Below are 57671 nucleotides of genomic sequence, written 5' to 3' on the forward strand. Positions count from 1 at the left end.
AGTTGAAACGCTAATACCGCCACTTGGCGAGTCACACCGACAATGTCAGCCAAAGGTGCCATGAGTGGCATGGTTAACGCCGCTTGTCCTGAACCTGAAGTCACAAAAAAGTTGAACACTGATTGGAATAACAACATAAACCAAGCTGATAATGCCGTCGGCAATTGGCCAATCACATTACCGGCGCTGTGTAAGATGGTATTTAATACGCTCGGCTCTGTCGCCCCCGCACCACCAAGTAACAATAAAATACCTGAAGCACACCCTACTAAAACCGCTGGTTCTAACATGGTGCCTGCACCTTGCTTAAAGCTAACCGCGACTTTGTTCATGTCCATTTCATTAAGCTTAAATACCACCCCAATGATGCCAACAATGATCCCCATGGTAAAAAACTGACTGGCAATTTCAGGGATAAACCAAGCATGAGCAATCACGCCCCAAATAACCCAAGCAATAGTAGCTACAATGGTAAGCAGTACTAAAATATCGCCGAGATTAAAACGACTATCTTTGACATTACCTTGCTGGTTATCGCGAAAGAATTGATCCGTTTGATAACTAAAGGATGCACTTGGATTACGTTGAATTTTACTCGCATAGCGCATGGTAAAACCAATACCTATTAAGGTAAAACCAAGCCACATAATAGAACGTACACCCGCACCTGAAAGCACTGGAACACCTGCAATACCTTGGGCAATAGCAACACTAAACGGGTTCATCCAAGAACTGGCAAAACCGATTTGGGTCGCGACATAAGTGACCATCACTGTACAAATAGAGTCATAACCTAATCGAATCATTAACGGACAAATGATAATGGCAAAGGCTATGGCTTCCTCCCCCATCCCAAATACCGCACCACCCAACGAGAACAAACTGAATATGACAGGAATAAACAGCTTTTCATTGCCTTGAGTTTTATCTATTAAGCGTAATATGCCGTTATCAATCGTGCCCGTGGCCATGACGACGCCAAAAGAGCCGCCAATGACCAACATAAACATGATAACGCCAATTGCGCTGCCCCACTTAGAGCCAGAAACCATGCCCTCAAAAGCAAAATTGAAAAAGCCGATTTCGCCATTTCCTTTAAATAGTGAAATAGGATCAAGCTTAGGCTCACCCGCTTCATTCAAGGCATATTGAAAAGAGTTTGGGTCGATTACACTGCGCGTTTTCTCAACTCCATCGATAACATAATGCGCATCTTGGGTTGAAAATGAGCCTATGGGAACAACAAAGGTCAATAATGCGGCAGCAAGAGCAACAAAGAAAATGATCACTAAGGTATCGGGCATTTGCCGCGCGGTGGCACTCGATTGTGCAGAAGAAGGGCTTGGGTGTGGAGAATTCATTAACAGTCCATTTATAAGTTATTGTTTTATGGATTGATGCCTAACGCCTTATACGTATTGGCAGCCAATGGCATACTACAATAGCTAATGGAAAATTCCCATCACCCTAACTGTCTTATCTATCTTAATTAAGGTAGCAAGTAAGGTTAACTGACTGCAGTTGATGGTAAAGATATTATCGATTCGAAGTGAGCATAGTTTTACTGCCTAAAAATTGCTCAAATAGTCTTTCATGCGCAACTTTAGAGAAGGTATCGCTACGGCTGTCATACTGCGCAATCCAACCGATTAGCATAGCTAAATTTTCATCTTGAGCTTGTTTACTGTCATATTTATGAGGTTCCCAAGGACGGTTTTTAGCATTTTCAATACACGCTGAAGTGGGTAAATTGAGAAAGATAACCTCATCGGTTTGTGGAAAGACTAATTCAAGCAAGTCGCTGTAACAGCCTTCAATAACCCATGATTGATTAAGGTTTAAAAACTCATCAATTAAAGTTTTTGAATCCGCTATTGGCATTCTTTGAGGAGGATTAACTGGCAACCAAGCAATAGTATCTAAATCTAGGTGTGCCAGCTTTTTGTTAGCTGCAAGTTGTTTTGCTAGTGTCGATTTACCCGAGCCTGAATTACCAAAAATGACCACTTTACTCACAATAACTCCTCACAAAAGCACCTCACAAGAGCACCTCATAAAATCACTTAATTAAGCAACCTATCTCAACAGGTATTTTAGAGTAACATATTCAATTTGGCTGATTAACTTAATGCAAAGTGGAAATTAAAAGGCTTCATTTACGTTAAAGTAAAAGCCAGTATCACCATCGCCAAAGGCTAAATCTAATCTTAGGTTTACACGTGGTTTAACTTCGAATCTATAGCCTATACCTGTATTGGGTAGTACACTCGCCGAAGTCAGCTCACTGAATTTTTCCGAAATTACCCCAGCACCAACCCAGTAAACCATCCCATGACGGCCAGATAAGTTCTGTCGATATTCCACTTGTGCTAACAACATTTGCTTGTCGCGGTAACGACCTGAAGTATACCCTCTAAGTAAATCTCCGCCACCCGCTTTTGACAGCTGATCCCAAGGCACATCACCGTGAGAAAAACGGCCACGAATTTGCCACGCTAAAACATCATCATCTGCAACTTGATAATAGGTACTGTAGAGTGCATTAACAATTTCAAAGTCGGTCTTACTGCCTAATTCTTTGCGATATATCCCCGTATCAATTTGGGCAATTCTCCCTTGTTCAGGATTAAGTACATTATCTCGACTATCGTAGTTGATTAAAAAATTCACCCCGACACTGCGTGATGTCTCTAGCAAAGGGTTGATCTCGACATCTGAATCTAGCTTATCGATACTGCTGGCTTTAGCGTAATTAAAATCAAAGCCTGCACCAATAAAAACGTTGGATGATAATCGGTTCAAGAACATTGGGTTTACACGGACAGTTCGACCATTAAAATCAACTCGGTTATCATCTTGGTGGTTTTCATCATAGCCAACGCCATAGAACACATCAGGAATATCAAACATCTCTGCAGTTAGATAAAAACGCTGTTGATCTTCATTTAGGAAGGTTTTATTTTCAAGTGAAACACCTAACGCGCCATTAATGGAAGCTAAACCGTTAATCACTAATGACGATAATTGACTGACTTCATCAGTAGGATCTACTTGATATAAACCTACGGCTGAAATGCCTACACCTAAATCCATTTCGGGATTATAAAAAGGCCCAGGAAGAAAACTAAAATCAATCAATTTATCAGCGTCAAACTCGCCATCTGCACCAAGCTTTTGTAAAAAACTTTCCATCCAGCTCAACTCCTCATCAGAAGCTAGCGTTTCAGTTGTTTGCTCAACACTCGCTTTTTCTGAAGCAAATGACGCTGCACAAGCCAATAACCCTATCGAGAAAAAGCCGATTCTCATGCCGTGGAATAAGCTCATTTCAACTCACCTTGTGATGTTTGTTCTATCGCTAACGGTAAGTGAGAATGTTGAGATAAATGCTCACTCAATAATGTCTCATCCAATTTTTCGTTATATCGAGTTAACGTTAAAAATGATTGCTGAGTAAAACCATCACGCCATAAAGACTCAGGTACATGTTCAAAATGCGATTCAAATTTTGCATCTACATGTAACCATTGCTTAGCGACATTATCGATAGTAATTCCATGAACGTGATTGGCTAAACTTAAGTCGTGAGCGACGTTAGGTGTTTCATAAACACTTACAACATCGGACCAAGTATCACTGTTTTTCGCCATATCCATCGGCACTAAATAAGGTGATTGATGTTCGCCCAGATCGTAATGGCGTTTAAGTAACATAAATTTGTTAGGCATAGGTTCATTTGAGTCCCACCAATAGCCATCAATCACATCAAAAAGTGCATCCGTTTCTGCTGCAGTGACAGGCTCTAACCTATCTAATGTTGCGGCAATCCATGACGTCATATGATAATTATATTGCTGTCGAGTCATGGCCAAATTATTGGTCAGTACTGCAAGCGCAATTTTTGCACCTAGCATATTGGAGTAAAGATCTTCTGGTGAGTATGCCGAAACATCTTCGGTCCACGGTCCAAAACTACGATAACCGTGGTACTGAGCAATTTCATGAGCTTCAGCCATCGAATAGGCAAGACGCACAGCCATTGCCGCTGCCAACTCCCAACGTTGAGTTGCTGTTAAAAGCTTTACTTCAAAACGATCAATTTCAATCGTTCGAGGACCAATTTCAAATGGCAATGCAATGGATTGCTTTTCACCAAGGTTTGGGTGGATTTGGTAAAACAGCGCCACCGCGTTGTCTGCAGTGTCTCTTACATGAGCTAAATCTATAAAGCCGCCCTTTCTGGTATAAATAATACCGTTGTTCTCGCCACTTCGGCCTTCATCAGGTGCCGACTTTTGATGACTAAAACTGCCTGCTTCATAAGCATGAGCACCTAAATCTTCTAACGAGATAGTATTGGCATGACGATAAAAAGGGATGGTCATAGCACCAAGCTTTACCTTCTGACCATTACCAAATGCACAACATGGTCGAACACTTGTCGGTAAAGTCATAGCCGCTTGTTGAGGTAATGCAATATCACGTAAAAGAGCAGGATCGGGTTGATTATCTAACGCCGCAGATACAGCGGAGTCAGATGGGGTTGCACTCACCTGCCATTCGCTACTTGAGCATGCTGACACTAGCGAAACCATTAAACCTACACTCAATAAGATGACGCGTTTTTGAGAATGAAACATCATTGAATAAAGTCTCTTATCATTTGGCTAATTGACTCTGAAAAATCATTACTTAGGCCATGGGATGCATCAGGGATAATTATGATTGGAGCATTTAAAAACTCAGAAAATTCAATGCCTTTTTCAAGTGGGAACACAATGTCATTTTCGCCCCAAATTAATAATGAAGGCGGAAGCTTACCTTTAAATTCTGCAGGGTTAAGTTGATCTCGATATGCAGGTAAAGTGGTAATCAATGATTTTTTCTGTACATGAAAATCTGCAAAGTAGCTTTGATAGATTTGCTCATCGATAAAACTTGGGTACCAAGGGTGATCAACAAACGTATGCTCAAGTAAATGTCTTACACCTTCTTTATTCTCAGGCACAAACACAGCTTCTGGCACACTTTGTCCAAAACGTTGACTCATGGCATCCATGTCTTCATCGCCAAACACAATACCTGGGCTTGCCAACATAATAGCTTTATTGACGGTAGGTTCTTTGATCATTAGGTCAAACGTAATAAACCCGCCAAACGAAATACCCACCACATTGACATTTTCAAGCGCGAGCTCTTCAATCATGTGTTGAATAGCTTGGGTTTCGCTACTGATAGTTGCTGGAGCGTTACTGAAAGATGCACCAAACCAAAGTAAATCAGGCACGATAACGTGATAATCAGACGCAAGATCTTGCATAATCTCATACCAGCTAGTTAAGCCCGTACCGCCAAAACCATGAAGCAAGATAACAGTGGGAGCACTCGTATCTCCACCTTGCCAGTAGTGCAATTCGCCTTGACTCTCTAGCGACAACTGTTGCCGTTCAAAACCCGCTTTCATTAATTGGTTTTGCTGATAATTATCCACCATAGAAACTGCTGAGCAGCCACCTAGGAAGAAAATAAATACACTAACAATCATTAGTCGCATCATGGTTAGAACCTATAGCCAATGCCAGCCATAAAGCTTGTGCGTGTGCCAAAACCACCTTCAAGTAACAAGTCAAACCCCTTACCTAAGTTGATTTGACCACCAATCAAGCTATTCCACTTATCTTCGAGGTGTTGGGTAACTTCAAATTTACCATTACCTAAAGGAATGCCGATATCTTTAAGGTAACCACTAAAAGTTTGCTCAACATTTTGATACATAGCACCGACCCAGAACTGGCTTTCATGGCCATAAACAGTGGTGCGGTAACCTACACGCGGTGAAACAACAATTGAACTGATCTCACCATCAAGAATATCAAGATCAGTATTAGTGTAATTAACGTCTAATAAAGCAAACCAATTGCCTATGCCACCCACGATTGTGCCGCCCGCACCGTATGTAGTACCTTTAAAATTCAGCTCAAAATCAAATGGATCAGAAACCACTGGCGGCAAAGGCCATGGCATTTCTACTTCAACTTGAACATTAGCGACACTACTGCCTTTTGTTTGGCCAATCACGCCATAAAGGTTTAGAAATGGTAGTACCCACATATCAGCTCTTAAAGTAATGGTTTCTGAATCTTGCATCGCTTCACTACCATTAATACTCACTCTGTCATCAATAATATCGCCAAGACCTGAAAAGGTGACACCATCAACCACTAACGGTTGTTCCATCGACATATAGTTAACAGTAAAACCATATGGCTTAGGTAATTCATGGCCTAAATCCATCGCTTCTTGTGCCCAAATAGGAAATGCGCGTTGATATTTTTGCGATACTTCTATGGCTTCATCAGCCACTACAAACTGACTGTATAGAGTGAAAATAGCTAACAGAATAACGGAGGAATTTCTTAGCATTCGAACAGGTAATCCTTATACAACTCAATAATAAGCTTTAAGTTGCTCTCAATATTAATTGCTCCGCATGTCATCAACTCTGAGGCAGTTTCTGTAACAAGGTTGTAGATAATTTAAACAGCGGAAATCTGGGAGGAAGGATAATAGAGATAGAATATTAATTTAAACTTAAAATAATTGAATATGAATTATTTCTAATGAGGCCCATGTGTTATCTGGTTAACCCGATAACAGTCGTGGTTAAAGACTTAACACTCAACACGTGCGCTCACCTACGAGTAACAGCTGTATCCAAGGTGATACATAAAGTTGATAAAGCTACGAGCAGTTGAATAAACCACTGCACTGTAATAATAAAGGTTTTTTCTCTAGCACTTAAACTTTACCAGATTTTATTAGCCAAACATTTTCAGTCAAAGTTGTAATAAAGGTGCAGTGTATTGGCTTAGCTTTATGATTTAAGGACAAGCCAAAAACACCACGCTATTATGATTAAAAGGATAAAGCGAAGATTAAAATTGACAGCTAATTTCACCAATATCATTCAAAACAAGCACTACCCGCTTATTAATTTCAAAATTAGTGATATAACCACAAGTTCCTTCGAGTAAATCGCCACTATCAAGCAGCAAATGGTACTCATATTGTCCATCTAGCTGAGCTAAATCATAATAAATGGTATTGTCCTGTGATGTATGAATCTCGCCAAAATCAAGTCGACTCAAAGGCAAATTTATAATCGCTGACTCAATAACAAACTCTGAACGATTTTCAACCGTGACACTTGGGCTCGCATAAAAGTAACTTAAATACATCAACACTATGACTGCTGAGATACCTGCAGCGACTTTGATAAAAATACTGCCCCAACGATTGGTCACATCCAGTTTTTGTTGTGATTCAAATAGCATTAACACTTAGTTCCTTTGATGGAAAAAACCAATGGAATGGGTTGCCCCTTCACAATGGATTGAAATTGTTTAGGCTGTTTTTCTATTAGGTTTTCAAAGCAATTGTAAGGGCTGAATGGAAATTCGTTAACCGCATCAATTCGAATCCCCGCTTGAATTAATGCATTAATCACTTCGCTTAATGAATGCGCCCACGTCACCATAGTCTGCTCATGGTCTGAATTATTACCCGCTTGTGTATAACTCCCCTCAACGACCACATCAGGCTCAGCTTGATGAAAGTATGGGTAACCATCTAGGACGTCCTGAACTGGATGAAACTCAGCCATATAAAATGTACCGCCTTGGTTCAAGCTGTCACTAATGACCTGCGCCCACTTAGTTAAACAAGGTAACCAACAAATTGCGCCAAAAGACGTGAACACAATGTCGAAACTTTTCGAGCGCTTATTTGCAAATTCATAGACATCAGCACAAACGAACTCAGCCTCGATATTACACTGAGTCGCAAGTTCACGTGCCTTATCAATCGCTTCATCAGATAAATCAACACCAGTGACACTCGCGCCCAGCCTTGCCCATGACAAAGTATCTAAACCAAAGTGGCATTGAAGGTGCAGCAAAGACTTACCCGCTACATCGGTGAGTTCCGCGGTTTCAATTTCTGTTAATGAAGAATTACCTGCAAGAAAGCTCGGCACATCATAAAAAGATGAATCAAAATGTACTATTGCTCGTTCATTCCAAGCTTGTTTATTGATGTTGAGGTAATCCATTACTCGTCCTTTATTTATCGGCAATCGTTTATCGACAATAGTTTATCGACAATTGTGTATCGACAATAGTTAATCGGTTTCTAATTTAGGCGTCATGTTAGCAAAGTATAATTAAGATTCACATTTTGTCGCATAAGTTTACTTTTTCTTGTCCATAAAAAAACCGACGTAAATCACGTCGGCTTTAAAATACTGATTAAAAATACTGATTAAAAATCAATTATTTCTATTTCATTTTTCTCATTGGTTAACGATTGCTCAATGTAAACTTCTGCACTTGCTCAGACATTGCTGCGGCATCTTCTAGTAAGCTGTCATTTAGTAGGCTCAGCGATTCGGCAATTTTTTGAGTTTGGCTATATATTTCACTGATCCTCATCGCGTTTTGATTCACTTCTTCAGCGACTGCAGCTTGCTCATGAGTTGCAGAGGCAATTTGCTGATTCATGTTGTCAATAATATCGACATCGGCAACAATCTGTTGTAACTCTTTACCTGCATGCTCTACTTCATTGACACTTTCTTCAGCACTGACCATGCCTCGTTGCATGGTTTTAACCGCCAACTGCGCACCTGACTTTAACCTTTCTGTCATGCGCTTAATGTCATCAGTTGAAGACTGAGTTCGTTGAGCAAGCGTTCTGACTTCATCAGCGACCACAGCAAAGCCTCTACCTTGCTCGCCTGCCCTTGCCGCCTCAATAGCCGCATTTAATGCCAGCAAATTGGTTTGCTCTGAAATGGCACTGATCACATCTAAAATGGTGGCAATAGACTGCACATCTTGATCTAATGTTTCAATGGCATTTGACGCTTCATTAATTTCTGATGCAAGGTGCTTGATTGATACGGTGGTTTTTGACACCCCTTTGTTACCAATGTGCGCTTCTTTATTGGCTGAAGTTGAAGCGTCAGAAGCTTGTACTGCATTGGCTGCAATTTGCGTCACTGTCGCACTCATTTCTGTCATTGCTGATGCAACTTGCTCAGCTTCAAGGTAACCGGTTTCAACATCTTTTTGCATAGTATGAGCATGACCATTCACTTCTTCTACGACCTTAACCACCTGCGTTGCACTTTGACGAACCTGCAAGATAATGGTTTCAAAGTCATTCATCATGGCGTTAAATGCATCAGAAAGTTGCCCAAATTCATCTGCTGACTGATGTTCAATCCGGGTGCTTAAATCAAAGTTATTTCCCGCATGAGTGACCTTACTGAATAAATGACTCAGACTGCGATTAAGGTATTTCGATACAGATAAGCTTAACCAACCTAATAATACAATTGATATGGTTAAGGTTAGCAAAGATAACCACATATGTTGGTTAGCTGAATTTAAACGTGTTTTGGTCAATAGAATTAAATCATTCACAAGAAAGTGCTCGAAATCTGTGAGTACGTTAATTCTCGCAGTCGAAGTTTTAAACCACTCTTCTGGGTTTTGCTTACTGATGTCACTAGCAACTTGCGCTAAAGCTATTTGACGCATCTGCTCTACTTCACTCACTTCCCGTGAGCGAGCCACTTGTGAAAATCGAGATAACCAATCTGCTGTCGCTAAGGCATTAAAGCGCTCGGCATAGGTATTTTGCTCTGACATTAACGTAACAAAGCGCGCATACACGCCATCTTTAAAGCCTTCTTGTCCAAAGGTGGTACTTAACACTGCTCGCTCAATGCCAGCACGCTCTTTTAACTGTAAAAATGCACCAAAGGATGCAAGCTTTAAAGATAATTCGCTATCAGGGCTTTGCATGGCTGCTTCATCAACCACAGACAATAAAGCCGTATTCAACCCCGTGTAATACTTCACTTCTTCAGCCACAGAAATGGTTAAGTTATCGACAGAACGTCTAATGGATTGTAATTGCTGTAACTGATTGTGAATTTGCTGCAAGGTTGAGCTGATTTGTACTGGGAAAGCATTGATATCAGGAATATTGTTAAACTGGCTGATTTGTCTATCGGCTGCAACTCTCTGATTAGGTAGCAAACTTGCAAACGATTTACCTTGTGAACCAATAAAGCCTGCACTCATACCACGCTCAATTTGTAATTCATGCACCAAGGCACTATTGATTACGGCCAGCTCGCTTAATGAAAGTACTGTGGTCAATTCCGATTTGGTTTCATATTTATTATGAACAAACATGCCACCATATATGAGGCAAATAACCAAGGGTGGAATAATCAGTAAAAGAAGTTTATGTAGCGTTTTAAGATCGGTAATCCATTTCATTATATCTTTACCCTTAGAGTAAGTGCTCCATGCAATTTTGCGATAAATTGCATGCTTTGATGCAAATAAGGCGACTTAATTCTAGATCAAAAAAAGTTGCTGAGTATCGTTCGCGCAAAAAAAACCTGTATCAGCTAAATAACTAGCCTTACAGGTTTCTTATCGGCGATTAGAGAAAAAGCTTTAAGCTTATCCTTCAACACCTTTGCTTGCTAAGAACTCATCATAAGTTCCTTTGAAATCGTTAATGCCGTTTGGCGTCACTTCTAAAATACGTGTAGCAAGTGATGATACAAACGCACGGTCATGAGAAACGAATAACAAAGTACCTTCATACATTTCTAAGGCATTGTTCAATGATTCAATTGATTCCATATCCATGTGGTTTGTTGGTTCATCAAGAAGCAGGATATTTGGCTTTTGCATAATCAGCTTACCAAAATACATGCGACCTTTTTCACCACCAGAAAGGACTTTGACAGATTTTTTAATATCGTCAGAACCGAATAGCATACGCCCTAAAATACCACGAACAGATTGATCATCATCTTCTGGTTTGCGCCACTGGCTCATCCAATCAAATAACGTCATGTCGTTAGCAAAATCTGCTTCATGATCCTGAGCATAGTAACCAATGTTTGAATTTTCAGACCATTGGATAGTACCAGCATCTTGAGGCAAGTCATGTACTAAGGTACGTAATAGTGTCGTTTTACCCACACCATTTTCACCCAAAATAGCAATACGCTCGCCTACTTCAGCCATCATATCGAAGTTGCTGAATAATGGTTTTTCATCAAAGCCTTTAGCGAGTTGCTCAACCACTAATGCGTTACGGAACAATTTCTTTTCTTGTTCAAAACGAATGAATGGGTTAACACGGCTAGATGCTTTGATTTCTTCAATTTTAATCTTATCGATTTGCTTAGCACGTGACGTTGCTTGCTTTGCTTTAGACGCGTTAGCAGAGAAACGAGCCACGAAGCCTTGAAGTTCAGCAATTTGTGCTTTCTTCTTAGCATTGTCAGACTGCAGACGCTCACGAGACTGCTGCGCAGCCATCATGTATTCATCGTAGTTACCTGGGTAAACACGTAATTCAGCGTAATCGATATCAGCCATGTGAGTACAAACAGAGTTTAGGAAATATCTATCGTGCGAGATAATAACCATGGTGCTGTTACGCTGGTTCAACATTTCTTGTAACCAACGAATAGTGTCGATGTCCAAGTTGTTGGTTGGCTCATCAAGTAACAAAACATCTGGGTCCGAGAACAATGCTTGTGCAAGTAGTACACGTAACTTGAAACCTGGTGCGATTTCGCTCATCAGACCGAAGTGTTGGTCTACACCAATCCCGACGCCCATCAGTAAGTCACCTGCACGAGACTCGGCAGTGTAACCGTCCATTTCAGCAAATTCCATTTCAAGCTCAGAAACTTTGATACCGTCTTCTTCACTCATTTCTGGTAAAGAATAAATACGGTCACGTTCCTGCTTCACTTCCCATAGCTCTTTGTGACCCATGATCACTGTGTCTACAACAGAATAGGCTTCATAAGCGAACTGATCTTGATTCAGCTTACCCATGCGCTCACCTGGATCAATCGACACATTACCGCTTGTCGGTTCAAGGTCGCCAGTTAAGATTTTCATGAAAGTGGATTTACCACAGCCATTGGCTCCGATAAGACCGTAGCGATTACCGCCACCGAATTTAACTGAGATATTTTCAAACAGTGGCTTTGAACCAAACTGCATGGTGATGTTAGCTGTAGTAATCAAAATGAGATTCCAAAATTCAAGTTATGACAAAAACAAAAAACCAGCGCTGACTTTATTAGCTGCTTTGTTAAACAAGTCAGTATTCATTGACGAGTATAGCGGCTGTACGTATATAGCACTGGTTTTAAACCACCCTTAAAACAATAAGCATGGTCACAATAATTAGGCGGCGTACTATAGCATTTCAGCTTATTTTTTCAACTTAACTTAAAAGAAGTAGAGGATAATTCGAGGGAGATTTGATGAATTTAATGTGTCTGTTAACACCAAAGACAAAATAGCCGACACACTCGGCCATTTTTACAACAATGAACAGCAACTAAGGGGTTACTTTTTAGCTGTGAACTTTTTGAAGGAAAACTTTTTCGTGAACCACGCAAGCGTGTCGATTTGCTGTTGTTGGTTCAAGCCAAAATAAACACAAATCCAAGGTGACAGCAAAAAGTACCAAGGCATAGTCATCCCCAGTTGGTCATTGAATTGCAGATAGAAAAAACCAAAATAGATCACTGCGATGCCTGCAATTCCTACAGTCATCATCGTCATCCTCATTGCCTTTTCTAGCCTATCCATCTGTTATTCCTGTTTATCATGTCTTTTTATTAGTTTTATTGTGACGACTTTTACGAAAATATGCATCTTGGTTAATGCTGCCAAGATGGTAGCAATAAATCCACCAATAAAAAAGCCAACCTTTAACAGGTTGGCTTTCATTTAATAACAGAGAACTGACACTAGCATCAATCCACCATTATCATCGCCAGCAGATTACATGCTTAAGCCGCCATCAATTTCAAATACACGGCCATTAACGTAATCGTTTTCAACGATAAATTTAACTGTCGCAGCCACTTCTTGCGCTTCACCCAAACGGCCTACTGGCACCATTTTTTCTAGACGCTCTAGCGCTTCTGGTTTCATGCCTGCTGTCATTTCAGTAGCAATCACACCTGGCGCTACTGCTGCACTGCGAATATTGTAACGTGCAAGCTCTTTTGCCCAACCCACACTCATTGCTGCGACGCCTGCTTTAGATGCAGAATAATTAGACTGCCCCATGTTACCGGCTTTAGCGATACTAGAGATATTGATAATCACACCCGCTTGTTGTGAGTGGATCATCGCTGCAGCGGCTTCACGACCACAAAGGAATGTGCCGGTTAAGTTAACATTTATCACTGATTGGAATTGGTCATAAGACATGCGGTCAGTGACCTTGCCTTCTTTCGCTTTAACCATTAAACCGTCACGTAAAATACCAGCGTTGTTAATTAGCACGTTAACTTGACCAAAATCTTCCAAAATGTAGTTAAAGCCAGCAACCACATCTTCTTCGTCAGTAATATCCAGTGCATAGCCTTGTACTTCCGTTGAAGCGCCAAGATCTGCACAAGCACGTTCTAATTTTTCTTGGTCTACATCGATAAGCGCCAAACGAGCACCTTGGGCCGCAAAGTCTTGCGCCATCGCTAAACCTAACCCACCAGCACCGCCAGTAATGACCACAACCTTATCTTTAATTTCCATTAACTGGATCCTTAATACGCTAAATTAACCTGAGGTTTCTTAATCAAACCTCAGTATTCAAATTCTCTATTTTTTATCAGCAGGTGTAAATTGCTCAAATATGCTTGAGAAATCACGGCGACCATTGCCTTGACGAGCATGGTTTACATACATGCTGCGTGCTAACGAACCCATAGGTGTACTTGAATTCGATGCCACTGATGTTTGCTGTGATAATCCTAAATCTTTCACCATCAAGTCAACCATAAAGCCGCCTTGATAATCATTTGAAGAAGGCACATTTTCCATCACATCAGGACAGGGATTATATTTCTCTAAGGTCCAATTGCCGCCACTGCTGACTTTCATGATATCAGATAACACTTTAGGGTCTAAACCATTATCAATACCTAATTGTAATGACTCACTGGTGCCGACCATTAATACTGATAACAGCATATTATTACAAATTTTAGCGATTTGACCTGCACCAGTGGCGCCAGCATGAAAAATATTGGCTCCCATGACAGTTAACACGGTTTGGGCTTTCTCATAAGCATTATCACTGCCACCACAAATAAAGGTCAATGTACCTGCTGCTGCGCCAGCTGTGCCACCTGATACAGGTGCATCCATAAACTCGATGCCTTTAGCTTGTGCATGCTTACCAACCACTTGTGCAGACTCAGCATCAATGGTGGAGCAATCAATTAACACAGCTTCTTTTGATACAACATCCAACAGGCCTTTTGTATCGTCGTCACCCAAATATAAATGACGTACATGTTTACCTGCTGGCAGCATGGTTATGACAAAATCAGCTGAGGCCGCTGCACCACAAGCGGTTTTAGCACTCAACGCACCTTGAGCTGTTAACGCTTCAACCGCCGCAGGTACTAAATCAAAAACGGTGACTGTCATTCCCGCTTTAATCAAGTTAGCCGCCATCGGGCCGCCCATATTACCTAAACCAATAAATGCTACTGTGGCCATAATAAATTCCTTTTAGATGTCTTTTAAAGGGTGCTTATCAGCATCCCAAGGTGATGTCAGTAATTGGGTAACGGCTTGTGCAGTGACGTCACTTGCATGACTAAAATGCCATTGAGGCTGACGGTCTTTATCAATTAATAGTGCACGAACACCTTCACAAAAATCACCATGAGAACAACAATTAACGCTTACACCTAATTCCCATTTAAAAGATTCTGCCAGTGTTTTAGTCGTACCAAGATTGGCTTGAGCAAATATCAGGAACCAACTTAATGGACTGCCAGCCAGAGCTGTTTTTTGCGCGCGTTTAAGCCAATCAAGCTCTGTTTCTAAACTGGTAATTTGATGATGAACTTCTTCAATTTCACCTGTCATCAATTGATCAATTTGCGGCTGAAAATCAGACAATGGACTTTGACCTATTTCAGCGTTCGAGCTGGTTTGCATTTTATTAAGCAATAAACTCAATTGCTGATGATTTAATGCAGCGTCGTCACTCCAGCTCACTTCAGCAATGGCATCAAATAATGGTTCTTTGTCATCACTTGCCATGAAATGATTACCGACATTGACAAACAATGCATCGGCCGCATTCATGTTATATGCAGTTAACCCTAAAAATAAGCCGATTTTACCAGGCATTCGATTCAGGAAATAACTGCCACCCACATCAGGATATAACCCAATGGTGATTTCAGGCATAGCAATGCGGCTTCGCTCAGTTAATACCCGGTGACTGCCTCCAGCCATTAAACCTAAACCTCCGCCCATCACGATACCGTCGCCCCAGATTAAGACAGGTTTTTCGTATTGATGCAGCAAATAATCTAATTGATATTCTTGACTGAAAAAGTCACACGCTTCTGCGGTCATGGTATTAGGGTTAGCAATTGAAGCATGATAAATTGCCCGAACATCGCCACCGGCGCAAAATGCTTTATCACCAGCGCCATCAAGCACCACAAAGGCAATATTGTTATCGTCTTTCCAAGCCTGTAATTGCTTGGTCATGGCTTGCACCATATCAAGGTTTAATGCATTTAAGGCTTTTTCAATATTGAGCGTAACCACACCAATTGATTTACCGGATAACGTCCCTAAGGTTTGAAATATTACATCTTGAGTCATTAGCAATTCTTCCATTTAGCTGCACGTTTATCTAAAAAGGCATTAACCCCTTCAGCTTGATCTTCAGTATCAAATAAGCCGACAAATAATTCCCGTTCTAAAGGTAACGCTTGTGTGCGTGGTTGGCTACGGCCTGCTTGAATTAAGGTTTTACACACACTCACACTGCTTGGAGATTGACGAGCCACTTTCTCAGCTAGCGCCATTGCTGTGACTAATCCTTGACCTTGTTCGACAACTTCTTCGACTAAGCCTATTTGCAGTGCTTTATCAGCTTTGATTCTTTCGCCACACAAAATCATCCGCTTTGCCCAACCTTCGCCAACCAATGCTGTTAAGTTTTGAGTACCACCCGCACAAGGGAGTAGACCAACAGTGGCTTCAGGTAATGCCATTTGAGCATGGGATTCTGCAATGCGTAAGTCACATGCCAGAGCCACTTCTAGCCCGCCCCCCATGGCATAACCATTAATCGCTGCTATCGACACACCACGAAAAGCACTTAGAGCCTCAAACGCTTCACCAAAATGTTGTGCCATTAATGCTGCATTTTGTTTGTCACCGTCAGCAAAAATATTTAAATCCGCACCCGCTGAAAAAAACTTCTCGCCCGATCCGGTAATCACTAAAGCATAAATGTCTTTATTGTCATTTAGGCGCAGTACTATGCTGTTTAATAATGAAAGGCTTTCTGCCGTCCATGTATGAGCAGGTGGGTTATTGAGAGTTAACACTGCAGTGTTACCCTCAATGGTTTCAATGATAGCTGTCATAATTTTCCCTTTATGAAGTCGTTACAGAATCGCGTGAGCATTTTCATCTAATAAGCGACGCGCAATAATTAAACGCATGATTTCATTGGTGCCTTCAAGAATTTGATGCACTCTTACATCTCTGAAATGACGTTCAAGTGGGTATTCACGAATATAACCATAGCCACCATGAATTTGCAGCGCGCTATCACACACTTGAAAGCCAATATCCGTGGCAAATCGTTTCGCCATTGCGCAATATGCGGTAGCTTCAGGGTCGTTCTGGTCAAGTTTAAATGCCGCTAAACGCACCATTTGACGGGCAGCGACTAACTCAGTTGCCATATCCGCTAACTTGAACTGTAATCCTTGAAAAGCAGCAATAGGTTTACCAAATTGCTTACGTTCATTCATGTATTCGGTTGCACGCTCTAAGGCTGCTTGAGCAGTGCCTACTGAACAAGTCGCGATATTGATTCGGCCGCCATCCAGTCCTTTCATTGCAAAAGTAAAGCCTTGGCCTTCTTCACCAAGTAAATTTGCTTGCGGTATACGGACATTTTCAAAACTAATTAAACGGGTCGGCTGCGCGTTCCAGCCCATCTTGTCTTCAGCTTTGCCGTAAGTCACCCCAGCAGCATCGGCAGGAATCGCAATAGCTGAAATACCTTTAGCCCCTGCTTCGCCTGTGCGGCACATTACGACTAGTAACTCAGTTTCACCCGCACCTGAAATAAACATTTTTGAACCATTAATGATGTAATCATCACCATCTTTAACGGCTTTGGTTTGTAATGATGCCGCATCACTGCCCGCTCCTGGCTCGGTTAAACAGTAAGATGCCAATAATTGACCAGTAGTTAACCCCTCAGACCATTGCTGGCGTAAGGTTTCGGTGCCCCATGTTGTGACCATCCATGTGGCCATATTATGAATCGTTAACATCGCAGTTGTCGCTGTACAACCATGAGATAACTCTTCAAAAATGATTGATGCATCAAGGCGAGATAAGCCCATGCCACCTTCAGATTCTGGTGAGTACAATGAGCAGAAACCAAGCTCGCCTGCTTTTTTTAATACGTCTTTTGGAAAATGATGTTCTTCATCCCATTGAGCGGCAAAAGGCGCTAGCTCTTCTGCTGCAAATTGACGAGCAAGATCGGCGAATTGGCGTTGGTCTTCGTTGAAATTAAAATCCATGGTCTGAATCCTTTTTTACTATGACTCTTAGGTCATTTGGTGCGCTTAACATCCCGCGAAATTATTAGGTGGAGCTATACTGCTCGATGTGCGGTGATGCTATACGTGAATGGTTGTTGTCGCAGCGTCTTGCTGACTTGTTATTTACGTTGTTAAAGGCCTTCTCCCAAAAGAAGGCCTTGGTGAAACGATTTACGCTAAGCATGTTAGCTCATGACTTAAGCATGACTTAAGCATGATTTAGACATGATTACTTAAGCATGACTATTTAAGATCGATACTCATATTCGGGCCACTGACCACTTCGTCTGCAAACCAGCGTGAAGTAATGGTTTTTGTTTCAGTGTAAAAACGCACAGCTTGCTTACCATAAGCATGCTGATCGCCATAGAAACTGCCTTTCCAGCCAGTGAAAGAGAAAAATGGCAGTGGTACAGGAATAGGTACGTTAATCCCTACTTGTCCTACTTCGATATGATGTTGATACTTACGCGCCGCGCCGCCAGATGCAGTAAAGATTGACGTGCCATTGCCATAAGGGCTGTTATTAACCAGTTCAATTGCTTCATCTAAATCGTCAGCTTCCATACAACACAGTACTGGGCCAAAAATTTCTTCTTTGTAAATCGCCATATCAGTAGTGACATTACTGAACATTGTTGGTCCAATCCAATTACCCGACTCGTAACCTTCAACAGTAAAATCGCTGCCATCAAGTAAGCACTCAGCGCCTTCTTCTTTACCTTGAGCAATCAACTTAAGGACTCGATCTTTAGCTGCAGGGCTTATTACCGGGCCATAAGCTGCATTTTTATCATCCCATAAACCTGGACGTACTTTGGCTAATGCTTCTTTAAGCTCTGGGATCCATTCTTTTGCAGCGCCTACAAATACCGCCACAGAAATAGCCATACAACGTTGACCTGCAGCGCCAACCGATGCACCAACCATGTTGTTGATCACTTGCTGTTTATTGGCATCAGGCATAATCACACAGTGGTTTTTCGCACCTGCAAAGGCTTGAACGCGTTTTAGGTTATCTGTACCTGTTTTGTAAATGTATTGCCCTACACCGACAGAACCCACGAATGAAATAGCTTTGATGGCAGAATCATTTAATAAAATATCTACCGCAGCTTTGTCACCGTGAACAAGCTGCAACACACCTTTTGGCGCGCCAGCTTCAACAAACAACTCAACTAAGCGTTGCGGAGTCATTGGATCTTGTTCTGAAGGCTTGAGAATAAAGGTATTACCGCAAGCAATGGCGAGTGGGAACATCCATAAAGGGATCATTGCAGGAAAGTTAAATGGTGTAATACCCGCACAGACACCTAATGGTTGAGTGTAGCTGTAGGTATCGATATTACGGGCAACATTTTCAACGGTTTCGCCCATCATCATAGAAGCGATATTACATGCATGCTCCGCCACTTCAATTCCACGCCAAACATCACCTTTGGCATCTTCAAAGGTTTTACCTGTTTCTTGCGCTAGAATCGTAGCCAGCTCATCATGGTGTTCTTTTAAAAGGTGCTGATAGCGAAGCATCACGCGCGCACGTTCAGAAACAGGCACTTCTTTCCATGTTGTAAATGCTTCTTTGGCACTATGAATTGCTTGATTCACTTCGTCAGCAGTGGCTGCATTGATGTTAGCTATGACCTGGTTATCTGCTGGATTAGTAACTGATATAACCTGTGAACCTACGCCTTCGGTAAATTCGCCATTAATATAATGTTTAACTTGAACCGTCATGTTGCTTCCTAAATCCCTGTTGAGCCCCAAAGCTCATTTAAAGTTAAGTACTGGCTGCTGTTTTATTGTGGCTATATAAATTGCCAAGCTAGTCCAGTACTTACGTTTTGTTGAATTTCTAATCTTTTACCACTGTACTTTTTGTCATTAAAAACGTTATGACTAGACTTCAATCGCCATCGCAGTGGCTTCGCCGCCACCGATACATAATGACGCCACACCTTTGGTTAATCCTTTCTCTTTAAGCGCATGGATTAACGTCACTAATACACGTGCTCCAGAACAACCAATTGGATGACCTAAAGCGCAGGCACCGCCATTAATATTTACTTTTGATTCATCAAGTTGTAGCTCACTGATTGCAAGCATGGTCACCATTGCGAACGCTTCGTTGATTTCAAATAAATCAACGTCAGCCTTAGACCAGCTCACTTTGTCGAATAATTTGTTCATTGCGCCTACAGGCGCGGTGGTAAACATTGATGGTTCTTGCGAATGAGTTGTGTGGCCTTTAATTGTGGCCATCACATCAAGCCCTAACGACTCCGCTTTTTCGCGGCTCATTAACATGAGTGCAGCTGCACCATCTGAAATTGAGCTAGAGTTTGCCGCTGTAATCGTGCCGTCTTTAGCAAATGCAGGTCGCAGAGTTGGAATTTTTTCAGGACGGGCGTTACCCGGTTGCTCATCAGTATCGATAGTGACATCACCACGGCGACTTGAAATGGTCACAGGCACAACTTCTTGCTTAAACGCGCCTGAATTAATCGCAGCGTTGGCTTTTTCAAGTGAGTTTAGGGCGAATTGATCCATACCTTCGCGGGTTAAACCAAAGTCATCTGCAGTTTGTTGTGCGAAAGTGCCCATTGCCCCGCCAGTGTAAGCATCTTCAAGTCCATCAAGGAACATATGGTCTAACACTTTGCCATGCCCCATACGCATACCGCCACGCGCTTTATCAAGTAAGTATGGTGCTTGTGTCATGCTTTCCATGCCACCAGCAATCACCACTTCGCTTGAACCCGCTTTAATTAAATCATGCGCCATCATGACGGTTTTCATACCTGAGCCGCAGACTTTATTGACTGTGGTAGCACCAACACTTAATGGCAAATCAGCCCCTAAGGTTGCTTGACGTGCAGGCGCTTGGCCTAAACCTGCTGGTAACACACAGCCCATTAACACTTCATCAATTTGTTGAGTATCGATATTAGTTTGCGCCACTAAGCCTTTGATTGCTGTCGCGGCTAATGTAGGAGATGTAACGGCTGACAATGCGCCTTGAAAACCACCCATTGGGGTACGTTTTGCTGCAACGATAACGATATCTTGTGGTGATGAAAGTGTTGTACTCATAACTTCTCCGCTGTAAACCGGCTTAACATGGCCGAGATTAATACACAGTAAAATGTGATCTAGTTCAATAATCACACTCTGACGTTTACGCTAACGTAAAGCAAGAGAAATCAGTTAAATAAACATTAAGAATTTTAAATCGCTGTCATTGAAAATTTACAAACAGGATAAACACTTGAAAAAATTACACTTTAAAGGAGGAGGAATGGCTTAGATCTCGTTTATCAATCTGACTACCAGGTCGTATGACTGCCAGCATTGTAGTTATTTGATCTTTATTTTTGTTTGGTTAGCTCATCATGCAGAAAACACCTGATTACGACCGCTGTTTTTCGCTTTATATAAGCCAGCATCGGCCGCTTTAATCATTTGAGCTAAGTTGTCAGAATCATCATGCTTAATACTCACCCCTAAGCTTATTGTAAACTCAAGGGTAATATCATTAAATTTGAATTGATGTTGTTCAATGCTGATACGTAATCGTTCAGCAACCTCAACGGCTTGGTCTAAGTCAGTGTTAGGCAAAATGAGTAAAAACTCTTCGCCACCGATACGACCCAGAATATCCGATTTTTTAAACCAGTGTCTTGCTTTACTCGCGGTCGCTTTAATGGCTAAGTCACCTACTGCATGCCCATATGTGTCATTAATAATTTTGAACTTATCAATATCAAAAATGATAACAGCGAGTGGTTCATTGCGCTTTTTAGCCAGTGCAAATAATTTATTGCCTTGTTCCATGGTATAGCGGCGATTGGAAATACCAGTCATATAATCAGTTTGAGAACGGCGTTTAAAAAAGCGTCGTGACTGCACTAAAAATGCCATCATTACCAATAAAACGGCAATGATTAACGCTGTTACCGTTAAGCTCAACTTAGAGATTTGCTGTTTATCTATTTCAGATTTTAATTTCAACAGATTAATCGACAGCTGGTTCTCGAGAATTTTAACCTCATACTCCGCAACTTTAGCACTGTGCTCTAACGAAGAATAAATCACATCTTTGTCCATAATCGACGCATAAGTTTTGCGTTCATTGCCTAAGCTAGTGAGTAAAATATTAAAACTGTTTTGATAGTCTTTTTGCGCAAATTTATCTAAAGCTAGGACCGATGTTTGCAAAAATTTGGGGCTTGATTGATAGCTATTGGAATGAATAAATTGTGACGCCATTTCAAATGCTTTATCCACTTCGTTTTGCTGCATATAACTTAAGGAAAGATAGCCGATGGTAATATCGATAAAAAATGTTTCATTGGTCTGCGCTTTAAGCTGCAAAGCACTGTGTAAATGCTCCACTGCTCGTTGAAAGTCTTGCTTAAAAAAATAGCTACGCCCCGCGTTATGATGAGCAAAAAACATAAAGTCATCGAATTCAGGGTGCTGCCTCGCCAAATCAAATAATCCAGCAACGGCTATTTCAGCCTGTTCCCAGTCAGACACTTTTATCGATTCACCCACCATATTGTGGAGCATATTAAACACATCTTGATGATCGTCGACTGAGCGCCATAAATTATATGCTTCACGAAAGTATTCGTAAGCGTATTTATGTAATCCGTTTGCGCGATAAATAGCTCCCGTGGAGTTATAAATCATCGCTTGTCGGTTAGCTGTAAATTGATGCTTCTTGGCTAACATCAAGGCTTCATCTAACCTTGATAAGCCTTCTTCAAAAATATCCACATCGGCATAGCAAAATGCGCTTTGGGTTAACGCTTTTACCAGAGTATCAGGTGAGTTTAATTGGCGAGCAAGCCCCAGCGCATGCTCTCTATCAGGGCAATAATTGGCTTTCACATTCGTTTGTAAATATTTGATAAAAGAACGCTCAATATACGCAATAACCAATAAGTCAGAAATGGGCTCTCTTTCTAGCATACTAACAATATGACTATAGCTATCGTAAGCACTATCAAGTTGACCAACAGCCTCTTGCTCTATTGCTAATAACACATAAAATTCGGCTTGTTGATGGACGTCCCAATAGGCTGTCTCGCTCTTTTTCTCCATAAGAAAAGCTAACTTTTCATCAGCCAGCTCAATAGAGTGTAAGGTTAATTTAAGCTGGCTAATGTCAGTGGTGGATTGTTCTGTGGGTTTAGGTTTTGATATTTCTTTTTTAGAAACTGAACTAGCGTCTGGATTATTAGCTTCATTGGCTAATATAGGAAAACTGGATGACATGATGCATAGCAACATGCTCAAGATGACGATAGGTTTATTGCTCGCGTTTAATTTATTCATGAAGGAATGAATTAGCACCAAATTTCCTTTTTATCTGCGAAAACCATATGTACCCTACGACAATCATATTTAATCTACGACAACTATTTTTAACCTGCTATAACCATATCAGTATAACAATTTAGCGGCATAATAAGTTAACACTATACCAACATGGCTAGAATGTAATAAATACAACGATAAAACATATAGGTGTATACGCCAGTCTCTGCACCACTATTAAGTCGATAGAACTAAATCGAGGATAGTTAGCGTTTGAATTAACTAAAAAGAGTCAATTTTCCGCAGGTATCACCCAAATTGCTGTTTAATTAATTTTCTAAATTAAAATGTAAAAAAGCGCTGAAATCAGCGCTTTTGTATAATTTAATCCAATTAAATTTGAGTAAATCTACTTGGTTATCATTACTGCACCAACACTTCTGTCTTCACTTTGGTTTATTAACCTAATAGTTAAACCATACTCAGGAATATTACGCCCAGCATCTAACAAGTCACCGCCGGTATAATCTCTTGAGTCTCTGAAGGTACGTTGAGCACGAGTGCGGTTGTCATACATAGTAATGCCGTATTGCTCAGACAAATCGATAAACATTTTCTCTGGTCTATCTATTCTGAAGGTTGCGTCGTGAATTTGATAACGAGTCGTCGCAATATTGCCATTGCTCCAAGACAAGGTGTTTTGATCTGCATCGACCACACCTAAGAAACCATCGCCAGGATGCACTCCAACCCAGTTGTCAGAATATTGATTATCAACATACCAAATCAACATACCTTTCTCATAGGTCATTGGCTGTCCGGCAACATTAATATGCTCTAAGCCGCTATCAACGCCATGATGTGTACGCCACTCAACCAGATAGTAATGCTCTGTTTCCGATGAACCTGAAGACACCTCAAAACCATTTAACATCATCACTTCTGGTGATGAATCTGCATTCGCAGTAAAGGTCTCAACGTCATCAACGACTAGATTAATATCATCAACATACATACCTGGGTTCGTTACCGCGCCATCAGTTTGATACATCACGTAAAGATTAAATGCATTGCCTGCAAGTGAGGTTAAATCAAACTCTGCATTAATCCATCCAGCTGAAACTCCGGTAATACCGTTACCTAGGTTGGTATCATTTGGATTGGTTGTAGAGGTAATATTGCCCTCTAGCATCACTTGTCCAAACTCGCCTACAGCCATGACATAGGCGTAATCCCAGTCTGTTTCGATATCGTACCAAGCTTGAAATTGCAGTGAAGCCGTCGTTGCATCGCTAAGATCAACAGCAACGCCCATTAGATTTTCCAAGTTATCGCCTGAACCACTGAAGTAAGCATATTCGCCACTCGTAGGCTCGGTAATCACTTGAACTTTATTAGGAAGAGTAATCTTAATGACATCATGATTTGTTCCTTTACTAGATGCTTGATCAAGTAAACCCACCACTCCACGACGAGGAATATCATCGAAATTAACGATTGCACCGTGCTGCCAATTTCCGCCTAAAGTGGCTTGGAGGTGCTCTTTAGCAAAGGGACTAAAGCCAACAGGCTCAGTACCACCTAACTCACCAGCCCAGCTTCCTGAAGACATGACTGACCACATGGACACTGGCTCGCCTTCACCAGTGTATTGGGTATCATATTCATCAGGTAATCCTAAATCATGACCGTACTCATGGCTTATCACACCCACTGCACTATCGATGGGTGCAATGGTGTAATCAAATGCTCCCATTAAACCGCCCCAATATGGTACATCAGTATTTGAGTCTGGAATGCCGTATACGCCACCGAGGTTCCAGCGATGTGACCAAATAGCATCTTCGCCTACTTGACCGCCACCAGCCTCTTCACCCACGGCAGAATGGAACACCATTACGTGATCCACTAATCCATCAGGTTCCCAATAATTACCATCACCATCAAGATCATAGCGATCTTCTATATCAAATTGGCTTAAATCTAAACTCGGATCTAATGAGGCTGCAGTCAGCGCTTCTCGAATTAGGCTGCGGGCATCACCATCAACATTGTTGCCGTAAAATGCTGCTGGCATTGTTGCCATATACCAACCTGCAACATCACCAGTTACTGTGTAGCTATCACCAGATTGTTTTTCATAGAATTGTCTAAATGAATTGGCATGATGACCATTCGGAGCTACCCAACCATCATCACCAAATAAGATTTGGCGGTAGTGATCTTGATTGTAATCCTCATAATACATGCCTGACTCTTCTGGCAAAATTGAGTTATGAACAAAGTCTGGAAACTCCATTAAAATAGCCAAAACTCGCGCTTCTCGAGTTGATCCATCATAAAGTTCTTCTTGAACGTTTTCAGGTGCATTTCGAATCGAGCGCCCTGTTAAACTGCCTTTCGACGCTTCATGGCGGCGTTCCATTTTAGTTTTACTTTTAATTTCACTGGTCATTGAATAATGACTGGTGATATTTGCATCTTGAGCTGCTGCGTTCACTATCGCTTCAGCTTGACGCTTTTTAAGATAGGTTTTTAATGCCGACTCCGCTTCTTTCAAGCTAGCTGACTGTGGGATTTTTCCTGACTTCTTAAGCATTTGAATCAGTTTTTGCTCATCAGCAATCACCATATCAAATGCGCCAGTTTGTGGTATGGGAGCATGCTCTGCTGCTTGCAAGCTTCCTGAGAGCCCAGCAATAGCTAAGGCTAGTGGGATTAATTTGTTGTTATTCAATTGAATACCCTCATGTAAAATTCAGTTCCGTTTGAAATTTCTACTCAGAAAGACTCAGCTGCGCTAACTAAGTATTCAAAAACCCTAACTGAAGAACTGCTGAGGCGAAATAGACACAAGGACATTTCATTCCCAAGTATGAACCCAAGCTTAATACCTCATTCTTATGGGTATTTTACTGGTTTCAACATATACAAAAAGAGCCATCTAGTAAGACTAAATGACTCAAATATTGAAGGCTATTTGTATATGATTTTGATAAAGCTACAAGTTAAACCATAACGAAGTTAACTTTTTGACTCCCAAGGCGTTCGGCCACTCATATCTGAAAGGTCATAAGGGGTAAGCTGATATACATAGTAGTTTAACCAGTTACTCACCAACAAACTGCCATGACTATGCCACCTAGCAATGGCCTCTTGACTCGGATCATCATTTCTAAAGTAATGAGTCGGCACTGATGGTTCAAGCCCTTGTTCAAGGTCACGTAGATATTCATCTTGCAAGGTCGATTTTTGATACTCAGGATGCCCCATCACAAACAAATTGCGACTATTACGGCTCAGTACAATGTAAGCGCCCGCTTGTTCTGATTCTGCAAGTACCTCAAGATCTGGATGTTGCTTAATGTCTGCTACATTCATTTCAGCAAAACGAGAATGTGGCGCAAAGAACTCATCATCGAAACCACGTAGCAGCGGATGTGGCTTTGTGCTGCGGCGGTGACAAAAAACCCCAGAGCGTTTTTCATCTAACAATTTTCGATGTAAATCATAAAGATGAAATAAACCGGCATGTGCAGCCCAACAAAGAAAGAGTACCGAAGTGACATGTTGCTGTGACCAATCAATAATTTCTTTAATGTGCTCCCAGTAAACTACATCTTCAAAATCTAACTGACCGAGCGGTGCCCCTGTAATAATTAAGCCATCGTAGTTTTTACTTTTAACCGCTTCAAAATCACGATAAAAAGTATTCATATGGTCAATAGAGGTGTGTTTAGAGGCTTTATCATGAATGCGCAATAAGTCTACATCCACTTGCAGTGGCGTATTTCCTAGTAAGCGAAGTAACTGAGTTTCGGTTTCAATCTTATTAGGCATAAGATTTAAGACAAGTACCCGCATAGGACGAATATCTTGATTAGCTGCCCGGGTTTCGGACATCACAAAGATATTCTCTGATTCTAAAATTTCTGCAGCAGGTAAATTATCTGGAATTCTAACCGGCATTAAAAGCACCTTTTTTTACTGAATATTCGGTGCCATTAGCCTGACTGCAAATAATCACAAGTATTGGTAATAACCTGTGATTTTTGAAGTTACGCTTATCCACCGACCTTATTAACAACAACATTAACGGGTTGCACCTCGTCAATATTGACAATGTAAGACTGAGTATTGATAAACCACAGCTCGCCATTGACTTCTATTCTTGCGCCTATCGCATAGGTGTGACCCTGCTGAAACTGATCTCTGGTAATTTGGAACTCAAATGAATATGGCGTCATTGCGTTCTCAGACATCATTTCAGCCAACACAATGGCTTTGGTATCTTGTAAAGACACATCTTTAAGCTGCACTTTAATGACAGCATCTGCTGGTAAAGCGATACGTTCTCGGTAAGTGACATCACCAGAAACCGTCACTAAGTCATTACTAGAAGCACAAGCTCCAAGACCGACAATGATAGCTACCGATATCAACATTTTGCTTAAAATTCGCTTCACTGCATTACTCATGTCACTCTCCTTCATCATACATTAAGACTTCTGGAAGTCTATACGTCTCACGTTGAATAATATTCTTGCTTGTTATCGAAAGCAGTTGTTTTTATCATAGGTCATCATTTCGAAGCCATAAAGCGTATGACACAAGCAAACGCAATAATAGTGGGCGCTAGCTCACACCTTAGTAAAGAAATCGCTACTCGATTAGCGCAACAAAACGTTTCATTGGTGTTGTTTGTTCAAAACCCTGAAGATATGCAAGAGTTTGCAGATCAATTACCCACTAAAGTTGAAGTTTTACCTTTAGATATTGAGAAACCAAGCGCAATTATTAGCCAATTAGAAAAGGTTTGGTTAAGCATAGATGGCGCACATTTGGTTTTAGTCAATACAGGGCTTAATGGTTATCATGAATCGCTACCTTGGCAATTAGAGCAAGATATCATTGATGTCAATGTCAGTGGTTTTACTGCGATTTGCAATACCACCTTCCGTTTAATGCGTGAACAAGGTTATGGCCAAATCGCTGCGATCAATTCAATCGCTGGATTACGTGGTGGCCCTAGTGTGGCTTACCATGCATCAAAAGCCTATGCACAAAACTACCTCGAAGGTTTGAGCATGCATGCGCAGCGATTAAAGCTTCCTATTACCATTACCGATATTCAATTAGGTTTATTGGATAAAGCAGCGATGCAGCAAAGTAAACTGTGGTTACCGCCTTTGCCTAAAGTGGCGGCGCAAATTATCAAAGCTATGCAAAAAGGTAAGCGAAAAGTATATGTCACCAAGCGCTGGCGCCTAATTGCTTGGATGACAATGTGTTTACCAGAGTTTATTTACAATACTCGCCATTGGAAAACGAAAAAGAAGAAATAAGTTGATATCTGGCATATGCGCTAATGCCCCCATCATCTAAAACAAAAAACAGGAGCTTAGGCTCCTGTTTTAATAGTGTAAGTTATCTCGCTTAAGATAATTAGAACTTATAACCCACACTCACCATATAAACCCATGGATCGATATCAGTTTCAATCGTCACTGGGACAGAAACATCACCGCCTTCTGGAGCATAATTAAAGCTAGCATCGGTTGAGATCTGTGCGTACCAAACTGACGCATTCACCAACCAGTTATCATTAATGTTGTAATCTAATCCGACTTGAGCAGCCAATCCCCAAGAGTTAGACAAACTTAAATCAGATAAACGATCACCAACGCTATCGGTAATTTCATTATCAAAGAAATTGGTAAAGTTAACACCCACTCCCACATAAGGACGTAATTTAGATTGAGCATTTCCAAAATAGTATTGAGCGACTAAGGTTGGTGGTAAGTGTTTGGTTTCAGCCACTTTCATACCAGCAATTGAGATATCATGAGTAAATGGTGTTGCCGCTAGTAATTCAAGCCCCCAGTTATCAGTCAACATATAGCCAAAATTCAAACCAACTTGCGTATTATCATCAACAGAGAATTGTCCCAAATCACCTAAATCTGGAGTGACAACATTTTCGCTAGAATCGTTTGGTGCAACAGCGACTGCACCCACTCGAAAGATGAAATCACCTGCTTGATGAGCAAAAGCTGAAGAAGAAATCCCAGCAGATAGTAAGCTAGCGGTAACGAGGCTAAGGGCTAATTTTTTATTCATTATGACGACTCCATGTATGCAACATAATTAGTGCTTTTACGTAAACACATTTAACAATTGGCGCTACACTGCCAGAAATTCCTCGTAACAATATTGATATAGATCAATAAAAAGCCTTACAACTAAATAGGTAGTTACCAGCGTTGATCAAGATCACAAAAACCAAGCTTACTTTGATAAAGATGCTTTATATTTAGATGTTTAAAGTGATTATTCAGAGGTTTGATCTGCAAATTTCATTGATTATGCTTTTTGTATGTAATGCTTAAAGTCCGCTTAAAAATCACAATTTGTTAACACCAACCCCTGTAATTAATCATACAAACACTTTATTTACAGGAGCAATTGTTACTCTTAATCGATAGAGAAATGATACGATTGCGATACAAATGGAATTTACAGTAATAAGGCAGTGATCATTTTCAATGACATTACGATTGAACAGCCATTTATGGAAGATAATTTGCTCACTAGTGTTAACTGCTAGTCAAGCGGTTTCAGCAGCGCATACAGACCTCAGCCAATCAATAACCCTTGACCAAGCGTTGCCAACAAGTACTGATAATAAAGTCAGCACAATTGCACGTGCTACAGATGAAACAGCTCTTGAGGTCAATGAATCTGATGACATTAACTCTAATGACATTAGCTCTGATGACATTCACACTAATGATAATGTGCTTGTTGAGACAGAGCACTCCCCCTGCTACGATCATGCGCAATCAGACACTCGATTAGACAAGACCTTCGCCTACTTAAATACCAAGTTCTGCGAACCCGCCATTTGGTTTGATAGTTTTTTTGTTGACGAGCGAATAACAGATGATGCAAGAGCTGGCACTATTGTTCGTTGGTATAATGACTTTTCATATTTTGAAAAAGAAGGTTTCAAATACCGCTCTAACGTTAAAGCACATTTAAACCTGCCAGGTATGAGTAAAAAGCTTAAATTAATACTTGATTCAACAGGTGAGGACGACCCCTTTTCTTTCATTAAAAGTCCTGATGATGACAATGAACGTGAAGTCGGTTTACGTTATGATTGGTATGCCAAAGAGCGAACCAGCTTTAATATTAAGGCAAGCTTTAAACCTAAAATTGAAGCGCGTTATCGTTATACCTACCCTATTTCTCAAAATACATTATGGCGATTTACACAAACGCTATATCAAGAAAAAAAAGTGACTGGCGAAACCTCAGGATTTGATTTCGAACATGCTTTTAATGAGTCATTTCTATTACGATGGAATAGTGCTGCTCAATATGAGAACAAAAATAATGGTTGGGAATTAGGTACAGGATTACAACTTTATCAATATCTTAGCGATACTAAAGCAATCAGTTATCAAGCGAGGATCAATGGTGTAACTGAGCCTTACCATTATATTGAAACCGCCAGTATCGGCCTAACATATCGTCAAAACTACGCTAGAAAATGGTTATTTTTCGCAGTAACACCTGAATATACATGGACTAAAGAAGACGATACCGCTGAGCGGTTAAACCAAATGGTCATTACATTCACCATAGAAATCCTGTTTCAGAATGTCTAAGATTAATCAATTGAGGCCGGCACCTACAACTCTAACGATAATCTCGGGTAATGATTAAACCAAGGTTTGCTGGCTACACGCTTCATGAATGCTGACTCATCCGCTTTGGGGTTATAGTTAACCGTCAAGTTAAATACGCTTTCTAAACCAAATACAGACTCTACACATAGCTCACCCTCTTCATCTAATTTAACGGCTATAGCGGTTTGCTTTTCAGGCCAATATGACATGGCGTTCATGCAAGATGTATAAGCTGGGTGGTTATTTTTCTTATGCATTCTCGCCTGATTTTTGACAGACCAAGGTAAATTCATTTGCTCTGTTAATGCCAACTCAATCAGTTTGTCTCGATAAATACTGGTTTCTTCATGGCACCAATAAATAACGTCAATATCGATCAATTTAGACGCAGGAGCATCGTGTAATTTGTCCCAGACTAAATTACGAACAAAGCCTGCGGCAATGAACCAATCTTCGACTTCATTTTCAGCAAAAAACTGCGCAGTTAACTTAAGCGCAGACATTCTCATTGCATCACTTAACAACCAATCTTTTAATTGTGCTTCATAGTCCATAATCAGTACCGACATTATCAAATGAGCAAAATTACCTAACGTTGATAAAAGATAGTCTTATCAAGACATAGATAATACTCACTGAAAACCTAGATTTAGTCGGTAAAGCTAGCACATTATTTTTGATGGTTCACTGATTAAAATGTAAATATTAACGATTGCTAATGCAAATAATTCAAACTGATTATTATTTACACCTGTGCTCATTATACTTTTAAGTTAACTGGCATCATGTTGTTGCTCAGGTGCGGCCTGTGCAAACGCTGGTAACTGATTACATTCGTTCCATATTCTAACAATGTTCGGATATTGTGATAAATCCACATTAAAGCGATAGGCATTATAAACCTGCGGTATTAAGCAAATGTCAGCCATTGTCGGGCTATCACCAAAACAATATTTTCCCGCCGTTTTAGACAATTGAATTTCGAGCGCTTTAAAACCAAGATGGATCCAATGGTTGTACCATTTCATTTTATCTTCTTCACTTACGCCCATTTCTTTCACTAAAAATTGTAATACTCGCAAATTATCCAAAGGATGAATTTCACATGCAATGGATTGCGACATAGCACGAACAACGGCTCTGTCTTTAGCTGTGCTAGGCAAAATGATTGCACCCCATGCAAGCATACCCATTACTAATAAGCAAACATCCATATTAATGTAATCATTCATTTTTTTAGATAATGCTTACGAGCTAACTTACCCACCTCTTATTTGATGTGCTAATTCATTTCACATTCGTTTCACGAACTAAGCCATACAGTATCAAACATTATAAGCATTTAATGAGACTTACTATGAGCAATCACATCGCCTTAAAAAATGTTAGCCAATCATTCTCGGCAGAAGAAACCAAGGTCGAACTATTCAACAATCTCAACTTAACCATTAATCAAGGTCAGTCTTACGCCATCTCTGGGCCTTCAGGAACGGGAAAGTCAAGCTTGTTAATGTTGATGTCTGGCTTAGAAAATCCCAGCTCAGGTAGTTGCACATACGTTGAAAACGGGCAAAAAAAATCGCTAACTTTACTGCGCGAAAATATAGGCTTTATTTTCCAGCAGTTTCATTTATTACCTGAATTAACCGCACTTAATAACGTTGCATTACCGCTCAAACTACGTGGTGATAAGCAAGCACTGACTAAAGCAAAAACGTGGCTCGATAAAGTAGGTTTAAGCCATCGTTTAGCTCACAAACCCCAGCAACTTAGTGGTGGTGAACAACAACGAGTGGCAATTGCAAGGGCATTAGTCTTTGAACCTAAATTTATCTTTGCTGACGAACCTACCGGCAATTTAGATCAGCATAATGCGACTGAAATTGCGGATTTACTCTTTGATTGCTGTCAGGAAAACAATGCTGGCTTAATCCTTGTAACCCACAGTCACGCCCTTGCCAATAGAGCCGAGCATATATTTTCATTAGCAGATGGACACGGTATAGCAACCGCCATTGAGCAATTAGAGGCGGTGTCATGAACAGTGCAAATATAAAACTTGCAGTTCACTTTTTTCAACAGGAAAAGACACTGGCTCACCAAAAGTACCTTCGGTTTATCCAAGGCTTGTTAATGGTTTTTATTATTGCGTTAAGCCAAAGCAGCGATACGGTTCAAAGCTACTTACATGAGAATTTACAGAACCTATTAGGCGCCGATGTTGTCATTACTCAGCAAGAATCTTTGAACAATAATCAACAGCAAGAAATTGAAAATATTGCTCGAGCTCTAGTAGTCACTCAACAAGTATCATCCACCCTAACCCATAATGGTTTGTGGCAACGAGCCCAAATAAAGGCCGTTGGTGATGGCTACCCATTACAGGGGCAACTGTCTATTGCAGACAGCCCGCAAGGTGATGTGCAAGGCGTATATTCAGGGCCTAATATTGGCGAAATATGGCTAGATGCAAGATTGCTTGTTGGTTTGTCTGTCAATGTTGGCGAGTATCTAACATTGGCAGAGCAATCATTTTTGGTCGCTAAAGTCTTGGTCCATGAACCAGACAGATTAATGGAGGGCCATAATGTTGATATGCGCGCGATGATAAACGCTGCAGATATCACTAAGCTTGGCTTCCCAGCTGAACAGGTACAATACCGCTATCTTATTACAGCCAACAAACAACAAAGCACAGCACTTATTCAATGGCAAAAAGACAATTTACCTGGGGCACAACTCCATCATAAACAAGGGGCTCATCCGCTTGCATTATTTTGGAAACGTACGGAAAATTTTATTGGTTTAACATCGATTATCTTATTCTTTATGGCAGCCATCGCCCTTGAACAGTTAAGCCAAACACAAATCCATAAAGAGCAGTATTTTTCTGCAATTTGCTTAAGTTTAGGAAGTTCGTTAAAAAGCTGTATTCAGCTTTCAGTGGTTAAGTGGTGTTTGAGTTTCGCAACACTCTTACCCGCAGTATTGGTGGTTTCGGCATTGTTCTATGGTGCGGTGGTAATATGGTTACAAGCAACATTTGTTGAAATCACTTGGCAATGGAACACTTGGCTTGCAATAAAATCTGTGGCGGCAATGGCCATTATTTTAATGATAATGCAGTTACCCGTATGGCTGTCTTTAAAATCGTCCACCGTTGCTCAGTTGGTTAATCCCCCTAAAACAGACAGCAACTTGTTGCTAACTAAAATAAGCAGTGTCGTTGTTTTATGTGCCATCGCCTTTGCCTATTCAGACAACGGCTTATTGACTGCGATGGTGGTATCTTCAATCGCGGTCAGCATATGTTTGATGATCATCATCAGCTGGTTGAGCTTAACAATAGGTGAAAAAGTGTCGCAGAGGTTCTCTGGCTTAGTTCCATTCACCTTATTCATGATGAAACAGCGATTACTAGCAAAAAGCACCCAAATACTAGGTATTGGCTTATGCACTTTTTTACTGCTATTTACCTTAATGCTTTTAAAAGACCTCGGAAACACAATGTCTGCCTATCAGCGCCAGCATGATGGCAACCTGCTTATTTCCCAAGCAACGCAAACTCAGATGCTAGATATTGAGCAACTTGCGTCGACTGAAAACATTGAAATACGCCAAGTTAAGCCCTATTTACGCGCCAAACTAATAAAAATAAATGACACACCATTAGATGAATTTAGCCAAAAACCAAGTGATAGCTTATCGACTTTAGGCCGTGCTATTAGGCTACATTGGAGTCAAGATATACCAGCTAATAACCGCATAGTTGAAGGTAGCTGGTGGGCTGAAAACACTGAAAATTGGCAGCAGATTTCTGTTGAACAAGAAATAATGACAGATCTTGGTTTGAACATAGGTGATCGTTTTACCCTATTTATAAACCAACAAGCCATTGATTTTACCATTGTCGCCAGCCATGTTTATCGCTCTGGCGGAGGTTCGATTACTTTCTGGCTGCAAATGCCAACCGCAGCAATTGACCACATTCATGCACCAATTTTTAATATGGCAAGTATCGAGCTGAGCCAAACTCAATGGCCTTTATTAAATCAACTGTGGCAAAAACACCCCACATTGCGCATGGTTTCACTAAAAGAAATGACCGAACGCTTTGATCGTATTCTGGCAATGGTAACCCAAGTAATCAGTGGGTTTTCACTGCTCATCATCATTCTAGCCAGTGTGGTTATTTTGGCCTCAGTTCAAACGTTAGAAGACAAAGAAAAGAAAAAGAACAGTATTATCATGAGTTTTGGTTTTAACAAACCTACCTGTTTAAAACTCAATATCATTGAATGGTTATTTACCGCTGCAATTGCAGCTCTTGGGGCGATTTCTGGCACTTACCTCGCAGGCATGATGATTTACCAATCGCAATTTTCAATTGCTTACCAACCTAATTTCTGGTGGCTGCTGGCAACACTCACCTTAATATTAGCCCTAGTGACATCATTTGGTATTTACGCCAGCCGCAAAAGTTTAAAAACATCTATTCGACAATTATTAGCAGAGAATTAATCGCGCTAAGTGGTAACGAATAGTGTTAAGTGGAAACGAATAGCGCTAACTGAAAACGAATGTCGCTTAGCAAGAGCTAATCGCTGTTAATATGAACTAACAGCATTAATATGAACCAACAACATTGGGGTTTCACATCTGTTTCACATCAAGGTTGCCAATATATAGGCAACCTAATGGAGGAAACATTATGTACCACTTTAAAAAACAACTCATCCAAGCTCTCGCACTTGCCACTCTCGTTATTTCCACCTTTTCATTTGCCATGCCTTCACAGAAAAAAGTGCTCATGGTAGTGACCAGCTATGGCGAGCAACAAGGTAAAGTCAGCCCAGGCTATGAGTTTGATGAATTCAGTAAAGCCTATTTAGTGTTTAAACAACATGGCATTGCCATTGATGTTGCGAGCCCAAAGGGAGGAAATGTTGAAGCCGACCAATACGACCCTGCCAAACCTTTTAATGCAGCAGTATTAAACGACAATAAGGCAATGGAAAAACTAAGTCATACCTTAAAAGTGAAGTCGCTTTCTGCAAGCCACTACGATGGTATTTTCATCGTTGGCGGAAAAGGAGCCATGTTTGATTTTCCAAAGAACCAAGCATTACAGCAATTAATCGCTGATGTGTATCAGCAGCAAGGTTCAGTTGCTGCCGTATGTCACGGACCTGCTGCACTCGTTAATGTGAAACTCGATAACGGTCAATATTTAGTAGCAAACAAAGCCGTTAATGGGTTTACCAATCAAGAAGAACATTTATTTAGTTCAAAATGGATTAATGACTTTGAGTTTTTACTTGAAGATAAGTTAGTTGAACGCGGTGGCCTGTTTCAATCAAGCGAAATCATGCTAAGCCATGTGACTGTTGATGGTCGTTTAATGACAGGGCAAAATCCAAGTTCAACCATTGCTGTCGCAACTGAATTGGTTCGTTCTTTAGGAATAGCTCCACAACAAATTAAGCAAGACAAAGAAGATAAGACAATGGCGGTCATTGCCGAAATAATCGCAGGTAATAAGCAAGCTATTGCTAAGCTCAACAGCGAACAGTCGCAGTACCAATTACCTTTAGTTGGTATGTATGGTTTTTACTACCTAAAAGTTGCAACAACCAATCAGCAGCGTGAAAACGCATTAACCTTATTGAAGCTTGGGCAAGAAGCTATCAACAAGCCTAGTCTCGATATGAAAATAGCCAATACCCAAGTTGAACTCGATAAGCATGAAGCTGCCGTCTCAACTTTGAAGCAGTTACTTACGAAAAAACCTGACTTTAAACCCGCATTAGACTTGTTAAAAACCTTGTCTTTATAATAAGTTACTTTTAGTCATCAAGAATAATCGGAGTGTTCATGACGCAAAAGGCCAATTCACTGAATATTTTACTGGTAGAAGATCAGCTTAATATCGCTAACAACATAGCTGATTACATGGAGTCAAAAGGACATATTTTTGATTTTGCGACTCAAGGTAAACAAGGTTTATCATTGGCACTAGAGCAATACTACGATTTGATTATTCTTGATTTAAATTTACCCACAATGGACGGCCTTGAAGTGTGCCAGCAGATAAGAGAAAAAGCTGACCGCTATATCCCTATCCTGATGCTTACTGCACGCGACAGTGTTGAAGATAAAGTATCTGGTTTTACAGTCGGTGCTGATGACTACCTTACTAAACCATTTTCATTGCAAGAATTAGAAGTACGTTGCCTCGCTCTTTCAAGGCGGCACTTATTACAAACCAAGGATGTAATCCATATCGGCCCTTTATCTATCAACAGAAAACAAAAAGAAATTCAACGAGATGGTAAAATATTGGCACTTCACTCTATGGGCTATCGTATTTTAATCATTCTAGCCGAAGCTTACCCGCAAGTGGTCAGTCGCTCAGAGCTAAGTCATAAACTCTGGGGCGATAGCCCAACAGAATCAGATGCGATACGCTCACATATCTATCAATTACGTACAGTGCTTGATAAACCATTTTCACAACCGCTGTTAAAAACAATACACGGTGTCGGTTTTTCACTTCACATTCCAGTTCGAGATTAATCTTATGACTAACAATACAGGTAGATTTCATAGTTTAAGTCGACGAATCGTCATCATTTTTTGCATGTTTACTTTAGCACTATCACTGGTTTTTAGTTCTATAGCCTTTATTTTAATGTATACCTTGGAGGACAGTTTCATTGAAAAAACCATTGTTCAAGAAGCGGAATACTTAAATCAGGTATACCAGAGTACGGGACAGTGGCCATCAACAAGGCAAGGTAATATGCAGCTGTATTTCTCAAAAGAAAGCTTCCCTGAAGATATTCGACAAACCTCAATTGCTGAACCTAGACGTAAAGAGTTTTACGGACATAACAATCGCCATTACCACTTACACACACTCACCGAACAACCAAATACATTTCTTGTTGCTGAGGTAAGCGCCGACTTGTTAGTACGCCCCATAAGAGGCGAGATAATCAAGTTTCTTCTAATGAGCACACTTATAGTCACCATAAGTGCGTGCCTCATTGCATGGTTGATGGGAAGAAGAACGACTCGACCTTTAAAACAATTAGCGCAATTAGTTAACGGTGTTGCGCCTGAAAATATTCCAGAAAAATTTGCTCACCATTATCCGAATAACGAGATTGGTATTTTAGCGACAACCTTAGAACGCACACTAAAAAATATGAGCAATGCATTAGAGCGAGAAAAATGTTTTACCAGAGACACCAGTCACGAATTACGCACACCTCTGGCAATCATTAAAAATGCAGTTGAAGTATACATGTGCAAAGCCACGCTCAATAATCAAGATAAACAAGTACTTAATCGAATCAATGAAGCCTGCCAACAAATGGAGCAAACTGTTTCTACGTTACTAATACTTGCTCGCGAAGAAAATACCCAAGCCACGCAAGAGGCAACAAAGCTCATGCCAATGGTTGAAGCATCAGTGATCAACAATCATTATATCTTGGCAAATAAGCCGGTAGAGGTTGAAATAGACAACTCATGCAACATTACAATCACTTGTCAGGCTGGCATGTTAAAAGTATTAATCAACAATCTTATTAGTAATGCATTTCAATATACTGAACATGGCAAAGTCAGTATTTTATTCATGGACAACCAAATCATTGTCAAAGATACAGGCCCAGGTATCGAGGCAGAAATTTCAAATAAAATAACCGAACCCGCCATTAAAGGCAGTCAAAGTACAGGCTTTGGCTTTGGTTTATCTATCGTAAAAAGACTATGTGACCACCAAGGTTGGCAACTTGTAGTAACCAGTGACCAAGGCACAACTGTCTCAGTCACATTAAGTTAATTCTATGATTATTAACGCGCACCAATGTATTGATAATCTGAAAAGGTATCAGTTGAGGTTTCATCAATGTCGGTAAAAAAGGCAAAATGGCCTTTCATTGCCAGTTGGTTTTGATATAGCAACACTGACTCTTGCAATTTAATGAAGCTAAATACTAATTTAAAATCGGTTATTTTGGCGCTAAACATTGGAGAAAATGATTCCGTATTAGTAATAATCAAGGTTTCAATAAACTGGTTGTTTTTATCGTAAATTAATTGGCCATGGAGTTTTTTACTGCCCTCCTCACCTAGCTTTTTAAGGTATACATTAAAGTTTGCTTGCAGCTTGAATTCATCTTCAGCAGCAAAGGTTAAACTGCCTTGCTGAATCAAATCTGTTGGTTTAATCGATATATTATGGCCATTGTCTTTATTTTCAGCGGACTCTACTTTGCCCGCTATAAAATCACTAGTTTGCTGTTTAGTCGGCAATTGACCATTGATTAATTCGAGTGACCACCGCTGAGAAATGTCTTTGTGCGGGGTAAAGCGCTCAAGACTGCTAGTGACATTACCCTCTTCATTTTCAAAGCGCGATACTTCATACGACCATTCTTTTCGACGAGTTTGTTCAAGGTGTTCAATTGCTGTTGCAATTGTTGTTTGCAAATAGCGAGGGTTTTCAAACAAGCTACTTTGTACATGTTGAGCATTGTCATTAGCGGCTAACTGAAAACTGATACCAAGAGACAACACAATGAGCAAATATTTAAACTTCATTAGAATTCCTTGTAGATATTTTAGTGAAGAAAACTTACGCCATCCGATGTGAAACGCTTGTGAAATGACAGGCTTAATTAACAAGAGCACAAGCATAGGCTTGGAATACCAATGAGGAAGCAAATATAGATTGGTTGTGGGTGATAAAGAACCAAACACCTCAGCTTGATGTGGTTCTTTTTTACATTGTGATTTAGTTATAGAAAACGCTTTAGCTATTAAGTTGCATCGTGTTGTTTTTCTGGAGATGCCGCATCGAACGCTGCCAGATCAGTACACGCTTTATCAATACGTAAAATATTGGGATATGCTGCCATATCGACGTTAAAACGTCTGGCGTTATACACTTGCGGTATTAAGCATAAGTCTGCCATTGTGACCGAATCGCCAAAACAGAATTGCCCTGCATGTTTATCTAATTGTGCTTCTAGTGCTTTAAAACCGAGGTGGATCCAATGGTGATACCACACCATTTTATTTTCTTCGGTGACATTCATGTCATTAACTAAATATTTCAACACCCTTAAGTTATCCAGCGGATGAACTTCGCAGGCTAATGTTTGCGCCATCGCGCGTACAATTGCTCTTTCTTGGTGACGTTCAGGCAATAGTGGAGATTGCGGGTAACTTTCATCTAAGTATTCAATAATCGCCATAGATTGTGTAATGCAAAAATCACCATGTTCGCCAATATCAATTAAAGCCGGTACCAAGTTCTGTGGGTTCAAACGTTCGAAAGATGCAGTATGTTGCTCCCCACCATTGTTAACTAAATGGACTGAAACATGCTCAGCGGTTAGTTGTTTTAAATTAAGTGCAATTCTAACTCGGTAGGCTGCGCTTGAGCGCCAATATCCATAAAGCTTCATCGTCTTTCCTTATTACTTTTGCCGACATTATATCTACGCAAAATATCACTCATATTAAAAAAGCAATAACGAATCGCTATTGCTTTTTGGTAAATATCTTATCTTAATGATATACAACTAAAGGTACTAGCCTTTATATTCAACAACTTTCTGATCAATCGAACCGAATATGCTGCTGTCATTGTCATCGAACATTTCGATGCGCACTGTATCACCAAAACGCATAAATGGTGTGCTAGGTTTGCCATCAGCAATGATTTCTAACATGCGTTTTTCAGCCAAGCAGCTTGAACCAGCACTACGATCATAATTAGAAATTGTGCCTGAACCAATCACAGCGCCAGCACATAGTGGGCGAGTCTTAGCAACATGAGCCACTAATTGACTGAAATCAAATGTCATATCAACACCAGCATTTGGACGACCAAACAGCTCACCATTTAGATGGGTAACGAGTGGTAAATGGACTTTACTGTCTTGCCATTTATCACCTAATTCATCAGGGGTAATCGCCACTGGTGAAAATGCGCTTGATGGCTTAGATTGGAAAAAGCCAAACCCTTTAGCGAGCTCACCTGGAATGAGGTTACGCAGTGAAACGTCATTAACCAGCATCAATAATTTTATGTGTTGCTGTGCATTTTCAGCGCCAACGCCCATTTTTACATCATCAGTGATCACTGCTATTTCAGATTCAAAATCAATACCGTATTCTTCACTGGCCATTTCAATATCAGCTTTAGGGCCAATAAAGCAATCAGAACCACCTTGATAAACCAGTGGGTCAGTCCAGAATGTTTCTGGCATTTCAGCGCCACGGGCTTTACGCACTAATTCCACATGGTTTACATAAGCACTGCCATCAGCCCATTGGTATGCGCGTGGTAAAGGCGATAAACAACGTGCTTCGTCAAAATCCACTGCATTATCCATTTGACCCGCATTCAACGCTTCATACAGCTCTTGTAGCTGAGGATTCAGTAAATCCCATGCATCAAGTAATTGTTGCATTGTTTTCGCAATAGCAGGTACTGCAACGGTTTTAGTTAAATCTTTGCTAACCAACATCAGCTGGCCATCGCGGCGACCGTTGTTATAACTTGCAAGTTTCATTCTGACTCCTAAATAGGTACAAATAAGGTTGATATCAAATAAATAAAATTGTCATCACTGCTGAGTGTGTAGCTGAATAAAACATAGCTTATGTTCCACTTTTAACCGATACACATCGCAGGTTAATACCAACAAAAATAGCCTTCTTAAGGCTAGAAATACCTTAAGCTTAGCCAAATTAATATAGCGTGAGGCAAATCACATTTTTGCAAGGTAGCCTACGTTTTGTAAACCTTTTGATACATTGCTCAGGATAATGCCAATTAAAGCAATAAACGTCTTGAAAACACGACAATGCCAGCGTATTGCTGGCATTAAATCGTTACACAAGGTTTGAGTCTCAGTTTCTACACATTGACCTTTACCGCTAATTATCGTTTTTTGGTAATTTTGTAATCTCGTAACTTATTAGCAATTGCGGTGTGGGAAACCCCCAGTTTTTTCGCCAACTGACGCGTACTTGGGTAAGCAGGATATAAGCGCCTTAGTAAGCTTGCTTCATATTCTTTCATGGCTTGATCTAAACTGCCTTCGAACTCTTCGTCAAAGTAACCAAAACCTTCTGCATAAGATGGCAGTTTTAATTGTTCAACGGTTAACTCCGCAGAGCCATCCCACATTGAAACAGCTCTAAATATCGCATTTTTTAATTGGCGAACATTACCAGGCCAAGCGTAAGTGAACAGATAATCACGACAACTGGCAGAAATACGACGAAGCGGACTAGAGAGTTGCTGGCTGTAATGCTCTAAGAACATCTCCGTTAACGGTATAACGTCGACTTTACGCTCACGCAATGATGGCATGTGATAGCTCAAGACGTGAATGCGATAATATAAATCTTCTCTAAACTCACCTGATTGACATAACTCAGCTAAATTCTTCTGGGTTGAACAAATAATACGTACATCAGCACGCACTTCTTCATCACCGCCAATACGTCTAAATGTACCGTCTTGCAACAGACGCAGTAATTTAACTTGCGCCGCTTTCGACATTTCAGCGATTTCATCTAAAAATACCGTACCGCCCTTTGCTTCTTCAAACAAACCGCGTTTAACGACTTGGCCTTCATTAGAAACAAAGCCAAATAACTCTTCTTCGGCAACACTGTCTGGAAGCGCGGCGCAATTAATCGGGATAAAGGGGTGTTCACGTCGCATGCTGGCATCATGGCTGGCTTTCGCCATTAACTCTTTACCTGTGCCCGTTTCACCGGTGATGAGTAACGGTGCATCAAGTTGCGCCATTCGCTTAGCTTGCTTAAGCACATCTTTCATTTTATCGCTAACAGCCAATACATTATCAAAACCAGTGGTTTGATTCTGTAATGCATTGAATTGCTTACCGACTCTTGCTGGAGATTTAAGTGACACCACTGCGCCCGCAAGAATGCTGGCATTATTTTCATCGGGTAGATAAATCGGCAGCATTTCGGCTAAGTATTCATTGGTACCAATTTGAACCCGTGTAGCTTGTGCAAGCACTGGGGCTTCGGTTAACCAACGCGAAAAGTTAAATCCTTGCACCCAATGATTTAACGACTCATCAATCACTTCATGTTCTTGCATATTTAACGTCAATAAAGCCGACTCGTTTACAATACGAATACGTCCTTTAGCGTTTATGGAGAACACAGAATCAGGTAAGGTTTTTAATAAGGTTTTTAACGCATAATGTTCTTGCTCTGAAGGCATAAACGAGACAGTACGAACATCATGTACGCTTTCTACTTTACGAATAAGAGGCATTAATTCGCTTAAGGTTTCGAAACCGATTTCAGCAAATTGTAAGTATAGAAATCCCCGGTTACTGGCATCAATTGCGATTAAGTTAATGCCATAATTTTCTAGCACTTCGAGAATATCTTTCGCAAGGCCGATGCGATCTAAACAGCTCACTTCCAAACGCATATACAACTATTCCCTATCAGTCATTTTTTCTGGAATATACGAGGATTAATGAAAATCTCATTTAAAAATAATGAGAAATACCATCCTTCTTTATTTGTGAGCGATACGTTAAAAGGTTATGAGGCGTGTGGCAAGTGTTGTTTACAGTGGAATTGTAACAGGGGAAGTATTTCAGCAGGTTACGTTAACGTAACCTGCTGAAATTCATGATGAAGATAATTAACCAATTAACTGGTCTGTTTTCGCCGCCATGATGAAATCATTCTTATGTAAGCCTTTTATTGAATGTGACCACCACGTTACCGTGACTTTTCCCCATTCAGTTAAAATTCCTGGGTGATGAAATTCTGCTTCAGCAAGCTCGGCTAATTGATTAGTAAAAACCATCGCAAGTTTGAAGTTTTTAAACTTATACACGCGTTCTAGTTGATTAATACCATCGCGATTTTCAACACGCCATTCAGGTACCATTTTACTGAACTCAACCATTTCTTGCTCAGTTACTTTTGGGGCATCAATTTGGCAAGCTTCACATTTCAACTCTGATAAATCAGACATAACAACTCCTGGGTAAAGTAATTTATTCTTATTAAATTTAATTCTGTCGCTTAACTGGCAATGGTTTTAGGTGCAAATTTGGGTTCAAGCAGTCCCAACTTACGTGCTTCAGTCACGGCTGCCATAATATCCATCTTGGCAATTTCATCAAGATAATCAACACTGTCGATGACGTAATAAACAGGCTGCATGATATCGATGCGGTATGGCGTTCTTAGCACTTCAATCAGATCAAATGGCTTACGCTCAGGTTCATCGCTTAATGCATATAAGGTCTCACCGGGAGAGCTTAAAATGCCGCCGCCATAAATATTCAATTCTCCATCAGCACCTTTTACTAAGCCAAACTCTACAGTGAACCAATAAAGTCTCGCTAAAAAGACTCTCTCTTCTTTTGTCGCAGCTAACCCTAATTGACCATAAATATGCGAAAAACGCGCAAATGAAGGGTTGGTTAATAATGGGCAATGACCAAAGATTTCATGAAAAATATCGGGCTCTTGTAAGTAATCAAACTCTTCCTTAGTACGAATGAATGTCGCCACTGGGAATTGTTTATTTGCCAGCAGCTCAAAGAACTTTCCGAATGAAATAAGTGCAGGCACGCCAGCCGTTGTCCAGCCAGTTGCCTCAAGTAGCACCTTATCGATTTCTTTTAATTGTGGCACTCGGTTGCTTGGCATAGCCAAAGCATCCAATCCTTGCATGTAGGCATCACAAGCGCGGCCAGGCATATTGATGGCTTGTCGCTGATACAGTTGATGCCATACATCATGTTCTTCATCTGTGTATTGAATATAGCCCTGATTGTCAGGGATCTTAGCGGTATAGTTTGTTGCTTTGCTCATAAGTGTCACTTTACGTAAACTGCTCTCCCTTCATAGTGTGCTAAGGTTTCAAATTTGTTAACAACCTCAGGGTTTATTCTTGGTCCATGTGGTAGCAACAAACGTAAACTATTCACTACAAGTTACCATAACCAGATAATTACTCTTTTAAAATCAACAAACTAAAATGTAGTTAATGTTTGACAAACGAGACACCAACTTCAAAATCACCTTGTTGGCATTTTGCTTTAGCTTCTAGCTGAGACGCTAAAATAGATAAAAGACAACAAATGTTATATTCAGCTCGATAACTTCAGTACAATAAGTTTAATTGTATAATTCAATCGAATAGTTTGTCGTACGACAGCGTTAAGGAAAGACCATGGCAATTTTAGTTACAGGCGGTGCTGGGTACATAGGAAGCCATACTGTTGTTGAACTTTTGAATGCCGATCAGCAAGTCATTATCGTAGATAATCTATCGAACGCCAACGTTAACGCCCTTGAGCGTATCGAAACCATAACTGGTAAAGCCTGTGTTTTTTACCAAGGCAGTGTGCTTAATAAAGCCCTATTACATAAGATTTTTACCGATCACCCTATTGAATCAGTGATTCATTTTGCAGGTCTTAAAGCTGTAGGTGAGTCTGTTATTAAGCCTCTGCAGTATTACGAAACCAATGTCACTGGCACCATTATTTTATGTCAGGTGATGGCTGAGAATAACGTAAAACAGCTGGTGTTCAGTTCGTCCGCGACCGTTTATGGCATCCCTGAAGGTTTACCTATTCGTGAAGACTTCAGCACAGGTGCAACCAATCCTTATGGGCAGTCAAAATTAATGGTTGAACAACTGTTACGAGACTTACAGGTGGCCGATAATCAGTGGAATATTGCCGTACTGAGATACTTTAACCCGGTTGGCGCCCATCAAAGTGGTTTAATTGGTGAAGATCCAGCTGATATACCCAATAATTTAATGCCATTTATCTGCCAAGTTGCTGTGGGGAATATCCCTGAGCTAAAAATATTCGGTAATGATTATCTAACGCCAGATGGCACCGGAATTCGCGATTACATTCATGTCGTTGATTTAGCTCAAGGTCATTTACAAGCGTTACAAAAGTTATCAGAGCAACCTGGCATAGTGACCTATAACTTAGGTACAGGAAGGGGCTACAGTGTTATCGAAATCATTAAAGCGTTTGAACTGGTCAGCGGTAAACAGATCCCCTATCGTTTTGCCCCACGCCGTGATGGCGATCTTGCTGCATATTTTGCCGATGCAAGCCTTGCTTATGAAGAATTAGACTGGCAACCATTGCACACGCTTGAATCAATGGTTGAAAGCAGTTGGTTGTGGCAATCTAAGAACCCTAATGGTTATAACGATTAGCCTAACTTAATCTATTTTGTGTTACCGGAAGAAATATGAGCCAATCAATTAATCACAGTCGCAGAAACTTGTTTCGTCGTAAAAAGTTTGATGCGCAAAGACCACCTTGGGTAAAGTCTGATATTGAATTTACCGATGAGTGCACCCGCTGTAATGCCTGCATCGACGCATGCGAGACCAAGGTATTAGTTAAAGGCGACGGCGGTTTTCCGGAAATCAAATTTACTGAAGATGAATGCACCTTTTGTCAGCAGTGCGCCGCTGTGTGTAAAGAGCCTATTTTTGACCTAGCTCAAGAGCAACCATGGACGATTAAAGCGGCTATTAATGACTCTTGTTTGACCTATAAAGGGGTTTGGTGTCAAAGCTGTAAAGATGCATGCGACCCAGGAGCGATTAGTTTTAAGATGGCGGTTGGCCAGGTACCAAAACCAATTATTGATACTGAAGCTTGTACTGGATGCGGCGCTTGTGTTTCGCCTTGTCCATCAGTGTCAATTAGTATCAATGAGTCAAAAATCGGCGATTAATGGTGATTTCTACTGAGCAGCGTCAGAAAAAGTCAGTGTCGTCAAAATATAATGGTTTTTTTTGATTTTATTTGCCGTTATATTAATGTTAATTTTTATAATAAAGCCATTTCGGTCGCTTATGTATAGTGGACTAATTTGCGAAAAAAGAGAGCCTACATGTTTAGTAAAAAAAGCCCTACCAGTAACTTAAGTTTCATCGCTAATGATTGTGAATTAACGGGTAATATTAAAGTCGCTGGAGATGTACTCATCGCGGGTAAAATCAATGGTGAAATTCGTGCATCAGGCAATGTAACTGTAGAACCTTCTGGCGTGATTACAGGCGGTGTTGTCTGTGTTGAAGCCACCGTTTCAGGCTTAATAAATGGCAATATTACTTGTGAGAAGCTTTCGATTACTAACACGGGAACCTTTGACGGTGAAGTGTACAGTAAACGTATGGAAATATTAGATAATGGGCAGTTTATTGGCTACCGTAAAGCCTATGACGAAAGCCTAGAACACAAGAGCTTGCTTAATGAAAAAGTGGTTAGCCCAGAAGCTGATAAATCAACTGATAACCCTCAGCTGTCAGCAGTTAACGCGTAACTGACAGCTAAACTTAATAATTTAGTTATCGTTTGTATTGATAAAATGCACTTGCTGCCACTCGCGAAGTAGCTCAACGAACTCTGCGGGTGGTCTATCAAGACTATCAATCGAAATATACAGATGAAACCCCAAATGACTTTCTAGGGTTTGACAACGATGCCCGAACATCGCTAATACACCTCGATAGCGATCCCCGTTCACCACTAATGGGGTAAATTCAGCCCCAAGATACGTTTCTAGACTCTGTAAATCTTCATCTTGTGTCGCAGCTGTCATTAATAACGGACGTTGTTCCCCTAATAACCCAGTTGCCAACCTCGGTGAAATACAATCTAAAATCGGATTAATTTGCTTTATTTTAAAACCAATATAAGGCAGTTCAATTAACTCAAGGTTTTGTGTCACTCTAGATACATCAACACGTTGAATATTGTCCCAACTAATGTGCACTGTGCCACGTTGATGAAAGTAATCTAGTCCCGCCTCGGTCAGTTTAAAGCTTGCCTTAGGCTGATTAACTTTGGCTATCCCTAATATTAAACTCACACTGCCAAAACCAAATAACACAATGCCGATACCAAAAAGGTGTTGGGCATTGATAAACAATACCAGGCTGATAATCAGCGCTATTGCGCCAAAAACACTCAATGTGATGCCATTTCGTTTGCCAAATGGGCTGATTAATAATGTTTTATCATCTAGGTTTGTTTCATTAGACATTGGTGACTAACCCTTTGACTTTTATCCATAGCATGCCGATATACTCGTGAATAGAGCGTTGTGAAATAAATAGGTTTTCAGCACTAAAACGCCACCAGTAACCTGGAGAGCTTAAAAAATTAGTTGGTGCAGCAACCGGTGAGAGCTCATTAGCAGTGAAAATCATCATCGAGCGAGGCATATGGGTCGCTGATGTCACTAAAATAAATGGTTTTTTACCAACAATGCTTTTCATTGAACGTGCTTCTTCGATGGTATCAAGTGCATCAGGGAAAGTGACGATGCTATCTTCGCTAACGCCTAGCTCAATTGCCGCTTGTTTCATGATGATGGCATGTGGTGTTGGGGTTAAGCCGCCACTCCAGCCACTCACCACTAAAGTACACTGTGTATCTGAAAGCGACAGTTGCCTAATGCCCTCAGAAAGTCTTGATAAAGCGGTAGCCGATAATTGCTGAACTGCACTGATAGCGTTATTTTCTCGATGGCCAGATCCCAGTACCATCACAAAACAAGCATCATGACTAATTTGTGTCAACGGTAACTCGTTAACTGGATATCTTGACTCTAAACTGTTCGCGAGGTTGGCAGAAATAAAAGAGTTACTTAATAGCATTAAGCTCGATATGCCAACCAATAAACATAACTGGCCAAATGACTTAAATTTTTTAGCCTGAAAACGCCAAATAAAAAGTGCGAACAATAAACAAATTAAAATAAACGGCACCGGCATTACAAATTGCGACAGGCCTTTTTTAAACCAAAACATCAATTTCATCTGCTGTTTATCTGCTCAATTAGAAGGGGCTAAAGTAAATTAGCTGTATTGTATCTTTTGCGACAGCAGATTGCGAAAATTACCGATATTCAATTAGATTTTGCAAATAAACCCAATAAAAAAGGTGCTCACAGAGCACCTTAATATCAGCTATTTATACTGGCAAAGCTTATTAATTGATGAGTTACAACTAAGCGTTACTTTTTGCCCCACAACCATGCAGCGCCACGTACACCTGATGAAGCGCCAAATTCATTCTTAACCACAATTGTGTTGCACTCACGGCCGACTACGTATTTAGGTAACACTTTTGGTAGCTCAGTATAGATTGCATCAATATTTGACACCCCACCGCCTAATACAATCACGTCAGGGTCTAACATATTAATCAGATGCGCTAATGAACGTGCTAAACGGTCGATATAGCGAACAAATGCTTGGGTCGCTAACGGATCACCTTCTGCCATCATTTGTGAAATTTGAATACCACTGTCTGCCACGCCGCCTGCTCGGCGAAAATCTCGCACCCAACCCGTGCCCGATATAAAGGTTTCAATACAATCTTTATTGCCACAAAAACATGAAGTGGAGTTGAATTCATCAGATGTCATCCAAGGCAGTGGATTATGTCCCCACTCACCTGCAATACCATTGCCGCCTGCATGTACTCGACCATTTATCGATAAACCGCCGCCACAACCAGTGCCAATAATAACCCCAAAGACCACACCTTTACCTGCAGCTGCGCCATCAACGGCTTCTGATACAGCAAAACAGTTTGCATCATTTGCAATGCGCACTTCTCTATCAAGACGTGCACTTAAATCTTTATCTAATGGATGGCCATTAATCCAAGTAGAATTTGAGTTTTTAACTAACCCTGTAAAGGGTGAAACCACTCCAGGGATCCCAACGCCAACCGAGCCTTTTTGTTGAGTATCAGCTTCAGCCTCATCTACTAAGCCAATAATGGCATCTAAGGTATCTGGATAATTTCTCGGGGTAGGAACACGTTTACGAAACAATTCGCTACCATCTTCAGCTAATGCCACTAATTCAATTTTTGTCCCGCCAAGATCAACACCCATGCGCATCATAGCTTTAGTCTCCATTTAATTATAATCTGTTATTCGATACGCATTTGATGCTGCAACCCTGATGGCTCATAGGATGTTTAATGACTTAATCTCTGTGTGCTACCACTTCAATACACACAAATATGTTAGCCAATAAACAATACTAAGCTATGTACGCTCAAACCATTTTGGTGATGCTGCTATAAAATACGGATTTAAAATATTTTCTTTTTGGTTGTACTCAAGCGGTGTGAGTTCAGGGTAAATAAGCACCTGACCACCCGCACTTTCTAATACCGCTTGCGCCGCACCGGTATCCCACTCGCTAGTTAAGCCTAAACGTGGATATACATCAGCATTGCCTTCAGCAACTAAGCAAAACTTCAGCGAACTCCCCACACTTTGCATTTGGTGGTCGCCGATATTAGCAACGTATTCAGCAAGGCCAGGGCTAATATGTGAGCGGCTGCCGACCACAATAGGCTTATCATTAATCTGTTGCTGACTGATATCCAACACTTGCTGCTTTGCGTTGCTTTCTAACCATGCACCCTCGCCTAAGAGGCCTGAGTAGCATTTATTTAATACAGGGGCGTACACGACACCCGCCACGGCTTTGCCGTTATGGATAAGCGCAATGTTGACCGTAAACTCGCCATTGCGTTTAATAAATTCTTTGGTGCCATCTAATGGATCAATTAACCAATAGGTTGACCAGTTTCTTCTTACATTCCAATCAATGTCCGCAGCTTCTTCACTCATCACTGGTATATCAACAAAATGTTTTTCAAGTTCAGCGACAATCACATTATGGCTGGCGATATCGGCTTCCGTAACTGGGCTGTCATCTTGCTTTTGCTCAATTTGCAAGTCAGGCTTTGAATACACTTGCATAATCGCATCACCTGCCAGCTTGGCAATGGTAATGACGGTATCGAGCTGTGCTTTAGTTAAGCTTGTATGTTGTACTAATTTTTTATTACTCAAAGGGAATTCCTTAGAAAATACCGACATTTAAGCCAGAAAATTATCAACATACATTATGCCATCTTGCTTATTAAACATTTATAACTATTTTGTTTGTCTTAGACATTTAACATGATTGAAATTAATGCCATTAAATGGCTTGTACCACGGGTTTTCTTTATTCACTCACACTAGATTTCTAACATGATGTAATCTGATTTCACTCAAGGCTAAAACTTTATTGTTACTTATTTGTAACGCCAGCTTGATAGTAAGCCAAGAGCGATGAGCTTAAAACCCTCATCGCCTTGACTGCATTCGTATTCAAACTTATTTAGTCAACATCACATTATCAACTTGCATCACGACACCACTTTGATTACCCCATGCAGGAAAGATAACTAAAGGTGTATCCACTTGAGTTAAATCTAAACTAGAACCTGTATTGGCTACGACATCTGCAAACGCTATTTTGTAATGAGTCCAAACACCAATTTCAGGCGCATCAATCGCAAAGTCACCTGAACTGCATGGATGACCACAGTCGACTTTAATATTAAAATCTCTTACTTCACGTGGGTCGCTGGTGACATTCAAATCAAACTCGACAAAGTTAAAGCTACTGACGTCTTGCTGAAAATTTGCACTTTGAAAATACACCACGGCTTCATTCGTATTAAAACTAAATTGGCTCACAAGATTATTGTCACCACCAACATCAACCTGTTCAATTGCAACACTCCCTGTTGCCGCATAATGACCAATTTCAAAAGGCGCTTTAACTGCATCATCATAAACAATTAATTCATCAGATTGAGACACTTCATATTCATAGCGCACATTATCAATTTGCAGGCTCATATTGCCTAAAGGCTCTATCACAAAAGGGTTGGCTACCGAGGCTAAATCAACAAAGCTTCCCGGTGAAAATCGATTACCACTGGCAACAAGGTCGGCAATAGGTAAGCGAATTTCACTCCAAGTATTTAACTCGGGTAAAACCACGCTGGTGTCGCTAACATTGGGCCAGCCACTGTCTATTTTAACCAATAGTTCCACGTCATTATCGGTGCTAATGACATTCAAATCGAAAACTAACACGCCATTCGTCGCCCAATGGGATAAATCAGCCGTGGGAGGGTATGCAAAATACGCGTTCCCCGTTGCGCCAACCTTGTCTAACTGAAGCACTTCGCCGCGCCCTTCAACCTCAACAGCAGCAAGCGTGACAGAACCATCAGGGTTATAGCTGTCTAAGCTTAGCCCTTCGCTGAGCTCGTCATCATATAAAATGAATTCTGGCCCAGCTCCAATATCAGTCGATGGCGTGGTGATTTCAGGTGCTGTATGGCCTTCGACCATTTCAGCACTTTCACTAATAGACGCACAGCCTTGTCCTGTTTCTGGCGAAACACTGCATTCATACACTCGTACATAATCCACTTCTAACGTCTGTGGGAATACGCTTTCATCCACCCCTGTATTATTGACATTCGCCGCCCACGTGCCGCCAACTGCTAGGTTTAAAATCATATGAAATGGCTGATTGTAAGGCGCATCTTCTGGAGCACTTTGAAGGTTCCCATCTGCATCCGTGTATTGGCTATACCAGCCTGCTGAAGTTTGAGTGGCAAAATGAACCTCATCAACGTACCAACGGATCTCATCTTTTTCCCATTCCACTGCGTACACATGAAAATCGTCAGCAGGGTTTGACCCTTCTGGCAGTGAATATTCTGCGCCAGAATAAACATTTCCAGGCCATGCTTTGCCATAATGCAAAGTACCGTGAATACGAGACTCAGGCTCAGAACCTTCGGTAACTACTTTTAAATTCACCGCTTCCATGATGTCGATTTCACCCGACCCCGCCCAAGGGCCATACACCCAATCCGTCGGTAACATCCAGATTGCAGGCCACGTTCCTTGGCCTTGAGGCATTTTGGCGCGGATCTCAAAACGGCCGTATTTCCAATCCCCTTTATTGGTGGAATCTAATCTTGCCGAGGTATAAGGTTGCTGCTTAGATGTATCGGTTGCATCGTAATTAGGATCGCCTAAAGCCACGGCTGGACCGCTAAAATCTTCTCGCTCAGCCGTTATCACTAACATGCCATCAGCTACTTTGCTGTTTTCATCACGCTGGGTATAACACTGATGTTCTTCATTGCCCCCGCCATAACAGTTATGGGCAAGATTCCATTTTTCTAGATCAATCGCAGTTCCGTCAAACTCATCACTCCAAACTAGTGTCCACAGGCTTTCTTGTGGCTGTTCGACGGTGTTATTAACCGGTGTAATATCATTTTCTGTTGAGCTATCTGAACCACAACCAACTAGCAATGCTGCGGCGATACTCATACTGGTGAAGGTGAAGGTTAAAGTTGATGTTAATTTTTTCATTTTCCCCCCAAGGAAATAGTAAAATAACTTGAAAAAAATCCAACAAAATCCCTTACAAAGTTAATTGCAAGTTCACAACAGTGCAGGAGTTATTGCCAGTTGATTGTCTTAACAATCAACTGGCAAAGATTAATTAAAGCGCTGGACAGGTAATCGTGGCGTCATTAGCCGCATTAGGCACAATCAGTAAATCACTGAAATTAATTTCGGCTTTACCTTCTGTCGCAATATAGAAAGGTGTATTGATATTGCCAAACTCAACTTGCTGATTTGCAAAACACTTCAAATCAACACTAATAGTTTGCCAAGTTCCAACTGACTCATTTAAGGCTCCTGCAATATCAACATCTGCGCGGCAATCTCTATCGCACGCCACACCTAACATGACCGGTTTTTCAACCTTGTTGGTGGTTTTAATTAATACAGATAAAGCGGCATTACTGTTTGAATAAGCACGTAAGTCACGTGGGAAGTTACTGATTAACCCAACAAAGCCCATGCCTGTTCCGTTAAAGTTCACTAACCTTGCGTCTTCTTGCACTGCTTTATCAAAGGTTCTTAAGGTCAATGCATCATTTTTTTGAATACTGCTACTTACTGTCTCCATTGAGGTTTCTGTACCAATAATCAGTTTCCAAGGTGCTTTTACAGCTCGCTCAAATAAGGCTAACGTTTCAAGCTTAGCGTCAGATGCGAAGTTATCTTCTGAAAGCGTATCTGACACCTGACTTTTTTCACCGTATTTAAGACCATAACCATAGGCAAATAAGGGTTGGTAGTCTTCATCATTCACATTAACCGACGTTTGCTGCGGCGTTGTTGGCCATGAGAAAGATAGCTTACCGACAAAGTCAGCATTGACTTTTCCATCTATCTCAGTGAAAAGTACTTGAGCTACGCCATCACCTTCTGTGCCAGGTAACCAAGCAGCGACAAAGGCATCTGATGCGTTTAATTCAGGGTTAACCCACATAGGACGGCCACTGATAAATACTGAAACCACTGGAATACCCTGAGATTTTAATGATTGCAGTAAAGCTAAATCACGCTTATCTCCACGTTGGTATTCAAGGTTATCAATGTCGCCATTACCTTCTGCATACGGCTCTTCACCAAATACCACAATTGCCACATCAGGTTTGTTTGTTGCGTCAAATTGACCATCAACACTCAACCAAGCTTGACCACCCGCAGCATCCACAGTTTGCTCAATACCCGCAAAAATCGAAGTTGCACCTGGGAAATCTTCATTTAAGTTATCAGTACCCTGCCAAGTAATACTCCAACCACCAGATTGCTTACCGATATTATCGGCTGCATCACCCGCCACTAAAACTTTGGAATTTGGCGCTAATGGTAAAATGTTAGCGTTATTTTTAAGCATTACTAGTGACTCACGCACCGCTTGTCTTGCGACATCTCGATGCGCTTTTGCACCAATTAATTCTGTTTTGCCTGAAATAGCGCGATTAGCAGGACTTGGTTTTTCAAATAATCCAGCTCTGAATTTAACTCTAAGAATACGACGTACTGCATCATCAACACGTGCTTGACTAATTTCGCCATCTTTAACTTGGGCAATCGTGTTTTCGTAAAGAGGTTTCCAAGCACTGGTTGGCACCATGAATACATCTAGGCCTGCATTGGCAGCTTGAGCACATGATTCATTAGTACAGCCGTCAACTTGGCCATGACCGTTCCAGTCACCTACCACAAAACCATCAAAACCCATTTTGTCTTTTAATACATCATTAAGTAGGTATTTTTCGCCGTGGATTTTTTTACCTTGCCAGCTATTAAATGACGCCATGACGGTTTGCGCGCCAGCAGTTAAACCGCCAACATAACCCTGAGCATGGATATCAAATAAGTCTTGCTCTGAATCTAGGTTTTGCCCCTGATCAATACCCTTTTCTGTTCCACCATCACCCAAGAAATGTTTTACCGTTGAAATGACATGTTGGTCAGATAAAAAGTCATCACCGACTTTTCCTTGCAAACCTTCAACAATCGAGTGCGAGTAAGCTTTAACAATGCGTGGATCTTCTGAGTAACCTTCATAGGTTCTTCCCCAGCGATCATCCCTTACAACCGCAACAGTTGGAGCAAACACCCAATCAATTCCTGTTACCATTACTTCTTTGGCTGTAATGGCAGCAATATCACGGATCAAGTCTGGATTATTCGCCGCACCCAAACCAATGTTATGGGGAAACAAGGTCGCACCAATGACATTGTTATGACCATGAACCGCATCGGTTCCCCACATTGTTGGAATAGCGATACCATCAACGCTGTCGTCCATAGATGCTTGGTACATATCTTCAGCTAACTTAATCCAGTCCGCAGGTGTTGCGTGTTTATCATCATTTGGATAAGCTCCGCCGCCATTCAAATAAGAACCAAATCCATACTTACGCATATCTTCAACGGTGATATCACGGATTTCAGGTTGGATCATCTGAGCAATTTTTTGCTCTAAGGTCATCTTTTCCATTAACGATGAAATGCGCTGTTCAAGTTCAGCATCTTTCGCTAATGGAATCGCAAGCTTTGGCCAAATATCAATATTATTTACTGTCGCTACGTCATTGTTTTTGGCTGCAACTTCTACTTCAACCACAGGCTGTTTATCTGCTTTAACCGATGCCATTGGCATATCCTTGTTTTCACCTGAACAAGCCGATAGCCCCATCAATACGGTTAATACTTGCAGTGGCAATGCTAATTGCTTCCTTGCGATAACCTTATTTGCCTTTTTCATAAAATTTGCCTTATGTATTCTTGTCATAAATTCTATATTTGTTTTTAAATGTTTCATCATTAAGCGTTTAAGTCGAATATTACGCAGCTTCTGGGCGTTTAGCTTTACTGCCCACTAAACCGTAATAAGCAATAAAGGCGTAACACACTAGCGGTAAAACAAACGCCAATTGAATGCCAAAGGTATCAGCTAGCATGCCTTGCAATAGTGGGACAATCGCACCACCAACAATCGCTAAACACAAGACACCAGAACCTTGACTGGTATGCTGCTTTAAATCTGTTAACGCTAAGCTAAAGATCGTTGGGAACATAATAGAATTGCATAGTCCAACCAATAGCAATGCCCACATTGCTGTTGTTCCTTCAGATAACATCGCTACTGCCACTAATAAAACTGCGCAGGTAGCGTTAAATGCTAGCACTTTGCCTGCAGCTATTTTTTGCATCACCAAAGCACCAATAAAGCGACCAACCATTGCACCACCAAAATAATAAGCAATGTACTTAGCAGCTTGCGATTCAGTAAATCCACCAATGTCAGGCTGAGTCAAAAAGTTAATTAAAAAGCTACCAATCCCAACTTCGGCGCCAACATAAACAAAGATACCTACAGCGCCTAATACCAAGTGTGGATATTTCCACGCACTACCTGTGCCCTTTTGTTGTTTGGTTTTTTGCTCGCTAATACCAAGAACGGGTAACTTTAAAATGAAGAAAATAATCGCTAGCACACACAAGGCGCCAGCTAACATTAAATAAGGAACTTGCACTGTACTGGCTTGATGTACAGCTGCAATAGATGACTCTGCCGCACTAGAAGCTGCTTCATGGGGTTGATTACTTAAAATCAAGTAACTGCCAAAAAATGGCGCGACTGTGGTACCAAGCGCATTAAATGCTTGAGTCATGGTTAATCTTGAAGACGCGGTTTCTGCAGGGCCTAATGCACTCACATAAGGATTAGCGGCAACTTGTAATATGGTGATACCCGATGCTAATACAAAAAAAGCACTTAAGAACATCCAATAAGAGGCATAGCTCGCTGACGGGTAAAAGAGTAAACAACCTGCGCAGGCAATAGCCAGTCCGGTAACAATCCCTTTTTGATATCCAATTTTACCGACTAAAGAGCCTGCAGGAATTGATACAATAAAATAGGCGCCAAAGAAACAAAACTGAACTAACATGGCTTGGGTATAGCTTAATTCAAACATATTTTTTAAATATGGAATTAAGATGTCATTTAAACAGGTTAAAAAACCCCACATAAAAAATAGTGAGGTTAATGCCATCAAAGCAAACCGAAAATTCCCAGTTTGATGAACACTCCCCATTTCTGCAGCATCTGCATTTAACGGTGCGTTAGCCATGACATTTCCTCTTTAATTATTATGTATTTATGGTTTAAGTCTATCTAAGCACCCTTGTCCTACATCTTTGGTAGTACATGGATAGGCCGTTTCGAGAATTATCTAAATCAATTATTGACGTTTGGTTAATTAATCACTAATCTCGATGTAAGCGCTTTCATTTTTAACATACCGATAACGAAAGTCAACGATTTTTATTAGTAAAAATTGTAACAGCACCTCAGTAACCGCCTGTGTTTAGGCCTTTGAAGCGCTGTAGGCAGAATTACATCAGAAACATATTAAGTGAATAATAAATATGAAAATATCATTACCATCAGATTCTAAAATGCACTCAAAAGAATTTACTTTTGGTGTTGCAACCGCCTCTTTTCAAATTGAAGGAGCGGCTGATTCTCGCTTACCTTGTATCTGGGATACCTT

At 40.8% G+C, this 57671-nt stretch carries 48 protein-coding genes and 1 pseudogene (2 of these 49 running past the window's edge); 11 read left to right on the top strand and 38 right to left on the bottom strand.

Translation table 11 applies throughout. The features are described from left to right. From yfcC to AB4153_RS10980, 22 genes are all read right to left on the bottom strand, one after another. Nucleotides 1-1361, bottom strand: partial view of a putative basic amino acid antiporter YfcC gene (gene yfcC / locus AB4153_RS10875; protein WP_371997380.1) — the 5' portion only. 175 nt of this gene lie to the left of the window's left edge; only the first 1361 of its 1536 coding nucleotides appear in the window; its start codon is at nt 1359-1361; its stop codon lies beyond the left edge, outside the window. 175 nt (nt 1362-1536) lie between these two features. Then, complete coding sequence (locus AB4153_RS10880) at nt 1537-2016, bottom strand: AAA family ATPase (protein WP_371997382.1); 480 nt, start codon at nt 2014-2016, stop codon at nt 1537-1539. A 126-nt stretch (nt 2017-2142) separates the two neighbouring features. Then, nucleotides 2143-3327, bottom strand: a complete 1185-nt coding sequence (locus AB4153_RS10885; protein WP_371997383.1) for a BamA/TamA family outer membrane protein — start codon at nt 3325-3327, stop codon at nt 2143-2145. Continuing rightward, nucleotides 3324-4643 (bottom strand): DUF4056 domain-containing protein, encoded by a 1320-nt coding sequence (locus AB4153_RS10890; protein WP_371997384.1) that lies wholly within the window; start codon nt 4641-4643, stop codon nt 3324-3326. Before AB4153_RS10890 ends, AB4153_RS10885 begins: the two co-directional genes overlap by 4 nt. Further along, nucleotides 4640-5557, bottom strand: coding sequence for an alpha/beta fold hydrolase (locus AB4153_RS10895; RefSeq protein ID WP_371997385.1), 918 nt, complete (start codon nt 5555-5557; stop codon nt 4640-4642). The genes AB4153_RS10890 and AB4153_RS10895 overlap by 4 nt, the downstream gene beginning before the upstream one ends. 2 nt (nt 5558-5559) lie before the next feature. Further along, nucleotides 5560-6423 carry a virulence protein gene (locus tag AB4153_RS10900; protein WP_371997386.1) on the bottom strand — a complete coding sequence of 288 codons (864 nt, stop codon included), beginning with the start codon at nt 6421-6423 and terminating at the stop codon, nt 5560-5562. 512 nt (nt 6424-6935) lie between these two features. Beyond that, a complete protein-coding gene (locus AB4153_RS10905) occupies nt 6936-7334 on the bottom strand; it encodes a hypothetical protein (protein WP_229368869.1) in 399 nt (132 codons plus the stop codon). Next, nucleotides 7334-8110, bottom strand: a complete 777-nt coding sequence (locus AB4153_RS10910; RefSeq protein WP_229368870.1) for a bifunctional 2-polyprenyl-6-hydroxyphenol methylase/3-demethylubiquinol 3-O-methyltransferase UbiG — start codon at nt 8108-8110, stop codon at nt 7334-7336. Before AB4153_RS10910 ends, AB4153_RS10905 begins: the two co-directional genes overlap by 1 nt. 247 nt (nt 8111-8357) lie before the next feature. Further along, entirely contained in the window at nt 8358-10352 is a 1995-nt protein-coding gene (locus AB4153_RS10915) for a methyl-accepting chemotaxis protein (protein ID WP_371997388.1), read from the bottom strand. 189 nt (nt 10353-10541) lie between these two features. Then, nucleotides 10542-12137, bottom strand: coding sequence for an ABC-F family ATPase (locus tag AB4153_RS10920; RefSeq protein WP_102526313.1), 1596 nt, complete (start codon nt 12135-12137; stop codon nt 10542-10544). A gap of 327 nt (nt 12138-12464) precedes the next feature. Further along, nucleotides 12465-12710: a hypothetical protein gene (locus AB4153_RS10925; RefSeq protein ID WP_102526312.1), complete on the bottom strand. Its 246-nt coding sequence runs from the start codon at nt 12708-12710 to the stop codon at nt 12465-12467. Between the two features lie 195 nt (nt 12711-12905). Further along, complete coding sequence (locus AB4153_RS10930; RefSeq protein WP_102526311.1) at nt 12906-13664, bottom strand: SDR family oxidoreductase; 759 nt, start codon at nt 13662-13664, stop codon at nt 12906-12908. A gap of 66 nt (nt 13665-13730) precedes the next feature. After that, nucleotides 13731-14636, bottom strand: a complete 906-nt coding sequence (gene mmsB, locus AB4153_RS10935) for a 3-hydroxyisobutyrate dehydrogenase (protein ID WP_371997389.1) — start codon at nt 14634-14636, stop codon at nt 13731-13733. Between the two features lie 12 nt (nt 14637-14648). Continuing rightward, nucleotides 14649-15764, bottom strand: a complete 1116-nt coding sequence (locus AB4153_RS10940) for an enoyl-CoA hydratase/isomerase family protein (RefSeq protein WP_371997391.1) — start codon at nt 15762-15764, stop codon at nt 14649-14651. Next, a complete protein-coding gene (locus AB4153_RS10945; protein WP_371997392.1) occupies nt 15764-16537 on the bottom strand; it encodes an enoyl-CoA hydratase in 774 nt (257 codons plus the stop codon). Before AB4153_RS10945 ends, AB4153_RS10940 begins: the two co-directional genes overlap by 1 nt. A gap of 21 nt (nt 16538-16558) precedes the next feature. Further along, nucleotides 16559-17716 carry an acyl-CoA dehydrogenase family protein gene (locus tag AB4153_RS10950; RefSeq protein ID WP_102526308.1) on the bottom strand — a complete coding sequence of 386 codons (1158 nt, stop codon included), beginning with the start codon at nt 17714-17716 and terminating at the stop codon, nt 16559-16561. Nucleotides 17717-17980: 264 nt separating this feature from the next. Next, nucleotides 17981-19474: a CoA-acylating methylmalonate-semialdehyde dehydrogenase gene (locus AB4153_RS10955; RefSeq protein WP_229368877.1), complete on the bottom strand. Its 1494-nt coding sequence runs from the start codon at nt 19472-19474 to the stop codon at nt 17981-17983. 162 nt (nt 19475-19636) lie between these two features. After that, nucleotides 19637-20830 (bottom strand): acetyl-CoA C-acyltransferase, encoded by a 1194-nt coding sequence (locus AB4153_RS10960; protein WP_371997393.1) that lies wholly within the window; start codon nt 20828-20830, stop codon nt 19637-19639. Nucleotides 20831-21127: 297 nt separating this feature from the next. Continuing rightward, nucleotides 21128-23098 carry a diguanylate cyclase gene (locus AB4153_RS10965; RefSeq protein WP_371997394.1) on the bottom strand — a complete coding sequence of 657 codons (1971 nt, stop codon included), beginning with the start codon at nt 23096-23098 and terminating at the stop codon, nt 21128-21130. A 373-nt stretch (nt 23099-23471) separates the two neighbouring features. Then, complete coding sequence (locus AB4153_RS10970; RefSeq protein WP_248954731.1) at nt 23472-25799, bottom strand: immune inhibitor A domain-containing protein; 2328 nt, start codon at nt 25797-25799, stop codon at nt 23472-23474. 287 nt (nt 25800-26086) lie between these two features. After that, on the bottom strand, nt 26087-27031 hold the full coding sequence (metA, locus tag AB4153_RS10975) for a homoserine O-succinyltransferase (RefSeq protein ID WP_102526303.1): 945 nt from the start codon (nt 27029-27031) through the stop codon (nt 26087-26089). A gap of 95 nt (nt 27032-27126) precedes the next feature. Further along, complete coding sequence (locus AB4153_RS10980) at nt 27127-27540, bottom strand: YbaY family lipoprotein (RefSeq protein WP_102526302.1); 414 nt, start codon at nt 27538-27540, stop codon at nt 27127-27129. Between the two features lie 126 nt (nt 27541-27666). Between AB4153_RS10980 and AB4153_RS10985 the strand changes: the two genes are divergently transcribed. Then, nucleotides 27667-28407 carry an SDR family NAD(P)-dependent oxidoreductase gene (locus AB4153_RS10985; protein ID WP_371997396.1) on the top strand — a complete coding sequence of 247 codons (741 nt, stop codon included), beginning with the start codon at nt 27667-27669 and terminating at the stop codon, nt 28405-28407. A gap of 100 nt (nt 28408-28507) precedes the next feature. On the opposite strand, the gene ompW is transcribed toward AB4153_RS10985, so the two are convergent. Next, nucleotides 28508-29182 (bottom strand): outer membrane protein OmpW, encoded by a 675-nt coding sequence (gene ompW, locus AB4153_RS10990; RefSeq protein WP_102526301.1) that lies wholly within the window; start codon nt 29180-29182, stop codon nt 28508-28510. Between the two features lie 425 nt (nt 29183-29607). On the opposite strand from ompW, the gene AB4153_RS10995 reads away from it, so the two are divergent. Further along, nucleotides 29608-30735, top strand: coding sequence for a hypothetical protein (locus AB4153_RS10995; protein ID WP_371997398.1), 1128 nt, complete (start codon nt 29608-29610; stop codon nt 30733-30735). A 23-nt stretch (nt 30736-30758) separates the two neighbouring features. Here the strand turns inward: AB4153_RS10995 and AB4153_RS11000 are convergent, their stop codons facing one another. Further along, nucleotides 30759-31310, bottom strand: a complete 552-nt coding sequence (locus AB4153_RS11000; protein WP_371997400.1) for a nucleotidyltransferase family protein — start codon at nt 31308-31310, stop codon at nt 30759-30761. 219 nt (nt 31311-31529) lie between these two features. Continuing rightward, nucleotides 31530-31922 (bottom strand): annotated as a pseudogene (gene maiA, locus AB4153_RS11005) (maleylacetoacetate isomerase); the annotation flags it as partial. A gap of 191 nt (nt 31923-32113) precedes the next feature. On the opposite strand from maiA (AB4153_RS11005), the gene AB4153_RS11010 reads away from it, so the two are divergent. The 5 genes from AB4153_RS11010 (at nt 32114) to AB4153_RS11030 (ending at nt 38608) form a co-directional block, all read left to right on the top strand. Next, the gene (locus AB4153_RS11010) at nt 32114-32797 is read left to right on the top strand and encodes an ABC transporter ATP-binding protein (RefSeq protein ID WP_371997401.1); all 684 of its coding nucleotides are present in this window, start codon (nt 32114-32116) and stop codon (nt 32795-32797) included. Next, complete coding sequence (locus AB4153_RS11015) at nt 32794-35277, top strand: ABC transporter permease (RefSeq protein ID WP_371997402.1); 2484 nt, start codon at nt 32794-32796, stop codon at nt 35275-35277. Before AB4153_RS11010 ends, AB4153_RS11015 begins: the two co-directional genes overlap by 4 nt. A gap of 190 nt (nt 35278-35467) precedes the next feature. Next, nucleotides 35468-36592, top strand: coding sequence for a type 1 glutamine amidotransferase domain-containing protein (locus tag AB4153_RS11020; protein ID WP_371997403.1), 1125 nt, complete (start codon nt 35468-35470; stop codon nt 36590-36592). Nucleotides 36593-36630: 38 nt separating this feature from the next. Further along, nucleotides 36631-37332, top strand: coding sequence for a response regulator transcription factor (locus AB4153_RS11025; RefSeq protein WP_303515777.1), 702 nt, complete (start codon nt 36631-36633; stop codon nt 37330-37332). A gap of 4 nt (nt 37333-37336) precedes the next feature. Continuing rightward, nucleotides 37337-38608, top strand: coding sequence for a sensor histidine kinase (locus tag AB4153_RS11030; RefSeq protein ID WP_371997405.1), 1272 nt, complete (start codon nt 37337-37339; stop codon nt 38606-38608). Between the two features lie 11 nt (nt 38609-38619). Here AB4153_RS11030 and AB4153_RS11035 read toward each other — a convergent pair whose 3' ends face one another. The 6 genes from AB4153_RS11035 to phhA form a co-directional block, all read right to left on the bottom strand. Continuing rightward, the gene (locus tag AB4153_RS11035; RefSeq protein ID WP_303515772.1) at nt 38620-39369 is read right to left on the bottom strand and encodes a hypothetical protein; all 750 of its coding nucleotides are present in this window, start codon (nt 39367-39369) and stop codon (nt 38620-38622) included. Nucleotides 39370-39587: 218 nt separating this feature from the next. Beyond that, nucleotides 39588-40238, bottom strand: a complete 651-nt coding sequence (gene maiA, locus AB4153_RS11040) for a maleylacetoacetate isomerase (RefSeq protein WP_303515769.1) — start codon at nt 40236-40238, stop codon at nt 39588-39590. A gap of 126 nt (nt 40239-40364) precedes the next feature. Beyond that, nucleotides 40365-41351, bottom strand: a complete 987-nt coding sequence (locus AB4153_RS11045; protein WP_371997407.1) for a fumarylacetoacetate hydrolase family protein — start codon at nt 41349-41351, stop codon at nt 40365-40367. Nucleotides 41352-41722: 371 nt separating this feature from the next. Next, on the bottom strand, nt 41723-43264 hold the full coding sequence (tyrR, locus tag AB4153_RS11050) for a transcriptional regulator TyrR (protein WP_102526297.1): 1542 nt from the start codon (nt 43262-43264) through the stop codon (nt 41723-41725). 219 nt (nt 43265-43483) lie between these two features. Continuing rightward, nucleotides 43484-43822: a 4a-hydroxytetrahydrobiopterin dehydratase gene (locus AB4153_RS11055; RefSeq protein ID WP_102526296.1), complete on the bottom strand. Its 339-nt coding sequence runs from the start codon at nt 43820-43822 to the stop codon at nt 43484-43486. 50 nt (nt 43823-43872) lie between these two features. After that, entirely contained in the window at nt 43873-44670 is a 798-nt protein-coding gene (phhA, locus tag AB4153_RS11060; protein WP_198589506.1) for a phenylalanine 4-monooxygenase, read from the bottom strand. A gap of 361 nt (nt 44671-45031) precedes the next feature. On the opposite strand from phhA, the gene galE reads away from it, so the two are divergent. The 3 genes from galE to AB4153_RS11075 all read left to right on the top strand — a co-directional run bounded on the left by galE (nt 45032) and on the right by AB4153_RS11075 (nt 47166). Continuing rightward, nucleotides 45032-46045 (top strand): UDP-glucose 4-epimerase GalE, encoded by a 1014-nt coding sequence (gene galE, locus AB4153_RS11065; protein ID WP_371997410.1) that lies wholly within the window; start codon nt 45032-45034, stop codon nt 46043-46045. A gap of 35 nt (nt 46046-46080) precedes the next feature. Continuing rightward, the gene (gene napF, locus AB4153_RS11070) at nt 46081-46575 is read left to right on the top strand and encodes a ferredoxin-type protein NapF (protein WP_371997411.1); all 495 of its coding nucleotides are present in this window, start codon (nt 46081-46083) and stop codon (nt 46573-46575) included. A gap of 159 nt (nt 46576-46734) precedes the next feature. Then, on the top strand, nt 46735-47166 hold the full coding sequence (locus AB4153_RS11075; RefSeq protein ID WP_303515760.1) for a polymer-forming cytoskeletal protein: 432 nt from the start codon (nt 46735-46737) through the stop codon (nt 47164-47166). A 21-nt stretch (nt 47167-47187) separates the two neighbouring features. On the opposite strand, the gene AB4153_RS11080 is transcribed toward AB4153_RS11075, so the two are convergent. The 7 genes from AB4153_RS11080 to AB4153_RS11110 all read right to left on the bottom strand — a co-directional run bounded on the left by AB4153_RS11080 (nt 47188) and on the right by AB4153_RS11110 (nt 57248). Beyond that, on the bottom strand, nt 47188-47889 hold the full coding sequence (locus tag AB4153_RS11080; protein WP_371997413.1) for a DUF2982 domain-containing protein: 702 nt from the start codon (nt 47887-47889) through the stop codon (nt 47188-47190). Next, the gene (locus AB4153_RS11085; protein WP_371997414.1) at nt 47882-48658 is read right to left on the bottom strand and encodes an ElyC/SanA/YdcF family protein; all 777 of its coding nucleotides are present in this window, start codon (nt 48656-48658) and stop codon (nt 47882-47884) included. Before AB4153_RS11085 ends, AB4153_RS11080 begins: the two co-directional genes overlap by 8 nt. Before the next feature lie 206 nt (nt 48659-48864). Then, nucleotides 48865-49764 (bottom strand): fructokinase, encoded by a 900-nt coding sequence (mak, locus tag AB4153_RS11090; RefSeq protein WP_371997445.1) that lies wholly within the window; start codon nt 49762-49764, stop codon nt 48865-48867. Nucleotides 49765-49911: 147 nt separating this feature from the next. Further along, on the bottom strand, nt 49912-50730 hold the full coding sequence (cysQ, locus tag AB4153_RS11095) for a 3'(2'),5'-bisphosphate nucleotidase CysQ (protein ID WP_371997416.1): 819 nt from the start codon (nt 50728-50730) through the stop codon (nt 49912-49914). A gap of 309 nt (nt 50731-51039) precedes the next feature. Then, complete coding sequence (locus AB4153_RS11100; protein ID WP_371997418.1) at nt 51040-53112, bottom strand: family 16 glycosylhydrolase; 2073 nt, start codon at nt 53110-53112, stop codon at nt 51040-51042. Between the two features lie 133 nt (nt 53113-53245). Beyond that, nucleotides 53246-55876: an exo 1,3/1,4-beta-D-glucan glucohydrolase gene (locus AB4153_RS11105; RefSeq protein WP_371997419.1), complete on the bottom strand. Its 2631-nt coding sequence runs from the start codon at nt 55874-55876 to the stop codon at nt 53246-53248. Nucleotides 55877-55955: 79 nt separating this feature from the next. After that, nucleotides 55956-57248, bottom strand: coding sequence for a sugar MFS transporter (locus AB4153_RS11110; protein ID WP_248954712.1), 1293 nt, complete (start codon nt 57246-57248; stop codon nt 55956-55958). 298 nt (nt 57249-57546) lie between these two features. On the opposite strand from AB4153_RS11110, the gene AB4153_RS11115 reads away from it, so the two are divergent. Next, nucleotides 57547-57671 carry the start of a GH1 family beta-glucosidase gene (locus AB4153_RS11115; RefSeq protein WP_371997421.1) on the top strand. The gene runs 1210 nt beyond the window's last position, so the window shows 125 of its 1335 coding nt (coding positions 1-125); the start codon lies at nt 57547-57549; the stop codon falls past the right edge of the window.

This window comes from Shewanella sp. 10N.286.52.E4, from assembly GCF_041468785.1.
GTDB classification, from domain to species: Bacteria; Pseudomonadota; Gammaproteobacteria; order Enterobacterales; family Shewanellaceae; genus Shewanella; species Shewanella electrodiphila.

Bases quoted from the DNA above. Each gene is read 5' to 3' on its own strand.
- AB4153_RS10890 (WP_371997384.1), bottom strand. From the start codon at position 4,643: ATGATGTTTCATTCTCAAAAACGCGTCATCTTATTGAGTGTAGGTTTA.
- AB4153_RS10895 (WP_371997385.1), bottom strand. From the start codon at position 5,557: ATGATGCGACTAATGATTGTTAGTGTATTTATTTTCTTCCTAGGTGGC.
- AB4153_RS10905 (WP_229368869.1), bottom strand. From the start codon at position 7,334: ATGCTATTTGAATCACAACAAAAACTGGATGTGACCAATCGTTGGGGC.
- AB4153_RS11015 (WP_371997402.1), top strand. From the start codon at position 32,794: ATGAACAGTGCAAATATAAAACTTGCAGTTCACTTTTTTCAACAGGAA.
- phhA (WP_198589506.1), bottom strand. From the start codon at position 44,670: ATGAGCAAAGCAACAAACTATACCGCTAAGATCCCTGACAATCAGGGC.
- AB4153_RS10925 (WP_102526312.1), bottom strand. From the start codon at position 12,710: ATGGATAGGCTAGAAAAGGCAATGAGGATGACGATGATGACTGTAGGA.
- AB4153_RS10915 (WP_371997388.1), bottom strand. From the start codon at position 10,352: ATGAAATGGATTACCGATCTTAAAACGCTACATAAACTTCTTTTACTG.
- AB4153_RS10930 (WP_102526311.1), bottom strand. From the start codon at position 13,664: ATGGAAATTAAAGATAAGGTTGTGGTCATTACTGGCGGTGCTGGTGGG.
- AB4153_RS10885 (WP_371997383.1), bottom strand. From the start codon at position 3,327: ATGAGCTTATTCCACGGCATGAGAATCGGCTTTTTCTCGATAGGGTTA.
- mak (WP_371997445.1), bottom strand. From the start codon at position 49,764: ATGATGCGCATGGGTGTTGATCTTGGCGGGACAAAAATTGAATTAGTG.
- AB4153_RS11035 (WP_303515772.1), bottom strand. From the start codon at position 39,369: ATGAAGTTTAAATATTTGCTCATTGTGTTGTCTCTTGGTATCAGTTTT.
- maiA (WP_303515769.1), bottom strand. From the start codon at position 40,238: ATGAAGCTTTATGGATATTGGCGCTCAAGCGCAGCCTACCGAGTTAGA.
- AB4153_RS11055 (WP_102526296.1), bottom strand. From the start codon at position 43,822: ATGTCTGATTTATCAGAGTTGAAATGTGAAGCTTGCCAAATTGATGCC.
- AB4153_RS11100 (WP_371997418.1), bottom strand. From the start codon at position 53,112: ATGAAAAAATTAACATCAACTTTAACCTTCACCTTCACCAGTATGAGT.
- AB4153_RS11110 (WP_248954712.1), bottom strand. From the start codon at position 57,248: ATGGCTAACGCACCGTTAAATGCAGATGCTGCAGAAATGGGGAGTGTT.
- AB4153_RS10945 (WP_371997392.1), bottom strand. From the start codon at position 16,537: ATGACAGCTATCATTGAAACCATTGAGGGTAACACTGCAGTGTTAACT.
- tyrR (WP_102526297.1), bottom strand. From the start codon at position 43,264: ATGCGTTTGGAAGTGAGCTGTTTAGATCGCATCGGCCTTGCGAAAGAT.
- AB4153_RS11000 (WP_371997400.1), bottom strand. From the start codon at position 31,310: ATGGACTATGAAGCACAATTAAAAGATTGGTTGTTAAGTGATGCAATG.
- AB4153_RS10950 (WP_102526308.1), bottom strand. From the start codon at position 17,716: ATGGATTTTAATTTCAACGAAGACCAACGCCAATTCGCCGATCTTGCT.
- AB4153_RS10995 (WP_371997398.1), top strand. From the start codon at position 29,608: ATGACATTACGATTGAACAGCCATTTATGGAAGATAATTTGCTCACTA.
- galE (WP_371997410.1), top strand. From the start codon at position 45,032: ATGGCAATTTTAGTTACAGGCGGTGCTGGGTACATAGGAAGCCATACT.
- AB4153_RS11010 (WP_371997401.1), top strand. From the start codon at position 32,114: ATGAGCAATCACATCGCCTTAAAAAATGTTAGCCAATCATTCTCGGCA.
- AB4153_RS10985 (WP_371997396.1), top strand. From the start codon at position 27,667: ATGACACAAGCAAACGCAATAATAGTGGGCGCTAGCTCACACCTTAGT.
- AB4153_RS11020 (WP_371997403.1), top strand. From the start codon at position 35,468: ATGTACCACTTTAAAAAACAACTCATCCAAGCTCTCGCACTTGCCACT.
- ompW (WP_102526301.1), bottom strand. From the start codon at position 29,182: ATGAATAAAAAATTAGCCCTTAGCCTCGTTACCGCTAGCTTACTATCT.
- mmsB (WP_371997389.1), bottom strand. From the start codon at position 14,636: ATGGCCACAGTAGCATTTATTGGTTTAGGTAATATGGGCGGCCCGATG.
- AB4153_RS11025 (WP_303515777.1), top strand. From the start codon at position 36,631: ATGACGCAAAAGGCCAATTCACTGAATATTTTACTGGTAGAAGATCAG.
- AB4153_RS11105 (WP_371997419.1), bottom strand. From the start codon at position 55,876: ATGAAAAAGGCAAATAAGGTTATCGCAAGGAAGCAATTAGCATTGCCA.
- AB4153_RS11080 (WP_371997413.1), bottom strand. From the start codon at position 47,889: ATGTCTAATGAAACAAACCTAGATGATAAAACATTATTAATCAGCCCA.
- AB4153_RS10940 (WP_371997391.1), bottom strand. From the start codon at position 15,764: ATGACTCAAGATGTAATATTTCAAACCTTAGGGACGTTATCCGGTAAA.
- AB4153_RS10910 (WP_229368870.1), bottom strand. From the start codon at position 8,110: ATGGATTACCTCAACATCAATAAACAAGCTTGGAATGAACGAGCAATA.
- AB4153_RS11075 (WP_303515760.1), top strand. From the start codon at position 46,735: ATGTTTAGTAAAAAAAGCCCTACCAGTAACTTAAGTTTCATCGCTAAT.
- AB4153_RS11045 (WP_371997407.1), bottom strand. From the start codon at position 41,351: ATGAAACTTGCAAGTTATAACAACGGTCGCCGCGATGGCCAGCTGATG.
- AB4153_RS11030 (WP_371997405.1), top strand. From the start codon at position 37,337: ATGACTAACAATACAGGTAGATTTCATAGTTTAAGTCGACGAATCGTC.
- metA (WP_102526303.1), bottom strand. From the start codon at position 27,031: ATGCCGGTTAGAATTCCAGATAATTTACCTGCTGCAGAAATTTTAGAA.
- AB4153_RS10960 (WP_371997393.1), bottom strand. From the start codon at position 20,830: ATGAGTACAACACTTTCATCACCACAAGATATCGTTATCGTTGCAGCA.
- AB4153_RS10900 (WP_371997386.1), bottom strand. From the start codon at position 6,423: ATGCTAAGAAATTCCTCCGTTATTCTGTTAGCTATTTTCACTCTATAC.
- AB4153_RS11085 (WP_371997414.1), bottom strand. From the start codon at position 48,658: ATGTTTTGGTTTAAAAAAGGCCTGTCGCAATTTGTAATGCCGGTGCCG.
- AB4153_RS10980 (WP_102526302.1), bottom strand. From the start codon at position 27,540: ATGAGTAATGCAGTGAAGCGAATTTTAAGCAAAATGTTGATATCGGTA.
- napF (WP_371997411.1), top strand. From the start codon at position 46,081: ATGAGCCAATCAATTAATCACAGTCGCAGAAACTTGTTTCGTCGTAAA.
- AB4153_RS10955 (WP_229368877.1), bottom strand. From the start codon at position 19,474: ATGACGGTTCAAGTTAAACATTATATTAATGGCGAATTTACCGAAGGC.